56 protein-coding genes and 6 pseudogenes (1 of these 62 cut by a window edge) are annotated in these 55,765 nt (G+C 59.2%); 35 read left to right on the forward strand and 27 right to left on the reverse strand.

The genetic code is table 11. From position 1 onward, the window contains the following. Positions 1-158: 158 nt before the first annotated feature. The 4 genes and pseudogenes from F3H95_RS25020 to F3H95_RS25035 all read right to left on the reverse strand — a co-directional run. Positions 159-428: pseudogene (locus tag F3H95_RS25020) on the reverse strand (transposase); the annotation flags it as partial. Positions 429-491: 63 nt separating this feature from the next. Beyond that, positions 492-800 (reverse strand): YciI family protein, encoded by a 309-nt coding sequence (locus F3H95_RS25025; RefSeq protein WP_149747956.1) that lies wholly within the window; start codon positions 798-800, stop codon positions 492-494. 21 nt (positions 801-821) lie between these two features. After that, entirely contained in the window at positions 822-1,439 is a 618-nt protein-coding gene (locus F3H95_RS25030; RefSeq protein ID WP_149747957.1) for an FMN-dependent NADH-azoreductase, read from the reverse strand. Positions 1,440-1,483: 44 nt separating this feature from the next. Further along, entirely contained in the window at positions 1,484-2,317 is an 834-nt protein-coding gene (locus F3H95_RS25035; RefSeq protein ID WP_210248589.1) for an alpha/beta hydrolase, read from the reverse strand. Between the two features lie 60 nt (positions 2,318-2,377). Here F3H95_RS25035 and F3H95_RS25040 point away from each other — a divergent pair, with 60 nt between their 5' ends. Then, positions 2,378-3,463: a helix-turn-helix domain-containing protein gene (locus tag F3H95_RS25040; RefSeq protein WP_210248590.1), complete on the forward strand. Its 1,086-nt coding sequence runs from the start codon at positions 2,378-2,380 to the stop codon at positions 3,461-3,463. A gap of 488 nt (positions 3,464-3,951) precedes the next feature. Here the strand turns inward: F3H95_RS25040 and F3H95_RS25050 are convergent, their stop codons facing one another. Next, positions 3,952-4,860, reverse strand: a complete 909-nt coding sequence (locus F3H95_RS25050) for a LysR family transcriptional regulator (RefSeq protein WP_149747958.1) — start codon at positions 4,858-4,860, stop codon at positions 3,952-3,954. A 95-nt stretch (positions 4,861-4,955) separates the two neighbouring features. Here F3H95_RS25050 and F3H95_RS25055 point away from each other — a divergent pair, with 95 nt between their 5' ends. The 12 genes from F3H95_RS25055 to F3H95_RS25110 all read left to right on the forward strand — a co-directional run bounded on the left by F3H95_RS25055 (position 4,956) and on the right by F3H95_RS25110 (position 18,790). Next, positions 4,956-5,795, forward strand: coding sequence for a pirin family protein (locus F3H95_RS25055; RefSeq protein WP_149747959.1), 840 nt, complete (start codon positions 4,956-4,958; stop codon positions 5,793-5,795). Between the two features lie 68 nt (positions 5,796-5,863). Then, complete coding sequence (locus F3H95_RS25060) at positions 5,864-6,517, forward strand: NAD(P)H-binding protein (protein ID WP_149747960.1); 654 nt, start codon at positions 5,864-5,866, stop codon at positions 6,515-6,517. Positions 6,518-7,041: 524 nt separating this feature from the next. Further along, a complete protein-coding gene (locus tag F3H95_RS25065) occupies positions 7,042-8,505 on the forward strand; it encodes a sugar ABC transporter ATP-binding protein (RefSeq protein ID WP_149747961.1) in 1,464 nt (487 codons plus the stop codon). A 17-nt stretch (positions 8,506-8,522) separates the two neighbouring features. Then, positions 8,523-9,494 (forward strand): ABC transporter permease, encoded by a 972-nt coding sequence (locus tag F3H95_RS25070; RefSeq protein ID WP_149747998.1) that lies wholly within the window; start codon positions 8,523-8,525, stop codon positions 9,492-9,494. A 23-nt stretch (positions 9,495-9,517) separates the two neighbouring features. Next, entirely contained in the window at positions 9,518-10,477 is a 960-nt protein-coding gene (locus tag F3H95_RS25075; protein WP_149747962.1) for a substrate-binding domain-containing protein, read from the forward strand. Between the two features lie 117 nt (positions 10,478-10,594). Continuing rightward, entirely contained in the window at positions 10,595-11,488 is an 894-nt protein-coding gene (locus F3H95_RS25080) for an amidohydrolase (RefSeq protein WP_149747963.1), read from the forward strand. A 127-nt stretch (positions 11,489-11,615) separates the two neighbouring features. Then, positions 11,616-12,602, forward strand: a complete 987-nt coding sequence (locus tag F3H95_RS25085; protein ID WP_149747964.1) for a LysR family transcriptional regulator — start codon at positions 11,616-11,618, stop codon at positions 12,600-12,602. Between the two features lie 112 nt (positions 12,603-12,714). Continuing rightward, positions 12,715-13,569, forward strand: coding sequence for a transketolase (locus tag F3H95_RS25090; RefSeq protein ID WP_143126533.1), 855 nt, complete (start codon positions 12,715-12,717; stop codon positions 13,567-13,569). Positions 13,570-13,580: 11 nt separating this feature from the next. Continuing rightward, the gene (locus F3H95_RS25095) at positions 13,581-14,600 is read left to right on the forward strand and encodes a transketolase C-terminal domain-containing protein (protein WP_244618137.1); all 1,020 of its coding nucleotides are present in this window, start codon (positions 13,581-13,583) and stop codon (positions 14,598-14,600) included. 47 nt (positions 14,601-14,647) lie between these two features. Further along, positions 14,648-15,400, forward strand: a complete 753-nt coding sequence (locus tag F3H95_RS25100; RefSeq protein WP_143126531.1) for a glucose 1-dehydrogenase — start codon at positions 14,648-14,650, stop codon at positions 15,398-15,400. Positions 15,401-15,611: 211 nt separating this feature from the next. Continuing rightward, positions 15,612-16,637, forward strand: coding sequence for a TRAP transporter substrate-binding protein (locus F3H95_RS25105; RefSeq protein ID WP_149747966.1), 1,026 nt, complete (start codon positions 15,612-15,614; stop codon positions 16,635-16,637). 272 nt (positions 16,638-16,909) lie between these two features. Beyond that, positions 16,910-18,790, forward strand: coding sequence for a TRAP transporter large permease subunit (locus F3H95_RS25110; RefSeq protein WP_143126529.1), 1,881 nt, complete (start codon positions 16,910-16,912; stop codon positions 18,788-18,790). A gap of 103 nt (positions 18,791-18,893) precedes the next feature. On the opposite strand, the pseudogene F3H95_RS25115 reads toward F3H95_RS25110, so the two are convergent. Together F3H95_RS25115 and F3H95_RS25120 are read right to left on the reverse strand one after the other, a co-directional pair. Beyond that, a pseudogene (locus tag F3H95_RS25115) lies at positions 18,894-19,142 on the reverse strand (DDE-type integrase/transposase/recombinase); the annotation flags it as partial. 591 nt (positions 19,143-19,733) lie between these two features. Continuing rightward, a pseudogene (locus F3H95_RS25120) lies at positions 19,734-20,012 on the reverse strand (IS3 family transposase); the annotation flags it as partial. A gap of 98 nt (positions 20,013-20,110) precedes the next feature. On the opposite strand from F3H95_RS25120, the pseudogene F3H95_RS25125 reads away from it, so the two are divergent. Together F3H95_RS25125 and F3H95_RS25130 are read left to right on the forward strand one after the other, a co-directional pair. Continuing rightward, positions 20,111-20,287 (forward strand): annotated as a pseudogene (locus tag F3H95_RS25125) (IS3 family transposase); the annotation flags it as partial. 57 nt (positions 20,288-20,344) lie between these two features. Further along, positions 20,345-20,765 (forward strand): annotated as a pseudogene (locus F3H95_RS25130) (tyrosine-type recombinase/integrase); the annotation flags it as partial. A 326-nt stretch (positions 20,766-21,091) separates the two neighbouring features. Here the strand turns inward: F3H95_RS25130 and repC are convergent. The 3 genes from repC to repA form a co-directional block, all read right to left on the reverse strand. After that, on the reverse strand, positions 21,092-22,330 hold the full coding sequence (gene repC / locus F3H95_RS25140) for a plasmid replication protein RepC (RefSeq protein WP_149747967.1): 1,239 nt from the start codon (positions 22,328-22,330) through the stop codon (positions 21,092-21,094). A 157-nt stretch (positions 22,331-22,487) separates the two neighbouring features. After that, positions 22,488-23,480 carry a plasmid partitioning protein RepB gene (gene repB, locus F3H95_RS25145; RefSeq protein WP_143126527.1) on the reverse strand — a complete coding sequence of 331 codons (993 nt, stop codon included), beginning with the start codon at positions 23,478-23,480 and terminating at the stop codon, positions 22,488-22,490. An 84-nt stretch (positions 23,481-23,564) separates the two neighbouring features. After that, complete coding sequence (repA, locus tag F3H95_RS25150; protein WP_143126526.1) at positions 23,565-24,755, reverse strand: plasmid partitioning protein RepA; 1,191 nt, start codon at positions 24,753-24,755, stop codon at positions 23,565-23,567. Positions 24,756-25,134: 379 nt separating this feature from the next. Between repA and traI the strand changes: the two genes are divergently transcribed. The 13 genes from traI (at position 25,135) to F3H95_RS25215 (ending at position 36,178) form a co-directional block, all read left to right on the forward strand. Further along, positions 25,135-25,761, forward strand: a complete 627-nt coding sequence (gene traI, locus F3H95_RS25155) for an acyl-homoserine-lactone synthase TraI (protein ID WP_149747968.1) — start codon at positions 25,135-25,137, stop codon at positions 25,759-25,761. Between the two features lie 2 nt (positions 25,762-25,763). Next, the gene (trbB, locus tag F3H95_RS25160) at positions 25,764-26,735 is read left to right on the forward strand and encodes a P-type conjugative transfer ATPase TrbB (protein ID WP_149747969.1); all 972 of its coding nucleotides are present in this window, start codon (positions 25,764-25,766) and stop codon (positions 26,733-26,735) included. Next, a complete protein-coding gene (locus F3H95_RS25165; RefSeq protein ID WP_149747970.1) occupies positions 26,725-27,102 on the forward strand; it encodes a TrbC/VirB2 family protein in 378 nt (125 codons plus the stop codon). The genes trbB and F3H95_RS25165 overlap by 11 nt, the downstream gene beginning before the upstream one ends. Beyond that, positions 27,099-27,383: a conjugal transfer protein TrbD gene (locus F3H95_RS25170; RefSeq protein WP_149747971.1), complete on the forward strand. Its 285-nt coding sequence runs from the start codon at positions 27,099-27,101 to the stop codon at positions 27,381-27,383. The genes F3H95_RS25165 and F3H95_RS25170 overlap by 4 nt, the downstream gene beginning before the upstream one ends. Positions 27,384-27,392: 9 nt before the next feature. Next, complete coding sequence (locus tag F3H95_RS25175; protein ID WP_149747972.1) at positions 27,393-29,849, forward strand: conjugal transfer protein TrbE; 2,457 nt, start codon at positions 27,393-27,395, stop codon at positions 29,847-29,849. Then, the gene (gene trbJ / locus F3H95_RS25180) at positions 29,821-30,624 is read left to right on the forward strand and encodes a P-type conjugative transfer protein TrbJ (protein WP_149747973.1); all 804 of its coding nucleotides are present in this window, start codon (positions 29,821-29,823) and stop codon (positions 30,622-30,624) included. Before F3H95_RS25175 ends, trbJ begins: the two co-directional genes overlap by 29 nt. Beyond that, positions 30,621-30,821: an entry exclusion protein TrbK gene (trbK, locus tag F3H95_RS25185; RefSeq protein ID WP_149747974.1), complete on the forward strand. Its 201-nt coding sequence runs from the start codon at positions 30,621-30,623 to the stop codon at positions 30,819-30,821. Before trbJ ends, trbK begins: the two co-directional genes overlap by 4 nt. Then, complete coding sequence (gene trbL / locus F3H95_RS25190; protein WP_149747975.1) at positions 30,815-31,993, forward strand: P-type conjugative transfer protein TrbL; 1,179 nt, start codon at positions 30,815-30,817, stop codon at positions 31,991-31,993. The genes trbK and trbL overlap by 7 nt, the downstream gene beginning before the upstream one ends. Positions 31,994-32,014: 21 nt before the next feature. Next, complete coding sequence (locus tag F3H95_RS25195; protein WP_149747976.1) at positions 32,015-32,677, forward strand: conjugal transfer protein TrbF; 663 nt, start codon at positions 32,015-32,017, stop codon at positions 32,675-32,677. Positions 32,678-32,693: 16 nt separating this feature from the next. Next, positions 32,694-33,503 (forward strand): P-type conjugative transfer protein TrbG, encoded by an 810-nt coding sequence (gene trbG, locus F3H95_RS25200; RefSeq protein ID WP_149747977.1) that lies wholly within the window; start codon positions 32,694-32,696, stop codon positions 33,501-33,503. A gap of 2 nt (positions 33,504-33,505) precedes the next feature. After that, complete coding sequence (trbH, locus tag F3H95_RS25205) at positions 33,506-33,943, forward strand: conjugal transfer protein TrbH (protein ID WP_149747978.1); 438 nt, start codon at positions 33,506-33,508, stop codon at positions 33,941-33,943. Between the two features lie 14 nt (positions 33,944-33,957). Next, positions 33,958-35,256: an IncP-type conjugal transfer protein TrbI gene (gene trbI / locus F3H95_RS25210; protein ID WP_149747979.1), complete on the forward strand. Its 1,299-nt coding sequence runs from the start codon at positions 33,958-33,960 to the stop codon at positions 35,254-35,256. A 220-nt stretch (positions 35,257-35,476) separates the two neighbouring features. Next, positions 35,477-36,178: an autoinducer binding domain-containing protein gene (locus F3H95_RS25215; RefSeq protein WP_244618135.1), complete on the forward strand. Its 702-nt coding sequence runs from the start codon at positions 35,477-35,479 to the stop codon at positions 36,176-36,178. A gap of 1 nt (position 36,179) precedes the next feature. Here the strand turns inward: F3H95_RS25215 and F3H95_RS25220 are convergent, their stop codons facing one another. Beyond that, positions 36,180-36,500, reverse strand: coding sequence for a transcriptional repressor TraM (locus F3H95_RS25220; protein WP_149747980.1), 321 nt, complete (start codon positions 36,498-36,500; stop codon positions 36,180-36,182). Positions 36,501-36,639: 139 nt separating this feature from the next. Between F3H95_RS25220 and F3H95_RS25225 the strand changes: the two genes are divergently transcribed. Beyond that, positions 36,640-36,879: a helix-turn-helix transcriptional regulator gene (locus F3H95_RS25225; RefSeq protein ID WP_143126513.1), complete on the forward strand. Its 240-nt coding sequence runs from the start codon at positions 36,640-36,642 to the stop codon at positions 36,877-36,879. Positions 36,880-37,187: 308 nt separating this feature from the next. Here the strand turns inward: F3H95_RS25225 and F3H95_RS25230 are convergent, their stop codons facing one another. The 5 genes from F3H95_RS25230 to traA all read right to left on the reverse strand — a co-directional run bounded on the left by F3H95_RS25230 (position 37,188) and on the right by traA (position 44,196). Further along, positions 37,188-38,441: an ATP-binding protein gene (locus F3H95_RS25230; RefSeq protein ID WP_149747981.1), complete on the reverse strand. Its 1,254-nt coding sequence runs from the start codon at positions 38,439-38,441 to the stop codon at positions 37,188-37,190. Between the two features lie 86 nt (positions 38,442-38,527). Next, on the reverse strand, positions 38,528-39,136 hold the full coding sequence (locus tag F3H95_RS25235) for a TraH family protein (RefSeq protein WP_149747982.1): 609 nt from the start codon (positions 39,134-39,136) through the stop codon (positions 38,528-38,530). Positions 39,137-39,150: 14 nt separating this feature from the next. Continuing rightward, on the reverse strand, positions 39,151-40,323 hold the full coding sequence (locus tag F3H95_RS25240; protein WP_149747983.1) for a conjugal transfer protein TraB: 1,173 nt from the start codon (positions 40,321-40,323) through the stop codon (positions 39,151-39,153). Continuing rightward, a complete protein-coding gene (gene traF, locus F3H95_RS25245; protein ID WP_244618139.1) occupies positions 40,313-40,873 on the reverse strand; it encodes a conjugative transfer signal peptidase TraF in 561 nt (186 codons plus the stop codon). Before traF ends, F3H95_RS25240 begins: the two co-directional genes overlap by 11 nt. 2 nt (positions 40,874-40,875) lie before the next feature. Next, entirely contained in the window at positions 40,876-44,196 is a 3,321-nt protein-coding gene (gene traA, locus F3H95_RS25250; protein WP_149747985.1) for a Ti-type conjugative transfer relaxase TraA, read from the reverse strand. Between the two features lie 255 nt (positions 44,197-44,451). Between traA and traC the strand changes: the two genes are divergently transcribed. From traC to traG, 3 genes are read left to right on the forward strand one after another with little or no spacing between them, the layout of a single operon-like run. After that, positions 44,452-44,748 carry a conjugal transfer protein TraC gene (gene traC / locus F3H95_RS25255; protein WP_149747986.1) on the forward strand — a complete coding sequence of 99 codons (297 nt, stop codon included), beginning with the start codon at positions 44,452-44,454 and terminating at the stop codon, positions 44,746-44,748. A 4-nt stretch (positions 44,749-44,752) separates the two neighbouring features. Further along, entirely contained in the window at positions 44,753-44,968 is a 216-nt protein-coding gene (locus F3H95_RS25260) for a type IV conjugative transfer system coupling protein TraD (RefSeq protein WP_143126507.1), read from the forward strand. After that, entirely contained in the window at positions 44,955-46,889 is a 1,935-nt protein-coding gene (gene traG / locus F3H95_RS25265) for a Ti-type conjugative transfer system protein TraG (RefSeq protein WP_149747987.1), read from the forward strand. The genes F3H95_RS25260 and traG overlap by 14 nt, the downstream gene beginning before the upstream one ends. A gap of 173 nt (positions 46,890-47,062) precedes the next feature. Here traG and F3H95_RS25270 read toward each other — a convergent pair whose 3' ends face one another. Beyond that, positions 47,063-47,281, reverse strand: coding sequence for a hypothetical protein (locus F3H95_RS25270; protein WP_149747988.1), 219 nt, complete (start codon positions 47,279-47,281; stop codon positions 47,063-47,065). A 207-nt stretch (positions 47,282-47,488) separates the two neighbouring features. On the opposite strand from F3H95_RS25270, the gene F3H95_RS25275 reads away from it, so the two are divergent. Next, on the forward strand, positions 47,489-47,749 hold the full coding sequence (locus F3H95_RS25275; RefSeq protein WP_149747989.1) for a WGR domain-containing protein: 261 nt from the start codon (positions 47,489-47,491) through the stop codon (positions 47,747-47,749). 86 nt (positions 47,750-47,835) lie between these two features. On the opposite strand, the gene F3H95_RS25280 is transcribed toward F3H95_RS25275, so the two are convergent. The 4 genes from F3H95_RS25280 to F3H95_RS25290 all read right to left on the reverse strand — a co-directional run bounded on the left by F3H95_RS25280 (position 47,836) and on the right by F3H95_RS25290 (position 49,438). Continuing rightward, the gene (locus F3H95_RS25280) at positions 47,836-48,252 is read right to left on the reverse strand and encodes a hypothetical protein (RefSeq protein ID WP_149747990.1); all 417 of its coding nucleotides are present in this window, start codon (positions 48,250-48,252) and stop codon (positions 47,836-47,838) included. Further along, positions 48,249-48,515, reverse strand: coding sequence for a type II toxin-antitoxin system prevent-host-death family antitoxin (locus F3H95_RS25285; protein WP_149747991.1), 267 nt, complete (start codon positions 48,513-48,515; stop codon positions 48,249-48,251). The genes F3H95_RS25280 and F3H95_RS25285 overlap by 4 nt, the downstream gene beginning before the upstream one ends. Positions 48,516-48,637: 122 nt before the next feature. Then, entirely contained in the window at positions 48,638-48,808 is a 171-nt protein-coding gene (locus F3H95_RS27300) for a hypothetical protein (RefSeq protein WP_188134483.1), read from the reverse strand. A gap of 321 nt (positions 48,809-49,129) precedes the next feature. Further along, entirely contained in the window at positions 49,130-49,438 is a 309-nt protein-coding gene (locus F3H95_RS25290; protein ID WP_113462179.1) for a DUF736 domain-containing protein, read from the reverse strand. 460 nt (positions 49,439-49,898) lie between these two features. On the opposite strand from F3H95_RS25290, the gene F3H95_RS27305 reads away from it, so the two are divergent. Next, the gene (locus F3H95_RS27305; protein ID WP_188134484.1) at positions 49,899-50,072 is read left to right on the forward strand and encodes a hypothetical protein; all 174 of its coding nucleotides are present in this window, start codon (positions 49,899-49,901) and stop codon (positions 50,070-50,072) included. Positions 50,073-50,075: 3 nt separating this feature from the next. Here F3H95_RS27305 and F3H95_RS25295 read toward each other — a convergent pair. The 5 genes and pseudogenes from F3H95_RS25295 to F3H95_RS25315 form a co-directional block, all read right to left on the reverse strand. Continuing rightward, positions 50,076-50,288, reverse strand: a pseudogene (locus F3H95_RS25295) (zincin-like metallopeptidase domain-containing protein); the annotation flags it as partial. A gap of 49 nt (positions 50,289-50,337) precedes the next feature. Then, on the reverse strand, positions 50,338-50,934 hold the full coding sequence (locus F3H95_RS25300) for a cation transporter (protein ID WP_143126502.1): 597 nt from the start codon (positions 50,932-50,934) through the stop codon (positions 50,338-50,340). Between the two features lie 15 nt (positions 50,935-50,949). After that, positions 50,950-51,492: a Chromate resistance protein ChrB gene (locus tag F3H95_RS25305; RefSeq protein WP_143126501.1), complete on the reverse strand. Its 543-nt coding sequence runs from the start codon at positions 51,490-51,492 to the stop codon at positions 50,950-50,952. Positions 51,493-51,523: 31 nt separating this feature from the next. Next, a complete protein-coding gene (locus F3H95_RS25310) occupies positions 51,524-52,429 on the reverse strand; it encodes a zincin-like metallopeptidase domain-containing protein (protein ID WP_149747992.1) in 906 nt (301 codons plus the stop codon). Between the two features lie 370 nt (positions 52,430-52,799). Further along, entirely contained in the window at positions 52,800-53,603 is an 804-nt protein-coding gene (locus F3H95_RS25315; RefSeq protein WP_244618140.1) for a sulfite exporter TauE/SafE family protein, read from the reverse strand. Positions 53,604-53,736: 133 nt separating this feature from the next. Between F3H95_RS25315 and F3H95_RS25320 the strand changes: the two genes are divergently transcribed. After that, a complete protein-coding gene (locus F3H95_RS25320; RefSeq protein WP_185969895.1) occupies positions 53,737-54,018 on the forward strand; it encodes an HIT domain-containing protein in 282 nt (93 codons plus the stop codon). A gap of 20 nt (positions 54,019-54,038) precedes the next feature. Here F3H95_RS25320 and F3H95_RS25325 read toward each other — a convergent pair whose 3' ends face one another. After that, on the reverse strand, positions 54,039-55,765 hold the 3' portion of the coding sequence (locus F3H95_RS25325; RefSeq protein ID WP_149747993.1) for an integrase. Its footprint extends 445 nt past the window's final position; the window shows 1,727 of its 2,172 coding nt (coding positions 446-2,172); its start codon lies off the right edge, out of view — the gene reads right to left on this strand; it ends in the stop codon at positions 54,039-54,041.

Consider the following 55,765-nt stretch of genomic DNA (forward strand, 5'->3'; position numbering starts at 1 on the left):
CAAGCACGTCAGAAACGGAATGCTGTCACCCGTCGAGTTCGAGAAGCAGCAGAAAATCTAACCCGAGGGTGTCTACGAAACTCGGGGCTATTCAAAGTGCGTGAAATTAAGGCTGAGACGACGACCGCATCCCAAGCCGGATTAAGGCGACGCTACCCGGTCTGGTGTTCTGCAGCTTCAGGCACAGCCAAGCCGTCCATCATCTGGATAAAGATGCCCTTGTCGCTCCAGAGTTTCCAGCGGTTATACAGCGTTTTCGCCGGGCCATATTTCTTCGGCGCATCGCACCACCGAAGCCCGTTGCGATTGACGAAAATGATGCCGCCCAGCACGCGCCGATCATCAACACGCTGGCGGCCATGGCTCTTGCGGAAATAGGGCTGAAGACGAGCCATTTGCTCGTCAGTCAACCAGAACAAATTGCTCATCAGTCAGGCTCCTGTCCGCCGCTCTGAATCATAGCCGTCAATTCAAATCAATGGGGCCTGACACTAGAAAGCCTTTGCGTCGGCTGCCCATTGGGCCGGGAAAGCTTCATTCCGAACCACAGGATTGCATTCCGAGATCTCAAATCTCGCGAGCTTCAGCACGTCGAATGGATCTTCGGCGATCATGGCTTCAATCGTCGCGATCGTCTCGGCAAACGCCAGAATGAAGCCGGCCTTTCCGCCTTCCAATGGCCCTGCAAACAGGATCGTCCCGGCTTTGGTGTAACGGGCGAGCCAGCCCTTGTGCGTATCGAGATGCGATTGGATGTCTTCCATCGGACGGATGTAAGTGAGTTTGATGGCGTACAGCATGATGCTTGTTCCTTGGTTCGTTCAGGCAGCGGCGAGTGCGGCGGCGATGGCGGCTTTGGCAGAGGCAATGCCCTTCTGACGGATTTCTTCGCCGCGGGATGCGCCTTCAGCGCGAACGAAGCGAACGTCTTGAATGCCCAGGAAGCCGAGGAAGGCCTTCAGGTAGCTTTCCTGAAAATCCAACTGGGCCAAAGGACCTTCGAGGTAGAAGCCGCCCCGGGCAGACGCGATGATCACACGCTTGCCACCTGCAAGACCGATCGGCCCGGTCTCGGTGTATTTGAAGGTCTTGCCGGGCTGAGCGATCCGGTCCAGCCAGGCCTTCAGTTGGGTCGGGACAGAGAAGTTATACATCGGCGCACCGATGATGATCACGTCACTGGCAAGGAACTGCGCGACCAGACGATCCGAAATCTCCTTTTCGTGGAGCGCCGCAGCATCGAATTCTGCGGTAAGATTGGGACGGAAGCCGGCGGCCACTGCTCCGTCCATATGTCCGACGGGATATTCGACGAGATCGAGATAGTCGATTTCGACGTTTGCGTTACCGGAGCGGATTTCGCCGATGATCGTCGCGGTGAGATCTCGTGTGATGGAGCTGGCTCCCAGAATGCTGGAGTCGATGTGAAGGATCTTCATGTCTTTCTCGCTATCGTTGACGTATGTGTTCTCAGTTCCGCGGCTCATTGTCCTGCCTCCCGAGCAGCCTGATCGATCAGATCGGCAACCGCATCAGGATGGGAGACGAGGGACATGTGGCTGGCGAATAGGGATGTGACGCTCGCGCCGATCTGGTGGGCGATGGCTAGCTGAACCTGAGGTCCAAGCGCGTTATCGTTCTCTGTCTGCAGGTACCAGCTCGGTTTATCATGCCAAGCGGCATGGCTGATTTTGCCGGCGAAGGTCGCTGCTGCGATGGGCTGCTGGAGCGCCGCCAGTTCAGCCGCTTTGTCCTCTGAGACATCAGCCGCCATGACGTGGCGATAGGCCTTCGCGTCATCCAGCCAGATCAGCCCGTCCGTGTCCGGAGTGAGCCCTGCCATCGGCGCGTTCAGGCGGTTCAGAAGATCGCTGACAGACTCGCCACTATCCGGCACCAGGGCCGACAGGTAGACGAGGCCTTTTACGTTTGCGGCGTTGCCAGCCTCGGTGATGACAGCGCCCGCCCAGGAATGGCCCACAAGCAACACATCGCCGGTCTGGCGGCGTAATACTCGATTGGTCGCAGCGACATCATCGGCGAGCGAGGTCAGCGGGTTCTGTACGGCGGCAACATGATATCCACGCGCCTGAAGCCGGCTGATGACGGGAGCCCAACTGGATCCATCGGCAAAGGCGCCGTGGACGAGCACGATCGTGCCGATGGCGTGACGTGCCGGTGCGGTCTTGGCTTCGCTCGTCGATAGCGAAAATGCCAGGCCAAGCGAGGCGAGGAGACGGCCGGTGAAACCCGACGACGTCATCGTAATTGCTGCTATCCGCGGAAAGCCGGTGGTCTTATGCTTTGATGTTTTCATTTCTGAGGGCCTTGATGCATTGTTGAGGCAAATATACCGCTCCGCTGCCAGGCGCTTCAGATGGCAAATTGGACATCCTTCATGCAAAACTCGCCAACCGACATCTCAACTCGTAGGTTGAATATTGCTGTGATCGCCGTGGAGGGGAGCCTGCTGTCCGCCATCGCAGGACTTGCAGATCTGTTCTGGATCACCAACCAGGCACTGCGGGCGCCGCCGTCGGGATCTGCCGAGGGCTTGCCCAATCACACCCAGATATTCTTTAGCACGACGATCGTCAGCGCTGACGGGAAGTCGCCTCGTGCCGCTCAAGGGCGCAGTATCCCCGTAGACTGTTCGTTCGACGAACTCGGTCCATGCGATATCGCGCTTGTCACCGGCATGGCATTGGGGCCCGATCATCTTCCGCCCGTATCCAATTCGATCGAGAAGGCGGCGGAATGGCTTCGGACCAGACATAAGCAGGGCACCGTCGTTGGTGGAGCCTGCGCAGGAACATTCATCGTCGGCGAAGCCGGACTTCTTGATGGTCGACGCTGCACGACCACTTGGTGGCTGCATCACGCGTTCAAGCGGCGTTTCCCGAAGGCCCGGCCGGTTTGGGGAACGGCAGTCGAGGAGCAGGACCGCGTGATCACCACGGGCGGGCCGCTATCGTGGATCGACCTGGCGCTGCACGTTATCAAGCTTACTGCCGGCCCGGAGATCGCCAAGCTTGCCGCTGATGTATCGGTCGCTGATACGTTGCCGATGCCGCAGATGATCTATGCGCCGCGCGGTTACGTCAATGCAGCCGCCCCTTTGCTGCTGCAGGCGGAAGAGATCATACGTCATGCAAGTCCGGGAATGACGGCAGAAGCACTTGCCGGCGCACTGAACCTCAGCGAACGGACACTGCACCGTCGGCTGAAGGAACTTACCAACGAGTCGCCAAAGGGCTTCATGACGCGAGTCAGGATCGAGATGGCCTGCGTTCTCCTCGAAACGCCAGGAGCGAGCGTGAAACAAGTGGCACAGCAGTGTGGTTATGGCGATGACACGGCCTTCCGGCGCGCCTTTATCCAGTTGACCGGCATGACGCCGGCGGACTATCGGCGCTGGGCGGTGGGGCGACGTTTGCGAACAGAGCAACGCGAGTTTGAATAGAGGGCGAAGGCTTCAAAGCTGAAAGCGCCCTGACAACTTCAAGTCAGGGCGGCGCACTTTCTCAGTGGCGACCTCGCATTCGAACGCATCTGCGAGTGTGTGTTTGATCGCATGCAGGGAATACGATGTTCATGACCGAATTGAAAGCGTGAAGCCGCCATCGCATGGCCCGGCATCTCGCACCGGGACGCTGTTCGCCCAACCTACTTTTGCCTTGAAAGGATGTAAACCGCTGACCACCAAATGTCGTTGCTACCGCGCAATGTCCGGTACGTTTTTTCGAAGACCACGCAGGAGCCAGTCACGAAAGACGATGACGCTAGGATTGTGGGATTTGCGTTCCGGATAGACGAGATGATAGGAGTCGTCCGACTGCACCGGCTCGCCGAATGGCATATGCAACTGTCCGCGCTGAAGTTCCTCGCGGATATAGGAGGTCGGAACCACCGTAAGGCCAAGCCCGTGGAGCACGTCAGGCTTGATAAAGGCTAGGCGGCGTTACTGACAGACGACGCCTTGATGAGCTCCTCGATAAATCCGCGTCCGGCCGGACCGGGCAGAGAGTCCGCCCTGTAGACCACGGACATCGTAATCATGGCTGCTGTCGTCATGTCAGCAATCTCCAACGGGACCAGCAAACCACGATCAAGGTCTTCCCGCACGACGTCCACCGGCATGCCACCCCAGCCGAGACCAGCTTTCAGGAGCGCGTGTTTCGCCCCGAGATCGTAAAGCCGCCAGGTCTTAGGCGCAAAGACCCGGAAATCCTTTTCGGCCGTAAGCTTCGAGCGGTCTGACAGAACAAGCTGCACATGTTGCGCGAGCACTTTGGTCGTGATTGGACCGCGAATATGAGCGAGAGGATGGCTGGGGGCCGCCACCATCTGATATCCGACTTGCAGCAAGTATTCGCTGCTCAGATCCGGGTGCGCTCCTCCTATGGGGCCGCGAATGCCGAAGGCGCATGTTCCGTCCAGCACAAGTTCGAGAACCGCTCCTAATCCCTCGACGGAAATACGCAACGTCGTATCGGGAAATCGCATCTGGAAGCCTGTGATAGCCTGTGTCAGCACACGGGTCGGAAAGAGCACATTGACCACAAGGCTAAGCTCAGGTTCGAGGCCTTTTGCCAATCCATGCGCACGCGCTTTGAAGTGATCTATGGCTCCCGTAACAGTCCGCGCCTGTTCAAGCAGCGCACGGCCTTGCTCGGTCAGCACGGGATATCGGCCACTTCTGTCGAACAGAGGAACACCGATGAGAGCTTCCAGATTTGCGACCGTCTGGCTCACCGCCGACTGTGCCCTGCGAAGGCGACGCGCTGCTGCAGAAAAGCTTCCGTTGTCCGCCGCAGCGACGAATGTTCGCAACTGATCAAGTGAGAAGCCATCAAGCATGTATCGGAAATCCAGATGGATAATATCGCTATATAGTGGATTGTCCGATGTCAGGCAATTCGGGATAACCACCTCGGAACTTAAGAGGTGCTCCCGTGGTGCGCGTTTCAGAAATCCTTCATGCCCGCCATCACAGCAGTGGTGGCATTTTCTCCGTAAACACCATCGATCTCGAGCAGTTTAATGGACTCTCCTCACCACTCGCGCTGCTCGATAATTTCCGCGTATCCGGCCAGCCTTTCGGGCCGCATCCTCATGCCGGTTTCTCGGCGATCACCTACGTGTTCGAGGACTCGCCTGTTGCGTTGCGCAGCCGTGACTCGCTCGGCAATGACCTTGAGATAGGTCCCGGGGGGATCGTCTGGCTTCAGGCCGGACGTGGTGCTCTGCACCAGGAAGTCCCTTCGGTCCGTGGTGGTGAACTGCATGGCGCACAGATTTACGTCAATCTTAGCATGCGCAACAAGCTGACCGATCCGCAGACGATGTATATGCTGCCTGGCCAGGTTCCAGAATGGCGCAGCGAGACAGGCGACCGCGTCCGTGTACTGGTGGGCGCTTATGGCAATGTCATTTCGCCCGTCAAGCCTGTGGAACCTTACACGATCCTCGAAGCATTCGTATCCCACGGTATCGACCTGCCGCTGGCTGTCGGCGACAACACAGTTGTCTATGTACTCGACGGCCAGCTCGAAGTGAGCCTTGATGATCACATTCATCGATTGTCGAGCGAGACCGCGCTCGCATTCTCAGGAACCGGTGAGGTTAAACTCGCTGCCTTCAATGGCGTTGCCCACGCCCTTCTTCTCGCCGGACCCGCACTGAACGAACCGGTTGTGGCCGATGGACCGTTCATCATGAACGATACCGCCGGGATCCGGAGCGCCTTCCATCGCTTTCAATCGGGCCAGATGGGCACCCTCGACGCCGTCTGACAGGCGCTTATCGATGCGGCGTCCTGTGGCAATGCCTTCAAAAACGTCCCAAAATGGAGAATTTACATATGACATCCAAGAGGATTACGATTATCGGCGGCACCGGATATGCCGGGTCGGCGATCGCACGCGAAGCGGCCAAGCGTGGCCATCTGGTGACATCGGTCAGCCGGTCGGTTCCGGCCGAACCGATCCCTGGCGTTACCTATGTGGCCTCAAGCGTTGAGGATGCCGGTGGTTTGCTTGCAGGCATCGATGTCATTGTCGGCGCCTTTTCTCCACGTGGGGCCAACAGAGGTGCTCTCGCCGGTGTCTACGCAAACCTTGCGCGCAAAGCTGCGGAGACGGGCGCCCGCCTTGTTCTGGTCGGCGGTTTCTCTTGCCTGAGGCGGACACCCGGTGGACCGCGGATGCTGGAAGGGGAAAGCTTTCCACCGGAGGTTCCGGCCGAGGTTGTTGCCGAAGCGCAGGAAAATCTGGATGTCTTGAACAATCTGCTCGCGGACACCACTGGTGTCGACTGGCTGTTTGTTTCCCCTGCAATGGAATTCTCGGCCTGGCAACCGGGCGAGGATCTCGGCCATTATCGTGTTGGCGATGAAGTAGCGCTGTTCGACGAGAACGGCAAATCGGCAATCAGCGGGATCGATTATGCCCGTGCGGTTCTCGACGAGATCGAACATCCGACCCGTCAAAGGGCGCAGATCGGCGTCGCATATTAATGACATGTCCAACTCGGTGGCGCTGCTGCTCCACCCAGTTGTCTTCGTGTTGTCGTATGTGAACCGCCTTCCCCTCCGAGCACATCGAGTGGAATGATCTGTGATTGAAGGAAGAGGAAGCGGACCCCGCCATCGGGAGGGTGCGCTCGTCCTGAACCACGTACACGACTTGCGCTAGGTCGTTCTGTGCTCCTAGCATAGCCGGATGAGATATCCCGCGCCGCGACCTATATCTCCCGGCCATCCCCTTTGAACGGTAACGGTCATGACTTGGATGACCGTCCTACCCAGCCTTTCCATTGCTTTGACAAATGCGAGGTCAACGGGTGTGCCTGTCTGTCTGGGGTAGATCGCGCGATCATTCATTAGCCCAGCTTCACATCTCTTTAACTTAAGTAAATTTCCGCGGCTACGACCCTCCACTAAGGTCCCTCACCGGGAGGAGTTTGATATGACAGAGAAATCGCGCGGCCGCGTGCCGTCATCACGGGATCGTTCGGCATGGCCTGCAAGGTGGGCACATCATGCTTGACGCTGATCTGCCGCTCCTTTCCGTCCGCAACCTGCAGAAAAGCTTCGGCGCCACACGGGTACTGCGCGGGGTGAACTTTACCGTCCGTGCCGGTCAGATTCACGCGCTGCTTGGTGGCAACGGCGCCGGCAAGAGCACGATGATCCGCATCATGACAGGCGGCATCCGCAAGGATGACGGCGAGATAATGCTTGGATCACAGCGCGGGGCAGAGCCGAAGATCGCCATCGTGCATCAGGAACTGGCCCTTGTGCAGGATCTTTCGGTGGCGGAAAACATCGCCATGGTTCACGCCACCGCCGGCCTGACGATCGTCCGGGCCGGACAGCGTGCAGAGCTTGCCTACAACGCCCTCGCCCTGCTTGACCCGCATCTGGCACGGAGCGCGCTCCACCGCAAGGCGGCAGACCTATCCATGCATGAAGGGCAGATCGTCGAGATTGCCCGGGCATTGTCCATTGGCGCCGACGTGTTGCTGCTCGATGAGCCGACAGCCAATCTGACCGCCGGTGAGACGGAGCGTCTGTTTGCCGTGCTGCGGCGGCTGGTTCGTGAGGCCGGGATCGGCATCGTCTTCGTCTCGCACCGAATGAAGGAAATCCGCCAGCTCTGCGATGTCTGCACGATCATCCGCGATGGACTGACGGTTGTAGATGCGACACCACTCGATAGCCTTACCGATAATGACATCATGCAGCAAATGGGTCAGCCAGGCGCGCGCGAGGTGGCGCATTCACGGCGGCGCTTCGATATGGCAGAGGCAGGCCTCGTCCTGAAGGGAGCGGAGGCCGTGATCCCCATTCACAAGGGGCAGATCCTCGGCCTGGCCGGCTCGCCAGCTGGCCCCAGCCAGGTGATTGCGCTGCTCAACGGCACCGGCCGCTCCAGTTCCTGGAGCCTGGATGCGAAGGGCTGGCCGGCCCGGCCGGCCTCGCCGCGTGATGCCGTGGCACTTGGAATAGGCTACGTGTCAGGCGATCGCCGCCACAAGGGCGTGCTCGCCCAACTGCCGATCGTCGATAATATGCTTGCCTCGCGACGGGTTCGCGAAAAGCGCTACATGGTTCGCGCGTCAGAACGACGGGAATGCCTCGATCTGGTGCATGCGCTGAAGCTGAAGGCAGGCTCGATCCGCGATCTTCCCTCGACACTCTCCGGCGGCAATCAGCAGAAGCTGCTGATTGCTCGCTGGCTCGGCATGTCGCTGCGTCTGGTGGTGTTCGAGGAGCCGACCCGCGGCGTCGATATCGGCACCAAACGGGACATTTACGACCTGATCCGCCGCATGGCGGAGGAAGGCACCATCGTCGTCTGGTGGTCGACGGAGAATGTCGAGCTTCTCGAACTTTGCGACGAGATCCTCGCCTTCGATACGGATGGCCGGGTCAAGGGCCTTCTGCCGCATGACCGGTTCAACGAAGACGCGCTCGCAGATCTGACGGGAATGGCGGCATGAATACTAAAGCACAGCCCATGACTTCGAACGACAGCCTGCCTCCGGCGCCACGCGCACCGTCCATCCTTTCGGCCTATCGTTCGGAAATGGCAATTGCCATTGCCTGCATCGCGCTTCTGGTCAGCGTCGGCATCTTCGTGCCGGCGGCGCTGTCAGCCGGCAACTTCGCCAATATCCTGCAGGCCTCGGCTCCCTTGGTGATCATGTCGCTCGGCGTGCTGGTGGTGATCATCACCGGCGGGATCGATCTCTCCGTCGGCTCCATCTTCTCGCTGACGGGAATGGTTACCGCGCTTGCCATGGCCAACGGGTTAGGCGACGTGAGCGCCAGTCTGGCGGGGCTCGGCGTCGGCCTTGTATTCGGATCGATCAACGGTGCCCTCATCACGCTGGTAGGGCTTGCGCCCTTCGTCGTGACGCTGATCACTTATGCGGTCGCAGCATCGCTTGCCTTCATCGTCACCAACGGTCGCTCGCTCGGCGTCGATTCCCCGGATTACTGGCTCTTTAACAGTGGTCAGATAATTCCGAGTCTGCCGAACTTCGTTCTCTTCTGCCTGCTCTTCACCGTGGCGCTCGAATTCGTGCTGCGCAAGGTCACCGCCGGCCGCTGGTTCTATTCCGTTGGCAGCTCGCCGATGGCGGCCTATCTGCTCGGCATTCCGGTCAAGCGCACGCGTTTTGCGGCCTATTTAATCTCCGGCACCATGGCGTCCTTCGCGGGGCTGCTGACGGTCAGCTACATTCTTAATGCGGAGGCGACGGCAGGAGCGTCCCTCATGCTGCAGGCCATCGCTGCCGTCGTCATCGGCGGAGCAAGCCTTTCAGGTGGATCGGGCTCCGCCGTCGGCGCCGTGCTCGGCGCCCTGATGATCACCATCATCCAGAACGGGGTGAATCTCATCGGTATCAACAGTTTCTGGCAGGGCTCCGTCACCGGCCTTGCAATCCTGGTGGCGGTCCTGATCGACAGGTTCAGTCATCGATAATGCGCTCAAGGAGGAGGAGTAAGATGAAAAAACTGATAAAGGCACTCGCCGTTGCTGCAGCCGTACTGGTTGCACAGGGCGCGCATGCACAGGACAAGAAGTTTACCGTCGCATATATCGCGCCGTCGCTCGATATCGACTACTGGCAGTGGGTGGCGCACGGCGTTCAGCAGAAGGCCAAGGATCTCGGCATGAACTATGTCGAATACACCTCGGAGAATTCGCCCGCCAAGCAGATGGACAATGCCCGCGTTGCCGTCACGCGCGGCGTCAGTGCGGTGGTGATCGGCCCGGTCAGCTCGACCTCCACACCGCCCCTGCTCGCATACCTCGCACAGCAGAAGGTTCCGGTTGCCTTTGCAGGCATCGGCCCGCAGCCGGGGCAGACGAACTATACCTCGTCCGTCACCGCCAACAATTACGAGACGGGTCTGGCCCAGGGCAAATATACGTGCGAACTGGCGAAGGAACGCGGCGGCAAAGAAGTCGGCATGCTGTCCCTGCCGCAGGACCGCGAGAACGCCCAGAAATACCTGAAGGGTGCCAAGGAAGCCTTCCAGGCGAATGGTTGCGAACTGGTCCAGATGCTGGAGACCAAGGGGCTGACCATCAATGAAGCCGTGACACAGGCCAACGACCTTCTGACGGCGCATCCGAACGTCAAGGCTATCTACGGCATGTATGATCAGGCCGGCAGTGGCGCGGCCAAGGCGCTTGCGACCCGCGGTCTGACCGGCAAGGTCGGCGTCACCGTCGCGGACGGCAGCCCGACGACCATCCAGCTGCTGAAGGACGGTGCCATCCAGGGCATATTTTTCCAGGAGGCCGTCGGGCAGGGTATCGATGCGACGGAACAGGTCTACAAGGCCCTGAAGGGGGAAAAGACGACGCAGAACATGGCGCTCGTTATGCCGCTGGTGAAGGCTGCCGACATCAGTTCCGATGCGGCGAAGAAGGTCATTGCCCGCGTCTTCCCGCAGTGATCGTCCAGAGCATCGTGCCGGTTCCTGTTTTCGGCAGGATGCTGTCGCCGGAGGCGGTTCTGATCGCCTCCGGCCTTGTCCACTCAATCGCCCTCTTGATCCGATCGGTTTGCCTCGATGAACGACATCCCCCTGATCGATCCCCACCACCATCTGTGGGACATTACCAATAACTACTATCCCTGGCTGAACGACGGACCCAAACCGTCCGCCTTCGGGGATTATTCCGCGATCATCTCCGACTATCTGATCGAGGACTTTCTGGCCGACGCGAAGAACCAGAACCTGGTGAAATCCGTCCACCTCGATGTCGGATACGATCCGAAGGATCCCGTGGGCGAAACCCGCTGGCTGCAATCGATCGCAGACCGCTGCGGCTTTCCGCACGGCATCGTCGGCTATGCCGATTTACAAAAGCCGGATGTGGCGGACCTGCTGGACGGCCACCTGCAATATGCAAACTTTCGCGGCATCCGCCAATCGATGAACTATCACCCGGATCCAGCGAAGACCTATCTGGACCGTCCAGAGGTCAGCCGCACACCGGAATGGCGGCGCGGGTTCCGGGAACTCGCAAGACGCAACCTCTCCTACGACCTGCAGCTCTATTACTGGCAGATGGAGGAGTTTTACGACCTGGCGAGGAATTTTCACGACACCCAGATCATCCTCAACCACACTGGCATGCAGGTGGATGGGCCGAAGCATTTCGACGGCTGGCGCAAGGCCATGCGCAAGCTGGCCGAAGCCGACAACGTCGCCTGCAAGATCTCCGGGCTCGGCATGGGCGATTTCACCTGGACGACCGAAACAATCCGCCCCTATGTCGAGGCGGCGATCGAGATCTTCGGCGTCGATCGCTGCATGTTCGCCTCGAACTTCCCCGTCGACAAGCTCTTCTCGTCCTATGATGCGATCTTCGATGCGTTCAAGAGCATTACCGCCGCCTATCCGAAGTCTGACAGGATGAAGCTGTTTCACGACAATGCCGAGAAGTTTTACCTGCTTTGACCGACTGCAGCGAAAATGAATGTCTCACGAGCGTGACGGCCGTGCGCGACTGCGTGCCACGGCCAATGGCGGGCGCGACCGTCGCTGACGATGGATCGATGCACGCCGATCCGCTACCATGGAGCCCATGCGCGATCTCAATCTCAAAGCCACGGAATATTTCGAAGCTGTCGCACGGCTCGGCAGCGTGACCAAGGCTGCGGAGGAACTGGGCATTTCCCCGTCCGCCGTCAGCCAGCAATTATCTATCCTGGAGGCGCAGCTGGGCGTCAAGCTGTTCCGGCGCGAGAAACGCCGCCTGGTCCTGACGCTGGACGGCGACCGCCTGTTCCAGACGACGACACAGGCTTTCGGTGCCATCCGCAATGCCCGCTCCGCCATTTCCTTCCAGCGCGACCGGCGCAATTTCGTCATCCGTGTCAGTCCAAGCTTTGGCGTGCGCTGGCTTGGGCCGCGGGTCGGGGCCTTTGCGGCGGAAAACGAGGACTGGAACATCCGCATCGATGCCACGCCGGATTTCTCCGCCTTCGAGACGGAAAACGTAGATGTGGACCTGCGCTACGGCATGGGCACGTGGACGGGCGTTGCCGTCACCCCGCTGATGCACGATCTCGTTCTTCCGCTCTGCAGTCCCGCCTATCTTGAGCGGTTGCGGGCGATCGATCCGGATCCGGCGCGCCAGCTTGCCGGAGCAAGGTTGATCGACAGCGTCAAGACGCTCTATCGCTGGGATCTGTGGTTGGCCTTCAACAAGATCCACATTCCGAAAATCAACTATCCCTTGCGCTTCGACCGCTCCTCCATGTCGATCGAAATGGCAAAGCAGGGTGGCGGCATCGCACTCGACAGCGTGACGCTTTGCCTTGGCGAACTGCAGCGCGGTGAACTGGTGCCCTTTTCCACCGATTTCGATGTCATCGATTTTCCGGCCTACTGGTTCGTCTGCCCGTCCCGCCACCTCAACCGCCGGATCGTGCAGCGTTTTTCCCAATGGCTGACGCTGTCTTGCAAGAACCATGACGACGTGGCGCGCGCCCATCTGAAGGGGCTGGGCTGTCGCTTCCGACCCGGTTCGCCGACCGATCTGATCGACGTCAAGCCCTGGGGTCTCTGACCGTGACCTTGATGATTGATTAAGACTGGCTTCAAAGGTCTTTCTCTTTTCTTAAAATCATTCCGCCCTCGGCAATGCTATCTCCAGCTGCATGAATTGCCGGGAGGAGACTATGAATTTGGCAAGCCGCTCCGTGGCGCGCTCCAACGTATCGTTGGAACTGCGGGCATGGAATATCCGCCGCAAGGCCCTCCTGATGGGCCAGGTACAGGGCCAGGGTTACATCGGCCAGGCACTCGGGATCGCCGACGTTCTCGCCGCATCCTATTTCCACGCCCTCGAATACCGTCCGGAAGATCCGGAATGGGAAGGCCGCGATCGTTTTCTTCTGTCGATCGGCCATTACGCCATCGCGCTCTACGCCGTTCTCATGGAAGCCGGCATCCTGCCGGAGGACGAGCTTGAGACCTATGGCATGGACGACAGCCGCATGCCGATGTCCGGCATGGCCTCCTATACGCCCGGCATGGAAATCACTGGCGGTTCGCTCGGCCACGGGCTTGGCATAGCCGTTGGCATGGCCATGGGCCTGAAGCGGAAGAACAACAAGGCTGTCGTCTACAACCTGATGTCGGATGGAGAGCTTGGTGAAGGTTCGACCTGGGAAGCGGCTATGTCCGGCGCCCATCACAAGCTCGACAACCTGATCTGCCTCGTGGATTTCAACGACCAGCAGGCCGACGGCAAATCCACCGAAATGCTCTGCTCCGAACCGCTTCCCGAGAAATGGGAAGCCTTCGGCTGGCACGCCCAGCGCGTCAACGGCAACGATCTGGCAGCCGTGGTCCATGCTTTCGACAAGGCCCGTGCCGTCAAGGACGCGAAGCCCCGGGTCATCATCTTCGATACCACCATGTGCAAGGGCGTGCCCTTCCTCGAAAGGCGCGAAATCACCCATTTCGTCCGCGTCGAAGCGGATGAATGGGACAAGGCGCTCGCCGTTCTGGAAGAAGGAAAACCCGCATGACCCTCGCATCCATGGCCCGCAAATACGAAGTCCGCAAGCTTCCCGAAGGCGAACGCCAGGCCACTTCGGCGATGATCGCTTCGCTTGCGGCGGAGGGATATGACACCATTGCCGCGCCCTTTGGCCATGCTCTGGTCGAAGCCGCGCGAAAGGATGAGCGCATCCTTGGCCTCACCGCCGATCTCGGCAAATACACAGACATGCACATCTTCTCGCAAGCGATGCCGGATCGTTTCTATCAGATGGGCATGGCCGAACAGGTTCTGATGTCAGCAGCGGCCGGCCTTGCCCGCGAAGGTTTTCTGCCCTTTGCCACCACCTATGCCGTGTTTGCCTCGCGCCGGGCCTATGATTTCATTGCCATGGCGATTGCTGAGGAAAACCTGCCGGTCAAGATCGTCTGCGCGCTACCGGGCCTGACGACCGGATACGGACCAAGCCACCAGGCGACCGAGGATCTGGCGATCTTCCGCGGCCTGCCGAACATGACGCTGATCGATCCCTGCGACGCCGACGACATCGTCGGCATGGTGCCGCAGATGATCGCCCATGAAGGTCCGGTCTATGCGCGTCTTCTGCGCGGCAGGGTTCCCTCGGTGCTCAGGAAACACAAGCCGGATTATCGCTTCCAGCTCGGCAAGGCACAGATGATCCGCGAGGGGAAGGATGTCCTCGTTATTTCCACTGGCCTGATGACCATGCGCGCGCTTGATGCCGCGGTGCAGCTCGCCGCGGACAAGATCGATGTCGCGGTGCTGCATTGCCCGACGATCAAGCCCCTCGATCTGGAAACCATTGCTGCGGAGGCGGCAAAGGGCGGGCGACTGGTGGTCACAGCGGAGAACCACACCGTGATGGGCGGACTGGGTGAGGCAGTCGCCGCCGGGCTTCTGTCACGCGGCATCGCACCGCGCTTCCGGATGATCGGCCTTCCGGACCAGTTCCTGGAGGCCGGCGCACTGCCGACGCTGCACGAGATGTACGGCATTTCGGTGGGCAAGGTCGCGGAACAGATCAAGGGCTGGCTCTGAGGAGCCTGCCCACGTCTTCAAACAGCAGACAGGGAGGAGAAAGGCTCATGAGCCTTCTGAAGGGTAAATTTGCCGTTGTAACGGGCGCCGCATCGGCACGCGGCCTCGGAAAGGCCACCGCAAGACTGTTCGCGGACCATGGCGCGACAGTTGCCATCCTCGATCTCGATGCGGCGGCCGCCAAGACTGCTGCAGCCGATCTCGGGGCTCAGCACGTCGGTCTGGCCTGCAATGTCACCGACAAGGCGGCCTGCGATGCGGCCGTTGCCGAATTGCTGACGCTGTGGGGCCGTATCGACGTTCTCGTCAACAATGCCGGCATCACCCAGCCACTGAAGATCATGGATATCGGCCCGTCGAACTACGACGCCGTGCTCGATGTCAATCTGCGCGGCACGCTCTACATGAGCCAGGCCGTCATTCCGGGCATGCGCGAGCACAGGTCGGGCTCCATCGTCAATCTCAGCTCGGTCTCTGCGCAACGCGGCGGCGGTATTTTCGGCGGACCGCACTATTCGGCGGCAAAGGCCGGCGTTCTCGGCCTGACCAAGGCCATGGCCCGTGAACTGGCTCCCGCCAACATTCGCGTCAACGCCATCTGCCCCGGTTTTATCGCGACCGATATCACCGCCGGCAAGCTGACGCCGGAGATGCTCGACAAGATCGTTGAAGGCATTCCGATGGGCCGGGCTGGCGAAGCCTCTGACGTGGCGGGCTGCGCCCTGTTCCTGGCCTCCGATCTGGCCGCCTACTGCACAGGCACGGAGGTCGATGTGAACGGCGGCTCGCTGATCCACTGACCGCGGTGGCTCAAGGCAGTCGCGGCCTCGGCTGAGGCATCAACCGGCTTCGCGGAGCCGGCCATGCCCTACCGCGTGGCCAGCGACGGAGACCAGACTTTTTGATCGTAACGCAGGTGTTCGACGGCGGGAGACGAGGCCGTCGAATGGTGAACTGCATGCTTTGGTCTGCCTGATACGGCGGGCCACACGGATCCATGGGAGAGGACATATGAAAGACATCGCATTCGCCATGAAGCGCCGCACGCTGATGACCGGCGCGCTGACCTTGCCGCTGCTGACGGTGCTGAAGCACCCTGCCTCGGCGGCCGAATTCACCCTTAAATACGCGACTGGCCAGGATCCGACGCATCCCGTCAACATCCGCGCCAAGGGAGCCTTCGACCGCATCCGCGAGGCGACATCCGGCAAGGTCGAGATCAAGCTTTATCCGGCCAACCAACTCGGTTCCGACACCGATCTTCTCGCGCAGGTCCGCAACGGTTCGGTCGACTTCTTCAACCTGTCCTCGCTGGTTCTGGCCACCTTCGTGCCGCTGTCCGGCATCACCAGCCTCGGCTTTGCCTTCAAGAATTATGACCAGGTCTGGCAGGCGATGGATGGCGAGCTTGGTGCGCATATCCGTGAGATGATCGGCAAGACCCCGATCTTTGCCATGTCGAAGATATGGGACAACGGCTTTCGTCAGATCACCTCGTCCACGAAGGAGATCAAGACACCCGACGACCTGAAGGGCTTCAAACTGCGCGTTCCGCCGGCGCCTGCCCTGACATCCCTGTTCAAGGCACTGGACGCGGCACCGTCGCCGATCAACTTCAACGAACTGTACTCGGCTCTCCAGACCAAGGTCGTCGAAGGCCAGGAAAATCCGCTGGCCATCATTTCCACGGCCCGCCTCTACGAGGTTCAGAAAAGCGTCAGCCTGACCAACCATGTCTGGGACGGATACTGGGTTCTGGGCAACAAGAATTCCTTCGCCCGTCTTCCGAAGGACCTGCAGGACATCGTCGCGCGCGAACTGGATCGTTCGGCGCTCGACCAGCGCGCCGACATTGCCCGCCTCAGCGAAAGCCTGAAGGCGGATCTGAAGGGCAAGGGCATCAACCTTATCGAGGTCCAGCAGGACGATTTCCGCAAGGTGCTCGCCTCGACCAGCTTCTATGCCGACTGGAAGCAGAAATACGGTGAGGATGCCTGGAAGAGTCTGGAGAAGGTCTCCGGCCCGCTCGGCAGATAGAGGATTGCCGTCCCGCCGCGCCTCGCGTGCCGGGGGCACGGAAGGAGGACGGGCCCCAGATGATACCCGGTTGCCGCGATGGGGAGCGCTGCAGCCGAAAACATTCACCGGGACGGGTTCATTCCGCCGGTGAGACGCCGATCGGCATGTCAATGCGGGATGCGCACCGGCGTGCCCACGAGACACGAAGCCGCCGTGTAGCCCGCATCGCGATGCGCGTCACCACGGGCACGACAGGCAGGCATTTGCGAGACGAAGGGAGGAAATTGGCCATGACAGCCCAACATTATCATGAAACGGACATCCAGCCTGTCGCACCGGCCGGGATCGCCGCGCTGGCGGCCGGCGCTGAAAGGATCATCGGCCTGATGGTCGAAATTCCTGCGGCCCTGCTGCTTCTTGCCGAGGTGGTGGTGCTGATGATGGGCGTAATCTGGCGCTATGCGCTGCATCAACCGCTCATCTGGTCCGACGAGCTCGCCGGCATCCTGTTTCTCTGGCTGGCCATGCTGGGCTCGGTCGTTGCGCTCCGACGTGGCGAACACATGCGCATGACCGCCATTGTCGGCGCCCTGCAGCCGCAGTGGCGCTCGCTTCTCGATCTTGTCGCGATCGCTGCAGCCTTTGCCTTCCTGTTGCTGACGGTTACGCCGGCCTATCATTTTGCCGCCGAGGAAGTCTGGGTCACGACGCCGGCGCTTGAAATTCCCAATGCCTGGCGTGCTGCTGCACTGCCCGTCGGCATCTTCTTCATGCTGCTGATTGCAACACTGCGCCTTCTGCAGAAGGGAAACTGGGGTCAGGTCATCCTGGCGCTGGCGGGTGTCGCCATCGTGGTCGCAGCCGTCACACTGATCGGGCCGGTGCTGAGCGGGCTCGGCAACTGGAACCTGCTGCTCTTCTTCGTGCTTGGCGTCGGCGCCATGGTATTTCTCGGCGTTCCGATTGCCTTCTCGTTCGGGCTGGCCACGTTCGGTTACATCGCCTCCACCACCACGACGCCGACCATGGTCGTCATCGGCCGCATGGATGAGGGCATGAGCCATATCATCCTACTCGCGGTGCCGCTGTTCGTTCTGCTCGGCCTGCTCATCGAAATGACCGGCATGGCCCGCGCCATGGTCGGCTTTCTCGCCAACCTTCTCGGCCATGTGAAGGGCGGGCTTTCTTATGTTCTGATCGGTGCGATGTATCTGGTCTCCGGCATCTCGGGCTCCAAGGCCGCAGACATGGCCGCGGTAGCGCCGGCGCTGTTTCCGGAAATGCAGAAGCGGGGCGCCAAGCCGGGAGATCTGGTCGCGCTGCTGTCGGCCACCGGCGCCCAGACAGAAACCATTCCCCCCTCCATCGTTCTGATCACCATCGGTTCCGTCACGGGCGTCTCGATCGCTGCACTCTTCACCGGCGGCCTGTTGCCTGCGGTGATCCTGGGGCTCACGCTGGCGGCCGTTGTCTGGTGGCGTTATCGCCACGAGGACCTGTCCAGCATCCGCCGCGCCAGCTGGAAGGAGATCGCCGCAAGCTTCATCATCGCGCTTCCGGCAATCGCGCTGCCGTTCCTGATCCGGGCCGCCGTGATCGAAGGTGTGGCAACCGCAACGGAAGTCTCGACGATTGGCATTGCCTATACCGTGCTGGCCGGTCTGCTGATCTACCGCCGGTTCGAGTGGAAGCGGATCTATCCGATGCTGGTCGATGCCTCCGCTCTGTCGGGCGCGATCCTGCTGATCATCGGTGCCGCCACCGCGATGGCCTGGGCTCTGACGCAATCCGGCTTCTCCACTGAACTGGCGGAGGTCATGCGTGACATGCCGGGCGGCGCCATGACCTTCCTTGCGGTCTCCATCGTCGCCTTCATCATTCTCGGCTCCGTTCTCGAAGGCATACCGGCGATCGTGCTGTTTGGCCCGCTTCTCTTCCCGATTGCCCGCGATGTCGGCGTGCATGAGGTCCACTATTCCATCGTGGTGATCCTCGCCATGGGCATGGGTCTGTTCGCCCCGCCCTTCGGCGTCGGCTATTACGCCGCCTGCGCAATCAGCCGCATCACGCCGGACGAGGGCATGAAGCCGATCGTCGGCTACATGATCGCACTGCTGGTCGGCCTGATCATCGTCGCCGCCATTCCGTGGATCTCGATCGGATTCCTCTGAGGTTTTGCAGCTCGGAGGCCAAGCCGGGCTGCACTTTTCCTGAGGCTATGGGTAGCGTCGCCTTAATCTAGCTTGGGATGCGGTAGTCGTCTCAGCCTTAATTTCACGCACCAATCGACGAAGCGATTTCCCGCCATGTGCCGATGGCATGGGAGCGAAGCTGGCGATGATGTGCGGCGGTGACGTATTGTCGGCGAAGTAGGAAAATATTGGCGATCTGGCCATGGGTTGAGACGAAACGCTGGCATTACCGGACCGACTTGAAGCGCATCATGCGCCGCTCCCGTCGTCGCACGGGAAGATGTGAATTCTCGGCGCGGTTGTTGATACCCTTATGTGACCAATGCTCGACGCACGGAGTATTGCGCCGCCTTAGGATGATATCCACCTCGTTTCGTCGCTTCCAGGCATTGTTGCCTCCGGACCGGAGCGTTTCCCTGACGCTGCCCGCAGACAAGAGGCCTCCGCCGCCTTTCACCAAGAAAAATTCGAGCTTTATCAGGAACTGCAAAATGTGCAGTAACGTATCGGGACCTTCATAGCCAAGTGCCTTCACGACCCGTCCGGACCGGTGAACAATATCTACCCAACCTTACCCCCCGATATTGGAAGTGCCGCTCTCATAGGGAGAACGATTCAGAAGTTTTTGCGTGGCCTGGAAAGCTAAACCGTCTAATGGATTACGATCCCGACTTCCGTCTCGACATTCATAAATTCAAGCACTTAACCTGTAGTCAGCTGACTACACAAGATCGAGTCCCGGGAAGTGGTGTAGCTGGATTTCATAGCTATCGGTGACTTCCGGTAGGGTCGGGTTGCTTATGACCAACCTGAGGGACACCGCCGATGACCGACGACATGATGAACCTACACTCCCTCGTTGAGAAAAGTGCTGATGCCGATTTACTGCGTGTGGCATGCTGCCGGTTTTTCGGACGCCGAGTTAGGCTAATCCCACCTTGTTTTCAAATTCCATAGGGCTGAGGTAGCCCAGCGTCGAATGGCGACGCTTTGGATTGTAGAAGCGCTCAATGTAGTCGAACACGTCCGCCTTTGCATCGTCCCTGGTCCTGTAGACCTTGCGAGCTGTCCTTTCCGTTTTGAGTGATGAGAAGCAGCTTTCCATCGCGGCATTGTCCCAGACATTGCCGGATCGGCTCATCGAGCACGTGATGCCGTGATCGGCCATGAGACGCTGGAACTGCTCGCTTGTGTATTGGGCAGATTCAACCGGTCGCCACAACACCCCCAACTTGGAGGTGTTTATGGTGACGGGAAGACGGAAGTCGGAGCGATCAACGCAGCGCAAATTGTCCTCGCCAGGTCATCCATCGCCGAGGACCATGGCGCAACTTCGAAGCCGTGGAGTTCGCCACGCTGGAATGGGTCGACTGGTTTAACCAGCGACGCCTTCTGGAGCCTATCGGCAACATACCGCCAGCCGAAGCAGAAGAACGATATTATGCCATGCTGGACGCGCCAGCCATGGCCGCATAACTTAAACCAAACGGTCTCCGGCAAAGCCGGGACGGTTCAGCCTGACACGATTCGCCTCCCCTTCCCTTCCTGTCCATTTATCTTGGTCGCACGAAGACCAGTGGAGCGGAAAACAACGAAATTGCCTGTCTTAGCGGCCAGCGCCATTGAGGCGCTGAACGCGCTAGCTTGAAGTAGCGCGGATCGACAAAGGTGCAATCTTCCGGGCCATCGATAGATGGGGCAATGTTTCCAAGCGGCGCTGGATCCGAAGTTGATCAACGACATAGTCAAGCAGCGCGCCAAGCTGGCTGGTCTCGATCACACCGAATTTTTGCCCCATACGCTGCGCTCTGGCTATCTGACAGAAGCGGCCAATCGTGGCGTCCCTCTGCCGAAAGCCATGGAGCAGTCATGGCATCGTTCCGTACAGCAAGCCTCAGAATGTTACATCAGCGCGACGCGGCGGAGCGGCAAAGCCGCAAGGCTCGTTGGCTAGCCGACCTGAACCCCATCGAAATGGCGTTCTCAAAGCTCAGGCGATCTTACGAAAGCGAGCCGCCAGAAGCTTTGATACTATTTGCCCAAGCGCTCGGCGACATCAACGCTCTCTCTTCTCGGTTACCGAATGCCGGAACTTTTTCAAAGCCGCAGGATCTGAGGCAAAATAGATGCCACACCCTTTAGACAGGCCAGCACTATCGCATCCCACCTCAACTCCTCTAACAATCTGTTTTTATGAAATAAATCCCCAAAAAAAACGGCTGACAAGGTTCCTCGTCGGGACCATGGGGACGATTATCGGCGAGCGCATCAACCTGGCTTCTAGCAAGCGAGCTTCTCCGTCGATCCAGCGGCTCTCAGGAGCGCCATCAGCATCGGTCCGAGAGTGAATTCTCCATCTTGCGCACGTCTTGTCAGGTCCCGAAGGTAGCCACCGGCCGAGTTGATCATGTTTGATCTCTCGAGAATGCACGCCATCGCCACCGCGGCACTCTCCGGCCCCATAGCGTCGCAAGCATCCTCGTAGGCCGATGGGCTAACGCCCAGCATCGATCGAACAACTATTGCCGCCGCCTGCAGATCACGCCAATGGTCAATCTTGCCGCCCGGTCCATAGTCGATCATCTGCGGGCAGGCACGCAGCACCATGGTCAGGGGAAACACCTTCATTGGATCAGTATGACGAGCTGGAGTCGCACTTCGCCCCAATTGTGGAGCCAACCTCGACTTTTCGTCCTCCTCTTTTTCAGAGGCAGGTTCAGATTCACTTATGGATTCGGTATTTGAATTCTGTATGTGGCATCCGTTTCGGCTATCATTGCTAGCCATTTTCCTGGCATCTAGTAGGATTTCCAAACGGTTGACGATCTCTTCCCGCAAGAGGGACATCTCATCGAGCGCTGCTTCGACCTCGGCGCGACGCGCATTGCGTGGGAGCCGCGCCAAGATGTCGACATAGAGAGCCTCAATGGCTCCCCAGTCGCCACTGGCATTCTCTTCGAGAGCGGCCGAAATCAGCTTGCGCACGTCACGTCGGCAGATCGTTAGGGCTTCCTTTGCGCGCTTAAATCGCATGCGTTCTGCTGCTACTTCCTGGGAAATCGCGGCTATCTCAGTTGCACGTGCTGCAAGCGGAGCAAGATCGAAACCAAAAGCCTGCTCGATTTCTCCATCGAGATTGCGATGGGCGTAGCGTTTCCCATTAGGGCTGTCGCGTCTCTGTATCAGGCCGGCGTTCACGAGTGCCGACAGCTGCCGCCGCAACGTCGTGCCAGTGATGCCATGAGCGCGCAGAGAAAGCTGCGCGTTAGAGGGAAAGACGACTAACGTTTGTTCAGGGTCCAGTTCACCGTCGGGATGGAAGGAAAGAAGGGCGTCCAGGACAGCAAGGGCTCTATCCTGGAGTCCAAAACGCACACGAGCTTCGCTGATGTCACGAAACACCTTCCATTTATCAACTCGACGCGTTGATTTAGACGCCCCGACGTCAAGCTGACCTTTCACCAAAGCAAGCGTCATTGATCGCCGCCCAAAGGGCGTCGTCACATGTCCCGTCTGCATTTCTCTCTCACCTTTCTTTAGGCAAAAGAACTCCGCTCACCAAATCGGTGCCAAAGACTCTTGACTGTGATTCCGGGAAATGCGATTCTCGATCTTGCTAAGGATAACGAGAGAGGCTTCCACGGTTTACCGTTTGGGGGCCTTTTTCTTCTGCGGTTTAGTCTCCATCAGTGTTGGGCTTTGACCGCCTGTACTCGTCGTACAGATGATCCATTTGGCTCGAAAGCCAGTCGCTGAAGGGTTTCGCTTCCACGCTCGAAAGCTCGATCGCCACCTTCTTCGACTTGGCACTCATTGAGAAACTCAAAGACTTGTCATTTGACATCCAAGACTTATTGGATTCGACAGGCTTCAGAGTTTTAGCGGAGGACTTGGCTTTATAGCGCTTCAGGTAGCCGTGAAGCGCATCAAACCGCTTTTCCTCCGGGATCGTCAGAAAATCAGGCGTCGCAGCGTGATCGGTGGCCACCCGACGCAGGGCAGGGGCAAGCAGCATTTGTCGCAAGCTTAACCATTTGTCTCTGCCGATCTTTTTGGAAGCTCCAAGCACCTTGATGACAGGCTCAGGGACGGTTTCGATTACTCCAAGCATCTTGGAAAGCATCGCTTCGTCAATCGCCAGCGACGATCTGACGACATCCTTTCCCATCCCGGCTGCAATTAGATTCTGTGCGAAGTATGCCCGCTCAATGAAGGACAGGTTCGAGCGTGCAGAGTTCTCCTGGCCCTGTGCGATGGCCGACGTAATGTCATCTAGCTTCTTGACGACCGCCTTGACGGGGATACCTAGTTCCTCGGCAACTCTCCGGCGGCGATGTCCGAACACGACCATGTATCGCTGGCCGTCCCCAATGGGGCGCACGAGGATCGGCGTGGTTTGCCCGGCAGCTCGTATTGCCGACTTTAGCTCCTGATACTCTTCGTCGTCGTCGGAAAGTCGGTCAGCTACCAGTGAAACGTCAAGCGATCGCGGATCTAAATCCACGATCACTTCACCTTCCATAAGCTTTTTGGTGTTCTCCGCGAGATCCTCTATTGACCGCACGACAGTCTTGGCAGCACCAGTCATAGCGTAGCCAGGCTTCACCGGCGACTTTCCAGCAGGAATGGACGAGAGATCTAGTTTTGCGAAAGGGTTCTCACGTGACATAGCGGTCTCCCCTTGTGCTGTTCAACTCCGATAAGAGATTGATCCGCCGATAAAAAGCTGGAAAAAAAACGGCTGACAAGTTCATCACTTTCGCCCCCACACGCTGTGGATTAACTCCACGATCTCGCCGTTTGTCGAGTTAAGGCTCTCAATTGCTCGATCGTATGTCGATCGCACGAAGTCTCCGCGCTCAACCTCATACAACGTCTGCTTCTTGATCGAGGCATCTGAAATCGCGGTTGACTTGAGCACATGATTTCTCAGCATATGCTGAGCAAACATTGACTGCATAAAGCCAACCATCTGAGCCTGCGGAATATCGGTAGGCTCGAACCGCGTGACAAGATAGCGAAACCACTCGATTCGGATTTCTGCTCCAGCCTCCGCCACTGGGGTCAATATACCACCGAGCATCATCAGAAACTGGCTCATCGACATGATATCCAGCATCTGAGGGTGGATCGTGATCAAAATGCCCGTTGAGGCCATAAGGGCCGTGATTGTCAGATAACCCAGCTGAGGAGGGCAGTCGATGACAACGACGTCATAACGGTCGTCGACGGCCTTCAGCGCATTGGCAATCCGCATATGGAAAAGCCGGCCTTCGTCACCTTTTTTCGATGAAATCGCGAGCGGGACGTCATATTCATATTCCTGTAGAACCAGGTTCGCCGGGACAACGTCGAGGCCCGGAATGTTGGTGGGCTGAATGACCTCCTCAATAGATTTCTTCCCTTCATCGAAGCGAAGAGCTTCATAGAGAGAGGAGGTCTCATCGAGCTCGGGCTGGATACCAAATAGCGAAGTCAGGGATGCCTGGGGGTCGAGGTCGATGGCGAGGACACGGTGGCCGGTCAAAGCAAGATACTGCGCAAGATGGGCTGCCGTCGTCGTCTTGCCACTTCCACCTTTGAAGTTCACGACAGAGACGACCTGCATGGGCTCGCCGGGACGTCGCTTTGGGAGATAATATCGCTTGTCCGACTTTTTGTTCGCCTCGAGGTATTCCCGAAGTTCCAGCATTTGAGCAGCTGTATAGAAGCGGCGACCACCGACTGACTCAATTTCCGGGCCTTTTCCCTCGGAATGAATCTGTCGAAGATGGCTCTGAGTTACCCCCATGAAATCGGCGACCTCGCCGATCTGAAATTTGCGAAGTCCCTTCCGGGCGTCAGGCGGGTACTGCTGGCTACGCAGCATATGCAGAGCGCCCGAGATCTTCGAACCCTGCTCGGCGATTTCCAGATCAAAACGGTTCGGCTGCGGCTGGCTCATTTTGCAAACTGTTTCCTGAGTGGCTCAACTTTCAAAAAAATGGCGCTTTGGCCATAATTTTCGCAACTATCTCCCGATTCTGAATACCCCGCAAGGAATTTAAAGTTAACAAAGTCTCAACATGTCAGCTCCAGCAGGAATCGCTAATGGATAAATTCTCATTTTTCCACGCAAATTCAGCGACGTAACCCAATGCAAGGCTCTCACCAAAAAAGCGATTACCCATATTTTTGCTGGTTCGTGACTCACTCGCGTGACCCAACTTCCTTCGGGTCTAGCAGTTAGAAGTGGCGTCGGCAGCTACCACTTTTGGCAGTAGATCGAACTTCTCAGCACCGGCAAACCTCCTTGCGTCACCAACGCAAGGGAGATTTGCTCGATGCGCGTCGTCGCCATCAAGAACCCACAGAACGAAGCTGAACAGTGCCTCATTCACGAAATGCACCGGCTCCGTGCGCGCGTTTTCCGCGGCCGACTGGCTTGGAAAGTCCGTTGCACATCAGGTCTTGAAATAGACAGCTTCGACAAGCTAAGCCCGACATACATCCTTTGCCTCGACCGCACAGGGACAGTGATCGGATGCGCGCGCCTGCTGCCAGCCGCAGGCGGCACGATGGTGGAACAGGTGTTCCCTCAGCTCCTGGGCACCGAGAAACTCCCAAAGCACAATCGGATGATCGAAAGCTCCCGGTTCTGCGTCGATACAAACGCCGCTGCCGAGCGGGAGCAGGCGGGCCTCCACTCGGCGACCCTCGCCATGTTCGCCGGTATCGTCGAGTGGAGCATTCTGCATGGCTATCAAGAAATCGTAACCGCCACGGATGTCAGACTCGAGCGCATCCTCCGTCGGGCAGGTTGGCCGCTAAGCCGCCTCGGCCCACCTGCCCAAATCAACGAAACGAAGAGCGTCGCCGGTCTGCTGCCCGCAAACTGGGTGAGCTTCGATCGACTTCGCCCCAGCATCTATTCGTCGAGCTTCTCACTCCATCGACAGGAAGCGGCCTGATCATGCTTAGCACCCCAAACCGCTCACTCCCTCGCCTCGTCAGCAAGCTGCAGAACGCACTAGGAGATCATCTGTGCATTGCGCTCGACGACCCGAGTGTCGTTGAGATCATGCTCAATCCAGATGGTCGTCTATTCATCGAGAGGCTTGGCCACGGCATGACAGCCGCTGGCGAGATGACACGCTCGGCCGCCGAGACCGTTATCGGAAGCGTCGCCCATGTTTTGAACTCCGAGGTCGACGATGCTCGGCCGATCGTTTCGGGAGAACTGCCGATCGGCGGGCACCGTTTCGAGGGATTGCTGCCACCGGTGGTTTCCGGACCATCTTTCACGATCCGTCGTCGCGCGTCGCGTCTCATACCGCTTGATGACTATGTATCCAGCAAGGTGATGACTGCAAAGCATGCGGAGGTCATTCGAAGCGCCATTGCCTCTAAGCTTAATATTCTCGTCGCCGGCGGCACCGGCTCGGGAAAGACGACCCTCACCAACGCGATCCTGGCGGAGATCATATCGAGCTCTCCCGATGATCGGCTCGTCATTCTGGAAGACACAGCCGAGATCCAGTGCGCCGCGGACAATGCAGTCAGCCTTCACACCAGCGACGCCGTCGACATGTCGCGTCTACTGAAAAGCACGATGCGCCTTCGGCCGGATCGGATCATCGTCGGCGAGGTCCGCGATGGCGCAGCGCTGACCATGCTGAAGGCCTGGAACACCGGGCACCCAGGAGGGGTCGCAACGATCCATTCAAACAGCGCACGCTCCGCACTCCAGCGTCTTGAGCAGCTGACCGCCGAGGCCAGTCACCAGCCTATGCAGGCGGTCATCGGAGATGCGGTCGATCTGATCATCTCGATCGAACGAACGGCCAAGGGCCGGCGCATCAGCGAAATCCTTCATGTCACCCGCTTTGCAGGCGGCCAGTACCAGACCGAACCATATGCAGAGGAAAACTGCGATGCAGCATAAGAGATCACTCCTGCCTCTTGCCGTGATGGCCCTTTCTATCGCAGCCGTTACTTCCCCCGCTTTCGCCAGTTCAGGCGGGAGCCTTCCATGGGAAGGACCTCTCGAACAAATCCAGGAATCCATCACCGGCCCAGTCGCAGGCTACATTGCTCTTGCGGCTGTCGCGATCGCCGGCGGCATGCTGATCTTTGGCGGCGAGCTCAACGATTTCGCCCGCAGGCTGATGTATGTCGTTCTGGTGGCCGGCATTCTGCTTGGCGCCACAACCATCGTCGGCCTGTTCGGCGCCACCGGTTCCTCGATCGGCTTGCCGATGGAGCAAATCACCTTCCTTGCTTCGGGCGATGAAGGGGAGGGGGGCTTATGAGCCTCCACCGCAATCGCATTCATCGCGCGCTATCACGGCCGAACCTTTTGATGGGCGCCGACCGCGAGCTGGTGCTGATCACCGGGCTCGCCGCCGTGATCCTGATCTTCGTCGTCCTGACGGTCTACTCGGCGCTCTTCGGTGTGGCCGTCTGGATCGTGATTGTCGGCCTGCTTCGCATGATGGCCAAGTCTGACCCGCTGATGCGGCAGGTCTATGCCCGTCACATTTCCTACAAGCCCCACTACCGGCCAACGGCCGCGCCGTGGCGAAGATACTGAGGTGTCCTGATGGTTGCCCTCAAACGATTCCGCGCGACCGGTCCCTCGTTCGCTGATCTGGTTCCATACGCCGGCCTGGTCGACAACGGCGTCCTGCTGCTGAAGGACGGCAGCCTGATGGCTGGCTGGTATTTCGCGGGTCCGGACTCCGAAAGCGCCACCGACCTCGAACGCAACGAGCTCTCCCGGCAGATCAACGCGATCCTGTCGCGTCTGGGGACGGGCTGGATGATTCAGGTCGAGGCCATCCGGGTGCCGACAGTCGACTACCCCACACCGGACCAGTGCTATTTTCCGGACCCTGTCACTCGTGCGATCGACGCCGAGCGCCGGAGCCATTTCGGGCGGGAGCAAGGGCATTTCGAGAGCAAGCATGCGATCATTCTCACCTACCGGCCGCTCGAGTCGAAGAAGACCGCGCTCAACAAATATATCTATTCGGACGAGGAGAGCCGGAATAAGTCCTACGCCGACACTGTCCTGTTCGTGTTCCGCAACGCGATCCGGGAAATCGAACAATACCTGGCCAACACCCTATCGATCGCCCGCATGCAAACCCGCGAGGTCCGCGAGAGGGGAGGGGAGCGGGTCGCACGCTATGACGACCTCATGCAGTTTGTTCGATTTTGCATTACGGGGGAGAGCCATCCGGTTCGCTTGCCGGAGGTCCCGATGTATCTCGACTGGCTGGCGACGGCGGAGCTGGAGCATGGCCTGACGCCGAAGATCGAGAACCGGTTCCTCGCCGTTGTCGCTATCGATGGCCTGCCGGCGGAAAGCTGGCCCGGCATCCTCAACAATCTCGATCTGATGCCGCTGACCTACCGCTGGTCATCGCGGTTCATCTTCCTCGATGCGGAAGAGGCGCGCCAGAAACTCGAGCGCACGCGAAAGAAATGGCAGCAGAAGGTTCGACCATTCTTCGATCAGCTCTTCCAGACCCAGAGTAGATCGGTCGATCAGGATGCCATGACGATGGTCGCCGAAACCGAGGACGCCATCGCCCAAGCCTCGTCCCAGCTCGTCGCCTACGGCTATTACACACCCGTCGTCATCCTGTTCGATGAGGACCGTGAAGCGTTGCAGGAAAAGGCCGAAGCTATACGCCGGCTGGTCCAGGCCGAAGGCTTCGGAGCTCGCATCGAGACCCTGAACGCGACAGACGCGTTTCTCGGAAGCCTCCCCGGGAACTGGTACGCGAATATCCGTGAGCCGCTGATCAATACGCGCAATCTGGCGGATCTCATTCCGTTGAACTCGGTATGGTCGGGCAATCCGGTGGCGCCGTGCCCCTTCTATCCGCCGAACTCACCGCCGCTGATGCAGGTCGCTTCGGGCTCAACGCCGTTTCGCCTCAACCTGCATGCCGATGATGTCGGCCATACCTTGATTTTCGGGCCGACGGGCTCTGGGAAATCGACCCTTCTCGCTCTGATCGCCGCGCAGTTCCGTCGCTACGAGTTTGCCCAGATCTTTGCCTTCGACAAGGGCAACTCGTTGCTCCCGCTGACGTTCGCTGCCGGAGGCGATCACTACGAAATCGGCAACGATCAGAACAGGGAGGGAAGGGCGCTGGCGTTCTGCCCGCTCTTCGACCTTTCAACAGATGGCGATCGCGCCTGGGCGACCGAGTGGATCGAAATGCTCGTCGCCCTGCAGGGCGTCACCATCACGCCCGATCATCGTAATGCGATCTCGCGCCAGATCGGGCTGATGGCGACAGCGCCCGGAAAGTCGCTATCGGACTTTGTGAGCGGCGTGCAGATGCGCGAGATCAAGGATGCGCTCCATCACTACACGGTCGATGGTCCGATGGGACAGCTTCTCGACGCGGAAGAGGACGGCCTGACGCTTCGGGACTTTCAGTGCTTCGAGATCGAGCAGCTCATGAATATGGGCGAGCGTAATCTGGTGCCCGTTCTCACCTACCTCTTTCACCGGATCGAGAAGCGGCTGGACGGCTCGCCTAGCCTGATCCTCCTCGACGAGGCCTGGCTGATGCTCGGGCATCCGGTTTTCCGCGACAAGATCCGGGAATGGCTGAAGGTTCTCCGCAAGGCCAATTGCGCCGTGGTTCTGGCGACCCAGTCGATCTCCGACGCCGAGCGGTCCGGCATTATCGACGTGCTCAAAGAATCCTGCCCGACCAAGATCTGCTTGCCGAATGGCGCCGCGCGCGAGCCTGGCACGCGCGAGTTCTATGAGCGGATCGGGTTCAACGAGCGCCAGATCGAGATCGTCTCGGGTGCCATCCCCAAGCGCGAATATTACGTCGCCACGCCAGACGGACGGCGGCTCTTCGACATGTCGTTAGGGCCAGTGGCGCTGAGCTTTGTGGGCGCATCCGGAAAGGAAGACCTGAAGCGCATTCGCGCGCTGAAGGCGGAACACGGCCAGGACTGGCCTACCCATTGGCTTCAATCGAGAGGAGTTCACGATGCCACGTCGCACCTCAACGTCCAGTAACTGGATCGTCGCAACGATGACCGCGGCAATCGCGCTTTACCCAGTTGCATCAGGCCATGCGGGATCTGCAACGGGCGCGGCTACCGAATGGACGCAGCTCGCCAACAATGCCCAACTCATCGACCTTCTGAAAAGCTCTGGCCTGCAGGTCGATAACCAGCTGACGCAGATTACCCAGCTCGCGGAACAGATTCAAAACCAGCTGAAGATCTACGAAAACATGCTGCAGAACACGGCGCAGCTCCCTGATCATATCTGGGGCCAGATCGAGAGCGGTCTAAACCGTCTGCGCAGCATCGTCGATCAGGGGCAGAGCATCTCGTTTTCGATGGGCAATGCAGACGACGTCCTTCAGCAGCGGTTCAAGAGCTATGCGGATCTGAAGACCAATCTGCCCAATGCCGAATCCTTCTCGAGCACCTACCAGTCCTGGTCGGACACAAACCGGGACACGATCGGCAGCACGCTGAGGGCGGCGAGCCTGACAGCGGATCAGTTCGACACGGAAGAAGGCACGATGAATTCGCTGCGATCGATGTCGGAGTCGGCTGACGGCCAGATGAAGGCCCTCCAGGTCGGACACCAGATCGCCGCTCAGCAGGTTTCCCAGATGCAGAAGCTGCGCGGCCTGGTTTCCCAGCAGATGACGATGATGGGGACGTGGCTCCAGACCGAGCAGACGGACAAGGACCTCGCGCAGGCCCGGCGTGAGAAATTCTTCAATGCCGACGTTACCACGATCCCGAGTGGCCAGAAGATGGAGCCACGCTGGTGAGCCGCCCGGTCCTCGTCACGGTGCTGGTCATGGTCGCTGCGGCGGCTTCCGCCACCACCTTTTATTTCGTCCAGGAAAACGCCCCGGCATCACCCGAGATGAGCGAAGAGCAACGTGCCAACCGCGATAAATTCTTCGGCACATCCAAGGAGCTGCCCCCGATCGAAAAAGGTCAGGAGATGCGGCCGAGATGGTGAAGCGAAATCTTGAGCGGGCTTTCGTGCTCGGCGGCATAGCCTGCCTGGTCCTCGCCACCCCAGCGTTCGCGCAGCAGGGACAGGTTCTGACAGAGCTTGAAAACCAGGTTTCTGCTGCCGCGAAGGGATGGGAGGCCACCATAATGGACGCGGCAAGGTCGCTGTTCTGGATCCTTGCCGGGATCGAGGTCGGCATCGCCGCCGTCTGGCTCGCTATACAGGCCTCATCCCTTGAAAGCTGGTTCGCCGAACTCGTCCGACGGATCATGTTCATCGGCTTCTTCGCGTTCGTTCTAACCCAGGGACCAACGCTTGCGAGGGACATCGTCAACAGCCTCTATCAGATCGGCGCTGGCGGCGGATCGGCCTCGCCGGCCGAAGTGTTCGATGCCGGTATACGGGTGGCTTCGCAGATGTCCGCGCAGGCGAAGTTCGGGGTGTTCGAGGACAATGCGCTTGCGATCGCCGCCGTCTTGGCGATGGGGGTTGTGGTGATTTGCTTCTCGCTCGTGGCCGCAATCTTCGTCGCGGTGATGGTCGAGATGTATGTCGGACTACTCGCCGGCATGATCATGCTCGGCTTGGGCGGCTCGTCCTTCACCAAGGATTTTGCCGTCCGCTATCTGGTCTATGCCTTCGGCGTCGGCATGAAGCTCATGGCACTGGTCATGATCGCGAAGATTGGTTCGGAAGTCCTCCTCGGCCTAGCGCAAGCGCCGATAGCGGAAAGCGATCAGTTCATCACGGCACTGGCGATCGCCGGTATTTCAGTCGTGGTGTTTATCATCTCAATGTACGTGCCAACGATTATCCAGGGGGTCGTTCAAGGCGCGTCTGTCTCTGGCGGAATGGAAACTATCCGCCACGGTGGACAGGCCGCATCATTTGCACTTGGAGCGGCCTCTCTAGCCGCCGGCGCCGTCGGAGCCGGAGCCGCGGCAGCCCAATCCGCCCGGGCTGCAGGATCCTCTGTTGCGGGCGCAGCGCTTCGGGGCATGGGCGCCGGGATCGGGTCGGCCGGAAAAGCAGCCGGGTCGGCCGCCAAGGAAAAGGCGATCGGTTCGCCCGGAGCATACGCCGGCTCGATCATGGGGCTTGCCAACGCCAAGCTCGATCAGAGCCGCACGGGACAAAGCGGTCCCAAAACGCCGCCAGAACGCAACGACAAGTAATCACCAGGAAGGCAGAAATCGATGGCAACAAACCGGCCACCCGACAACCCTTACCTTGCCGCGCGGCAGGAATGGACGGAACGATATGGATCCTATGTCCAGACCGCCCGCGCATGGCGGATCGTCGGCATTCTCGGACTTTCGATGGCCGTGGTCGGCTTCACCTATGCCATGTATCTCAGCACACAGGTCAAGCTCGTGCCCTACATCGTCGAGGTCGACAAGCTCGGCACCTCGGTAACGGCAGGCTTCCCCCAGCAGATCGAGTATGCCGATGCCCGCGTCGTCCGTGCGACACTCGGCAACTTCATCACCAGCTTGAAGTCGATCACGCCCGACGCGGTGGTGCAGAAGCAATACATCGACCGGACCTACGCGCTTCTCAGGACGTCCGATCCTTCGACCCAGAAGATCAATGCCTGGTTTCGCGGCAATTCGCCGTTCGAAAAGGCCAAGACATCGACAGTCGCCATTGAGGTCAACAACATCGTGGCGCTGTCTAACCAGACCTACCAGATCGACTGGACCGAATACGAGCGCGACCGCAAGGGCAAGGAAATCGGCACGCGCCGGTTTCGCGGCATCGCGACTGTCGCGCTCACCGCGCCACAGGACGAGGCGATCATCCGCCTCAACCCGATCGGTCTTTATGTCCAGGACTTCGACTGGACCGCACAGCTTTAAGGGCAGGGGAATTCACATGCACAAAACAGGATTAATCGCGGCCGTCGGCTGCATGGCCGGGCTCGTCCTTGCGGGCTGCGCGATGGCACAGAGCATGACGTCGAACGAAGTGAAGGGGACCAACATTTCGCGGAAATGGCGGGGCACGCCGGGTCTGGTAACGACCGGTCCCGATGGAAAGGTTATTTTCCTCTTCGGCGAGACCCAGCCCTCCGTTGTGTGCTCACCGCTTCAGGTCTGCGATATCGAGCTGCAGGGTGGCGAGATCGTCCGCGATGTGCTTGTCGGTGACACTGTCCGTTGGAAGGTCGAGCCGGCGACGTCAGGTGCAACCGGCGGGCAGGCGATCCATCTGATCGTCAAGCCGTCGGAGGCCGGCCTCGTGACGTCGATGGTCGTCACGACCTCGCGGCGAACCTACCATATCCAGCTCAAGTCCCATCCCAGCCAGTACATGGCCCGGATCGGTTTCGAGTATCCGGAGGATGTTTCGACCAAGCTGGCCGACATCAATGCCAGGCTCGAGACCGGCATTCCGGGAGCTGCCCCCGACAAACTGAACTTCTCTTACTCAGTCAGTGGCGGAGCTTCTTGGCGGCCGAAGCGCGTCTATTCCGACGGAACCAAGACTTACATCCAGTTCCCCCGGTCGATCTCAGGCCAGGACGCTCCGGTGCTGTTCGTCGTCAGCGGCGGCCAGAACCGTATCGTCAACTACCGTATGAAGAACGACATGATGATCGTCGACTACGCCGTCGACAAGGCCGTACTCGTCTCCGGGGTCGGTTGGCGCCAGCAGAAAATTACGATCAGGAGGGGAGGCTGACGATGAACAAGATCATTGCCGCCATCATCATCACCGCCGTTCTTTCCGGTTGTCAGACTGCGGATGAAACTCTAACCACCAGTTCCACCCCAATTGCCATCACTGGCTCCACCGCAAGCGCGATCGCCGGCGACATGGCAAGCCGCCTTGCCGAACAGGTCGGCCCGGTTGGCGCCACGACGCTGAAAATGGAGAAGGACGCCTCCGAATATGCCGCCGCGCTCGAGGCTGCTCTGAAGGGATGGGGATACGCGGTCATTACCGACGGCAAAGTTGGCAAGGATCAGAAGCCCGTCGAGGTTGCGTGGTCGATCGACAGCTTCGACGGACAGGTCCTGGCGCGGATCAGCACCCCGACAATCGCGCTCGGTCGCGCCTATACCGCGACATCAGCCGGCGCAACGCCCGCCAGTCCGCTTTCCATCATGCAGCGAAACTGAGGGGAGGGGAGACCATGGTTCAATCGCTCCAGCTCGGCACGGCGGGCAATGCTGACGATCAACAGAGCATGCGACGCCTCAATCGCCTGCCAATCATCGTCGCGATCGTCATCATCGTTATGTTCTTCGGCGTCGTCATCATCGGCCTGTCATGGCGCGGTCTCTCCTTCAACCGAGGAAGCGAGCTCGACAACAGCTCCGCGTCTCCGGCGACCACGTTCGGCGATCAGCTGAAACGAGGCGTGACGGACGGGATCATAGGAGAACCGGATCAACGCGAAGTGTTTCAGCCGACGCCTGTGGTTGTCGAACGCGAGCCGGTGAAAGAGGCCGTCATAGAGCGGCAGAATGAAGTTCGGACCGAACGGCGATCGCAACTCGAGCCGGAAGCTGAGTGGAAAGCGCGGCTTAAGCGGGAACAGGACGAGCAGATTCTCCGCGAAGCGCAGCGTCAGAGGATGGCAAGCCTCCAGGCACGGGCAACAGCGCTCGATTCTCCGCTCAAGGTTGACGTTTCCGAGGTCCAGAAGAGCGCTTCCGAAACCAGGACCGACGCCCGCCAACCGCTCAATGCCACGACGAACAGTGCATCCGACCTTTACAGCGCTGCGATGAAGTCCGGTTTACTCGGACAGAACGTCGATCAAAACGGGCAGACGTCGAAGGAGGATTTTTTCAATCAGGACATCAAGGATCTTGGTTACCTGCCGAACCAGGTCGTCCCGCAATTCTCGCCCTACGAGTTGAAGCGAGGATCCGTTATCCCTGCCACGATGATCACCGGCTTGAATTCGGATCTTCCCGGCAGGATTTCAGCGCAGGTCAGCCAGAACGTCTATGACAGCGCCACCGGCTACCGGCTGCTCATCCCTCAGGGATCGAAGCTGTTCGGTCGCTACGATTCCAAGGTGTCGTTCGGGCAGGAGCGCGTGCTAGTCGTCTGGACCGACCTGATCTTCCCAAATGGCTCGACACTTCAGATCGGCGGCATGGCCGGCACGGATGCCGAGGGATACGGCGGCTTCAAGGACAAGGTCGATCGGCACCTCTGGCGCACGTTCGGCTCTGCGGCGCTCATTGCCATCATCGGCACGGGGATCGACATGTCGATGCCGGAGAGTTCGACGTTCGCCACGCAGGATACGGCTTCAGATGCAGCGCGGCGGAATTTTGTCGAATCGTTCGGCCGTGTGGCGGACCAGGCGATCTCAAAAAATCTGAATGTACAGCCGACTATCAGGATCCGGCCGGGGTACAAATTCAACGTGCTCGTTGATCAAGACATAATTTTCCCCGGTTCATATCGACAATAGAATAGACCTTGGCGCGAATCGGTGATCATCCGCTTAATTGAATCGCGATGACGCTTCACAATCTTGCGTAGGTAAGTTCTTTTTCTTAATAATCGACTTTAGGCGAGCACAATGGTGTGCTCTGCCTCCGTTTCGGAGCTACCAAGCCCTCGACAAAGGGCAATGCCACTTATGATTGCAACCTCGTTGCGTTCATACCTCATTGATAGGAGGCCATGAATTGAACCAATGGTTTGAGCGTTTGACCGAACAGGTCGCCCTGGCACATGACGAAGCCACGGTGAAGGCGACACTGGAGAAGCTAAGCCGAGAAGCTGGTTTTGGCGCATATGCCTACCTCAATCTGCAGGCGGAGACGCAAACGGCGATCTCAAACTATGACCTCGACTGGCAGCAGCGGTACTTCGACAAATCCTACGCTCTGATTGATCCCGTCGTGAGCAACGCGCGCGATCAGTTGGCAGCCTTCGCGTGGTCCAACAAAGCATCGCTCAGAATGAGCAAGGAGCGCAGGAACTTCTACGGAGAGGCCGGGGAGTTCGGGATTCGATCCGGTATCACGATCCCGATCAAAACGGGATTTGGGCGGATGGCGATGCTTACCTTGGCTTCGGAAGAGGCAGATTTCGCCATGGGGCAATCGCTGAACCCCGTGCTTGCCGCTTCCGCGGTCGCGCAACTGCACTCGAGGTTGGAAGGTCTTCGAGCGAAGCCAACACATCACACCCCAATACGCATGAAATCTGATGAACTGACCTGCTTGCGCTGGTCTGCCGAAGGCAAGTCAATGAAGGCCATCGCCATCATCGAGAACACGACATATGCCAATGTCGCGTTCTTCCTCCGCAACGCCAAATCGGCCTTGGGCGCGACAAGCTTGCCCCAGGCAACCGCAATGGCCAAGGAACTAGGCCTGATCTAGCTCAGTGGCCCTTTGATTTCGGCATGTCCGGAATGTAGCCCAGAATGTCGAGAAGCGTTGACACGACCGTCTGCTGCGCGTGGACGGCAATCATCGCAGCGATATAGGCCTGACTTGTCTCGCGCGCCGTTTCCAAGTCAGTTGCGGCATCGACCCGCACTTCGAGCATGACGGCGTCATCGCGCAAACGACGATGTTTCTCGATCTCGCGCACGACGTGGCGTTCAATCTCTTCGGGCGACTGGTCACTCATCAATCCGATAAGTGGGCGCAATATGAGTTTGGTATCAGACACAGGCCCGTCTGCACTTGCTTTGAACATTATCGGTCCAATTACCGCCCATATGCTGCCGGTGTAAACCTTCTTTGGAACGAGGTATCCGCGAGGGTAAATCGGTTTAGATCTCAATTACATATTATAGTTGATAAACTTAAAGTATGTAAATGCCGATCTTCCGCGTATGGATATGCGCAAGCTGGTCGGCCGGAATTTCGCCCGCCTCCGTCGGGAAAAAGGCCTGACGCAAGAGGACGTGGAAGCGCGTTCCGGCTTTAGCCAGCAATACCTGAGCGGCCTCGAACGGGGGACGCGAAATCCGTCCATCGTTACCCTCTATGAAATCGCCCAGGCGCTCGGAGTAAGCCATGTTGAACTCGTCACGCCCGACAATGGAACTGGGGATCGCACTGTCCCTTCGTGAGGCCACAAACGCGATCGAGCTTGTCACAGGTGTCTGCGGCGGTGAGCCTGTGTTCAGGGGCAACCCCGTGTTCCGGTTAGAATAGTTGCAGCCATGAGAAGCCAGCGCGCGACCACAGGGGATATCGTTGCAGGTTACCCGTCGCTCACGGTTCGCATGGTCGAGCTTGCAGAGATCTGGGACGACGGCACACACGGTAAGCAGCCGACCACCCAAACTTTCGGACCTTGGTGCTACCTTAAACAACGCAAATCGCTTCTCGCTGCCGCACCCACCAGGCAAAACCTCATAAGCCTCACAAATCCACTTCACATCGACCACAAGATTGAGAGGGGCGCAGCCTGCAGACGTTCGGCAAACGGCGTGATGCGGTCATGATCATGAAGGACGAGCCCACGCACGAAACGGTCACCGACCGCTGCCTGCAACTGACGTAACCCGCGAAAATCATCGGCCTTAACGGTCGCAGACGCTTTCACTTCAATACCGATGATTCGCCCGCGCCGGTCCTCAATCACCACGTCGACCTCATCCAGATCTTTTGTTCTGTAATGCGAAAACGTCACGCGTCTCTCGGACCAGGATGCCAGCTTCATCAGTTCGGAGACGACGAAACTCTCTAGCAGGGCGCCAAATCGGGTCTTGTCGCCGGATAGCCTGGCCAGTTCGTCTTCGCGCAAAGCCGCCAAAAGTCCTGTATCGATGAAATGAAGCTTTGGCGTTTTGACAAGCCGGCTGAGCCGGTTGTTCGACCATGGCACCAGAGTTTTGATAAGGAATAGCCGCTCTAAAATGGCTATGTATTTCTGAGCGGTGACGCCGGACAATCCCAGTGCAGAACCAAAGCTGCTATTGTTGATCAATTGGCCGGCATGTTCCGCAAGGATGTTCAGGAGGCGTGGCAAACGATCGAGCTGATCGATGTTGGCAATGTCACGCACGTCGCGATCCAGGATAAGAGTAACGTAGTCTTCGAGCCACGAGACGCGCCGGGCTGATGTGGTTCGCCTCAAGGCTTCAGGATAACCGCCCGCCAGAACCATGCTCATCAATTCCTTGCCCAGAACAACCTCACCCTCTAGGGCCGGTTCATCCCCCGCAAACAGCCTGTCGAGCATGAGGCCCGGACTTGATCGGATTTCGGCCTGCGCAAAAGGAAGAAGCGGAATGACTGCCATTCGGCCGGCCAGAGAGTCAGCAATAGTCGGAATGGTCGCGAGATTGGCGGAGCCCGTTAGCAGAAACCGTCCCGGCTCCTGATCGGCATCCACGCTCGCCTTGATTGCAAGCATCAGATCAGGGGCTCGTTGGACCTCGTCGATAACCGCTCGCTTGATCCCTCGTATAAACCCTGTGGGGTCGGCTTTAGCGGCATTCAGCGTACCCGCATCATCCAATGTGATATATGGCCGATCGCTATCCGAGAACATACGCGCAAGCGTGGTCTTGCCTGCCTGCCGCGGTCCAGATATCAGAACGACACGGGTGTCGGCCAGAGCTGCCTCCACGAGAGGCAAGGCTTTACGATCAACAAGGGGCTTAAAATTCGGGTGATCAGTCATGCGGCCATTCTTAACTCAATGACCGGCCAATTTAAAGCGAGATGCCGTCCATTTTTAATCTAACAAACGTCCGATCTTAAACAACATCACTTCTGGCCCCCGATCCTCGTCAGATCGATCCGGATACCAGCGTCGTCGGGTTTGATCGGATGTTCCTCCGGCATTTCCGAGTATCCACCCTCCTCAACTTCGGCAACACCGTCACTCTCGAGCGCTAGCCGTTGCACGACCGCGCCACCCGGATCCTCAGCCTGAAACACGCTCTCCCCCTCGAACTTGCCAGTCCGCCAGGCGTGAATCGCGTCATCCAACAGCTGCGGGAAAACCTCTTCCCTCGTCTGATTTCCGTACCACTTCGCAACGATGCGTAGGATCTTGGCGAACATCGCTGTGCCCATTCGCAGATTGGCGCAGGGATCGACGAGAGCCACCTTCATCTCCGACGCGTCCTTCACCCCGATGCCAGCCGGGATCTGGGTGAGGCCAACCCGCACGATAGAGCCAGCAATGTTCTCACGGACGATCTTGATCGCTTCCTCGGGTGTTTTCGGTTTGGGAATGAGGATCAGACGGCCACCGGACTTCACCGTGATGGCAAGCGGATCGTCGGAACCGACCGCCTGGACGAACTGCTCGACGATAGCCGGCTTCAACGAAGGATCGGCACATTCCTTGATCAACGCAGCATCCAGCATGCGAGCTCCATGTTTCAGATGTTGAATGAAATGACGAGAGGAAGATCGAACAGGCGGGCCCATGCCTCGCTGCTCGCCCGCTGAATGTCGATGATTGACGTCCCCGCAGTCCACCAGCCGTTTCCGACTGCGATGATGGCGTCAGGGCGGTGGAAGGCCGATTGCAAAACCGGCCAGACGAGGAGTTGTTCGTAGCAGATCAGCGGCGCGACTTTTGCGGTGGCGACCCCTACGACGGGATTGGCGAAGAAATGTGCCCGCGCGCCAGCGTCATCCCCATCACCGCCACCAATCCAGCCTCGCCACGGCTGCCACATCGAACCGGGCACCGGCATTCGCTCCCGATAGAGAATCTCCGTTTTCCCAGCGGATATCGTCACGAGCACGTTGTCGTAGCCGCGACCATCGATGAGTGCCGCTCCAGCGATGACCGTGATATCGGTCCCGGTGAGCCCTTTTTCCCAGAAGCGAGCAACCGTCGGCGTCCAGAAACCGAGAGCACTTTCCGGTAGCGCGACCGTTGTGCCAGGCGGTTGGACGCGAGCAACGTCGATCAGCTCCTGTTGCCGCTGGAGGCCAGCTTCGCGTCCGAGAGATGCGCCCATTTCGAGGTCTACACCTGTCCACAGCGCAGGTAGAATCGGCGGCGTCCAATCAGCGGCGGACCAGATCCAGAAGCCTGTCATGACTATCACTGCAGCCGGCTGATAGTGCGTCGTCATCATGCCCAGGCCGGCGGCCATCGCACCCAAACCCCACCATCCCCAGCCGGGAAACAGAACGCCCGCCGCGGTGATCGGATGCGCCCATCCCAGAATGCCGAATGGTGGAACCGCCATTACAAAACACGCAGCCATGTATCGGAGCTGCTTCTGCCATCCCTTACGATCCGACCAAAGCACCGAATGGACGGCTACGAAGGCTGAGGAAGCAACCAGCCAGAGCACGAGACCGGGCGAGATATCCAAAGAATAAAAGTTGGCCACGCTCTGTGGCAGTCCACGCGATGCGGCGAGGAAGTATGCTGCGGAAACTGCCGTCGCTTGGAGGCGCGTACGCGCCATAGACCAGAACATGGGAAAGGCCCCTGCGACCGGGAGGAGCAACACATCACCGCTCCAGCCGATCCAGCCGGCGGCGATCGATAGTGTCACAAGCACACCCGTTCGAAACAGCTCACGGCGCATAGGTCCATACCTCTCGCGCCAGTCCGAGGATGCCATCCATCGGCAGAGGACCGAAATATCGGCTGTCGAACGAACCCGGGAACTGGGAATGCAGAAAGACCGTGCCAGGCGGAACGACACCACCGTCATAAGCTGTCATCTCGCGCCCTTGGCCATCCATCCGGAAAACCCTCGAATGAGGTAGGAGGCGACCATCGACACGCACGTCGTCACTGATTTCGATCGCCTTTCCGGACGTCGCCACAACGGTCTTGATAAGCGGCGCCACGCGTCCGGCGCAGAGGCCGAAGCGCAGATACCCACGCGCACGCGCCTCACGCATCGCGTCAGTGTTCGGTGGACAAATGAAGACCAAATCGCCAACCAGGATCGGCCGATCGGGCTGAACGATCCGCCATAGGCCTAGGGGCGCGCTTGGTGTGAGATTGATCCTGAAGCCCTGACCTGCGAACAGCACAATGAGGCCAAGCGTAAAAAGGCTAACGCTGCTGATCCGGTAAAACCAGACAAGCCGCTTCATGCGCCGGAGCACTTTATGTCGATGGCGCATCTTCATTTGAGGGTGAGCCCCTGAGATTTGGTCGGACGCAGTGTCTCAGCCTGCTTGAGTGCCGTCACACTGCGTTCATGGGCGGACAGTTGCTGCACCGTCCGCATCGTATTCCAGGCCTGTTGCACCTCACTCTTCTGGGCGGCATTCATTCCTGACGTGACCCGCTGATAAGCCTCGCCATTGGCGTCCTTCGCTGCCTGGGGCAAGAAGGTTCTCTCGCCGAAGCGCTCGATGACCGCCTTGGCGAAACCTTCAAGTTCAGCCTTCACCATCTTGTCGGCGAGTGTATATTCGAGGCCAGAGGGCAGGTCATTTCGGTCGATGGCATCACGCACTCGTTCAAGAACGCTTTTCGCATTGGACGAGAGAGCGGGGATCTCCAGCGCAACCTGCCTACGCACCGCAAGCTCCTTGGCGTGATTTCGCCGTTCGGCGTCGCCGCGTTGACGGAGATAGTCGCTGATGCTTTCGGCGAGCGGCGTCACATTTTTGAGCGCCCGGTCCCGATCCAATTTGTCCGCACGGCTCGCGAAGACACCGGTCTTTCCTTTCAAGGAGCCGAAGGCTTCCGGCTCTGCAGTGATACGTGAAAGCGTCTTCGCCGCGGTCGCCGGATCGCTCAACATCGCATCGACATTCGCCGCCTTGAACGCCGCTTCGGGCTGCGCGTAAACGTGGTGGAAGCGCATCGAGACTTCCTCCCACTGCTTCTTCAATGCCGGATCGGATGCAAGCTTGTCCTCGACTGCCTGATCGATCGATTTCGGAAATGTGGTGATACCGGACACCATGGGCTTGGCCTCCTTTGCTGAAGTTCGAATTGTGCTAGTCGTCGACGTTGCGAAACCGAGCCTGGCGCCGAGGGCTGCAAGCCGGCCGGCGAGATCGACAAATTTTTGCTTCTGCCGAGCCGTCCATTCGAGACGATCGCGCGCAACCGTTCTGGCGACGTTGACGATGTGAAGGCCCCGCGCTTCGGCAAAGCGTAGCGCTTGGCGGTAGATGCTACCGCCGGCATAGTCGAGCGTCGTTTCCTTGGAATTTTTGCGCGAAAGGATTTCCACCAGTCCTCCAGCCTTGGCGAAAGATAGGCGGCCGTAATAGACGCCAAGATCCTCACGGTGGCGGGTCATCGCCACATAGGTGAGGTGGCGATCGAGAGACAGGGACGCGAGCACCTTGACCCGGTCAACGGTTGCACCCTGGCTCTTGTGCACCGTGGTGGCATAACCATGATCGACATTGTTGTAGAAGCGCTGCTCGACGATAACCTGGCGCAGGTGCTCACCCTCGCCGATGACAGCGACGATGCGACCAGGTGCTGCTTCCGCCACCTTGCCCAGCATGCCGTTCTTGACACCGATCGAGCCCTCGTTCTTCAGGAAGACAATCTGGTCACCGGCTGCAAAGTTGCGATTGCCATCGGCGGTCTTGAACACAAATCCCTGCTCAATAATGCCGCGTTCGATCAGTTTGGCACGCGCCAGTTCATTCAGCATGCGGACATCACGGCGCAAATGCGCCAGGATCAATGTAGACTTGGCAGGATGGTACTCTCGGTTCCAGTCGGCGATGAGGTTGTTGACCGCATCAGTCTTCAGCTCGGAGCCGATCATCTTGCCATTGGAATGATAGGCTGCGACGGCTTTGCCGACATTGCCGCGCGCGAGATCAAGCGATGCGTCGCGCATCCATTGCTCACGCTGACGGTAAATCGTTTCGAGCTCCGCATAGCCGATGCGATCGGCAATGGCGCGGAAGGCAGCACCCGCTTCGATCGGCTGCAACTGTTCCGGATCGCCGACAAGCACGAGCTTGGCGCCGGCTCTGGTGATGGTCTCAACGAACATCGCCATCTGCCGCGAGGAAACCATGCCAGCCTCGTCAAGAACGAAAACGGTCTTCTCGTTGAGCGTCCCGCGACCTTGGCTCCAGCTGAGCTCCCAGGATGATAACGTGCGCGAGACAATACCCGCTTCCTTCTCCAGACCTTCTGCGGCCTTGCCGGCGAGCGCACCACCGACCACGCGATAGCCGGCCACTTCCAATGCCTCGCGGGCCGCCTTCATCATCGTGGTCTTGCCGGCGCCGGCGCGGCCGATCACGGCGGCAATACGCTCATCACCGGCCACATGTTCGATCGCGGCCTTTTGCTCGTCCGACAGCCGTTCGTGGCGCGCGAACGTCGCCTCAAGCACTGGTTTCCGGACGCCATGCGACGAACGCTGGGACAGCCAGATTGCCCGGTTGGCCATCTCGGCTTCGAGCCGGATCAGTTCACGTGTCGTGTATTTTGCCGACGCACGGACCCCGGTCACAAAATCGAGCCGTTCGCGATCGAGCCGCAGGGACTCGGGATTTTGCATGATGCGCGCCATCAAGCTTTGGAAGAGACCGGCATCATCGATATAGCGATGCAGGATCTTGGCGACATCGCGTTCGTCGAACACGCTCTTCTCCCGCGTAATCAGGTCGAGCACGAGTTCCGGTTTGCGCTGGATCTTGCGGGCATTCTCTGCCCGCCGCGCCTCCTGCAACTCCGACCGTTCAAGCGCAGCTTTCTCCTCCGCAGGTCGATTCCCACTGGCTGCTTTCCTCTCGATCGCCTTCGTGCCAACGCCAAGATGGATCGTCGGCGTCAGGTCGATGCCCTGCTTTTCGAAGGAACGGCCATCAATCCTGATATCGAGACCGGCAAGTGCCAGATGCCGGTTCTGGCAGGCGAACCAGCCGTCGCGAAACGCGTTGAAGTTATCGAGCCCACCGGCCCAAAGCTCATAGACGATCTTGCCGCGATCGTTACGCGACACTTTGCCGTCCGGTCCCGTGACCGCCACCTTCTTCGAACCGAAACCGTCTTCGGTCAGCGGCCGCAACGTTGTCATTAGGTGGATATGCGGATTGCCCGGTGCATCGTGGAAAACCCAGTCAGCCACAATACCCTGAACTGTGATGTGGCGCGCCACAAAGTCCCTGATAAGCTCGATGTTCTGCTCGGCTGAAAGTTCGATCGGCAGCGCGATTGTTATGTCCTTGGCAAGCTGCGCATCCGACCGTTTCTCAAACTCTTCGACCTTGTTCCAGAAAGCTTCCGACGAACCGGACACAGACCGATCGGCAATCAAAGATTGCAGCCACTCTGGTGCGTCACTGGGAATGACAAATTCCTCATGCAGCAGGCCCTGCTTGCGGGTGTAATCGATCGTCCTGGCTTCCCGCTCATAGTCCATCTTGGCGCAATGCCGATAAGCCGCCGACAGCACGGCGCTGCGGCCGGAGCCGCGTGCAACGATGCTGACTGAGAAATGCGGGACGGCCATGACCAGGCAAGCTCCTTGGATCGAACAAAATCAATGTGTTCGTCAGGAGCGGAAGGCCCCTCCATGGCCGGGAAGCAGAGCGTCGCATCAGCGACGTATAATTGCGCCCTTCGGATCCGTCCTTGCGAACGGTCGGGATGATGCTCAAAGGCGTAGGCTGCGCCTACTCGCATTTCTGTTAGTAGATCGGCACGCCGATCTGAACGACTCTGGCTGCGTGAACCACAACATGCAGGTAACAGGGACAATCCAGAAATGAAGAAACCGTCCTCCAAGATCCGCGAAGAAATCGCCAAGCTCCAGGAACAGCTCAAGCATGCGGAAACGAGAGAGGCCGAGCGTATCGGTCGCATCGCGCTACGTGCAGGCTTCGGCGATATCGAGATCGAGGAGACCGAGCTCCAGGCGGCGTTCGAGGAACTGGCAAAACGCTTTCGCGGAGACAAGCCCGGCACGAGCGGAAGGAAAGAGGCAGGCGACAGCAGCACGGGCAGCGGGCAGTCCGAAACGGTCGCGTCTGGCGCGGCTTCGCGCATCCCTAGTGAGGCTTGAGCGCATGAGCAGAACCGCAACGACCGATGCCCGGAAGAAGGACACGCGTGACAAGATCGAGCTTGGCGGCTTGATCATCAAAGCCGGTCTCCGGTTCGAGAAGCGGGCGCTTCTGCTCGGTGCCCTGATCGAACTGCGAAAGCGGCTGAAGTCGGACGACAATGAGCGAACACGACTGACAGCGATCGGGTCGGAGGCGTTCGGCAATGAAGGTGAATAGGATCGTTCTCGCCATTCTGCCTCTGGCCATGATAGCAGCGACGGTGTTCGCGATGACCGGCATTGAGACATGGCTTGCCGGGTTTGGGAAGACTGAGGCGGCAAAGCTCACCTTGGGACGGGCAGGAGTCGCCGCTCCATTCGTGGCGGCCGCAGCTCTGGGCCTGATGTTTCTGTTCGCGAGCGCGGGATCAGCAAACATTCGCGCTGCAGGCGTTGGCGCTGCAATCGGAAACGCCGCGGTGATCCTGACGGCTTGCTTGCGAGAAGGCATTCGGCTCGCAGAACTATCGTCCCAAGTATCAGCGGGGAAATCCACGCTTTCCTATCTCGATCCTTCGACCGTGATCGGAGCGGCCGCAGCACTTATGTCGGGCTGTTTCGCGCTGCGCGTGGCGATTGTCGGCAACGCCGCCTTCGCGCGGGCTGTGCCGAAACGCGTCATCGGCAAGCGTGCCCTGCACGGCGAGGCCGACTGGATGAAACTCACCGAAGCAGAGAAGCTGTTCCCGGACTCGGGCGGTATCGTGGTCGGCGAGCGGTATCGTGTCGACCGAGATGGTGTCGCCGGCATTTCGTTCCGTGCCGATAGCAGCGAAACCTGGGGCGCCGGGGGCAAGTCCCCGCTGCTCTGCTTCGACGGCTCATTCGGCTCATCGCACGGCATCGTCTTTGCGGGATCGGGCGGTTTAAAGACGACCTCGGTGACGATCCCTACAGCGTTGAAGTGGGGTGGATCGCTCATCTTGCTCGATCCGTCGAACGAGGTCGCGCCGATGGTCTCGAAACATCGAGAAGAGGCGGGGCGGCGTGTCAGGATCCTCGACCCGCGCAAACCCGCAACAGGCTTCAACGCACTCGACTGGGTCGGCCAATATGGCGGCACGAAGGAGGAGGATATCGCCTCGGTCGCCTCATGGATCATGAGCGATAGCGGTCGCGCGAGTGGCGTCCGCGACGATTTCTTCCGCGCTTCCGGACTTCAGCTCCTGACGGCGATCATCGCCGATGTCTGCCTGTCCGGCCACAACGCAAAGGAAAAGCAGACGCTACGTCAGGTCCGCGAGAATCTGTCGGAACCCGAGCCGAAGCTTCGACAGCGCCTTCAAGATATCTACGACAATTCGGGATCGGACTTCGTGAAGGAAAACGTCGCCGCCTTCGTCAACATGACGCCAGAGACATTCAGCGGCGTCTACGCCAATGCCATCAAGGAGACGCACTGGCTGTCATACCAAAACTATGCGGCTCTGGTCTCGGGTTCGACATTCCGGACCGAGGATATTGCGTCGGGTAAGACCGACGTGTTCATCAACATCGACCTGAAAACATTGGAGACCCATGCCGGGCTGGCACGGGTCGTGATTGGTTCGTTTCTGAACGCGATCTATAATCGCGATGGCGCCATGGAAGGTCGCGCCCTGTTCCTGCTCGATGAGGTCGCCCGCCTTGGCTACATGCGCATTCTGGAGACCGCGCGCGACGCCGGCCGCAAGTACGGCATCACGCTTACGATGATCTATCAGTCGATCGGCCAGTTGCGCGAAACCTATGGCGGGCGCGATGCGTCCAGCAAGTGGTTCGAAAGCGCAAGCTGGATCAGTTTTGCAGCCATCAACGATCCGGAAACCGCCGACTATATCTCCCGTCGCTGCGGCATGACGACGGTGGAGATCGACCAGGTTAGCCGTAGTTTCCAGTCACGCGGGTCATCGCGGACGCGGTCGAAGCAGTTGGCCGCCCGGCCACTCATCCAGCCCCATGAAGTGCTTCGTATGAGGGCGGACGAGCAGATCGTGTTCACCGCAGGCAATCCGCCACTTCGATGCGGCCGTGCCATCTGGTTCCGGCGGAAAGATATGACCGTTTGCGTGGAGCGGAGCAGGTTTCTGCGGCGCGACGCGCCTGCACATACAGAATGAAGAGCATCGGAGAAATCAGCATAGCGACGACCTGAAAGGGCGTGATTTCGGGAATTCTCGTCATGCTTCGGTCGGAAATCGGGCTGCCGCAGGAGGCTTAGCATAGCGCCGCGTCAGCGGAAGCCGGGACCGACTGGCCCCGACCGAGGCATTCCGCTTAGGAGCGCCATCTGCTAGTCGGAGGCCCATTCGGTCAGCCCGTCGAACACTTCCATCATCGCGCTGGTAATGGCTTGGCCAAGAGCGTTGCCAGCCACGCGGACGTCGTCTTCAGAGCCATCGCGAGCTGCACGGGCAAGTTCGAATCCCTGATCCGCAACGATTTGTTTGGCCACTTCGATCGCCCACAGGCCAAAGTCGCCGCGGTTGTCGATTTGGATAGCATCTTCCATCTGCGCCTCCTGTGATCGGTTCGGGAGCTTCTTTTCATAGACATTGCGCAATCACAAGCGCGAGGCAGCAATGTGAATGAGGTCAATCACCTATGCGGACGGAGATTTCCGTTGCCCCTCGATACATCACGGAAAGGAATCGTTTGATCTCTGATGATTCAAAACAGTCGTTGGACGACGCCCTCTAGAAACACGATGATGTTTTGCATGATCTCCCAGCCCTACCACCTTTATATCGAAAGATCGGACATCACGAAAAACATGGCCCGCTTCTACGCGATGTCGATCGAGCCGAACCTGTTCGGAGAGGCATGCCTGACCCGGCGATGGGGACGGATTGGGACGAGCGGTCAGGTGAAAACTCATCAGTTCGAAAAGGAACAGGACGCGGTCGATCTCTTCCTTGATCTTCTGAGGCAAAAACGCCGCCGGGGATATCGGGCAATTGGCTCTGTCGCTTCGCAGTAAACACCCGACGATACCGCCGCTGGCGAAAGAGAATGTGAGGGCGGACCTTGGTCTTCTCGAACGGAGACCCTGCTGTCCACACTCCGCTATCTCGATCGGCTAACTTCCGCAAAGGACTTTCGACGGGCAATAAATTCGCGCAGAAGCGGCAAAAAGAATGCCTTGCTGAAGTGACCAAGCGGAGGCTCAGGCTCCAAATAGAATGACCGGCCTATGATATCGCTGTTGAACTCATCCAGGATGAGCCAGAGCGGAAGATCTGCATCAAGACCCGCGCGTCGCTTTTCGATGGTCGGAATCTCGACCGCAAAACGATTTCGGTCGGGCATCTTTGTCGTTATCGGAAAAAACAAAACAAAATCGCCACCCGACCTCGCGATCCGCACGCCGACAGCCACAGGACGGTTCTTGCGCCCTTCCGTTTCTCCCTCGTTTGCCTCATGGCTCCACAGATATGGATATCGAACGACCGCAGCCGTCTGGACCTTGTCATATACGCTCATCTACTCGTCTCATCAGACTGGGCGTAGACATCGACGGCCTCTTCAAATTCAGCAAACAGCTCGTCGGACATTGTCTCCAGCCTGCCTACAGAGCGACGATCCGACTGGCGCATAAGACGTTCGTAATCGTCTATGTTCAGCAACACCAATCGCGGCTTGTTGCGTTGGGTGATCGTGACAGGGTGTCGAAGTGCCTCGGCGATGATATCTCCGGATTTCCGAGAAAGGTCGCTTGTCGTGTAGGAGCCGTTCCTGCTTGTCATGTGGCCAGCCTCAATACGATTAGGGTGAAAGGGTCTCAGTGCTGTTTATACAGCATATACAGCATTGGTGCAAATAATGTATTCGTGGTCGCACGGTGGAGGGGTTGGTAGAGATCACCGCCTCAGAAAGGCGGCTCTGCCTCAGCCAGGCCGTCCATCTCGGCAGCCGCGACGATCATCTCCGCCTGGGCGATGTCGAGCTCGGCTTGGATCTGGCGGCGCTCGGCGCCATCGCCAGCGTTGCGCAGCTCGGCCCGCAGTTCTTCGATCTGAATTTCAAGTTCATAGGTCATCTTCGTCTCCTTGACGTTTGTGAAAGATGACAGCCGGGTCCGAGAAGGGGATGGCGGGGTCAGGGATCGCATGCGCGACCGGCAGAGCCGGTGAGTGGGGGAGCCGATTTGCGCAAGCTGCCCTCAAGGGCGGGTGAAGCAAATTGGGGGAACCGCTCATCCTTGAGGCCGGTGTCGCCGCTTGGCACAATCATGCATTCTGAGCAGCTTCCCCGTCACCGTATGCCACCAAAAAAGCCGGACCTGGCTCGATGCCGGGTCCGGCTTTGATCTCTCGGCAGGAGAGAAGGCCCCGCCGATGGCGGAGCCTCGTGATCCTGATCAGTCGCGGTTCGGGCGGGACCAGATGAGCTGGAGGCCTTCCTCGCCTTCGACCTCGGCGAGCGTTGCGTAGATCGGGGCAGGGAAGCTCGGATCGTCGAGCTTGACCGAGAGGTAGTCACGGCCCTGCTCGGAGGTCTTCTGCCAGGCGGCGCCGAGTTCGACGCTTCCGGCATAGACGCGGAACTGCGGACCCTTGTCGGAGGGGTTGTCGACCCGGGCAATGCGTGCCTTGACGTTGAGGGCGAGAGTGCGAATGGAGCCGGTGAAGCCGTTCTTTTCGGAAGTGAAGGTGCCGATAGTCGCCATTGTCGTATTCCTTTTCTGTTGTTCGGGCCGCGCTCATCGCGGCCTCGATGGCAGTCGACAAGACTGGAGACAATCGGACCGCACCTGATAAGGCCGCAATGCAATGGAGGGCGACAAGTCGCAGATTTGTTAGTGGGCGAGGAGGGGACCGCAGGTCGCCGGGGTAAGAAATCTTAAGCCTTGTCGTTGCGGGAAGACGATCGAGGCGCAGCCGGTCTCCGGTCAGACATGCCCCATCGAGCCCGCAGATGGGTTGCCGGAAACACTGTCGTGAAGGGATATGGCAATGGCGCTCACCGCATTTGCCCGTGGGAAGAATGGCAACCTGGATCATGCTCCGCTTGTCCCGTCGTCGGAGCCTGCTTCGATTGGGGAGTGGGTCACGTGCAACCGTGGTCCGGCTTGCCTGCCATGCCCGGTGAGATATCGTTGCGCTCGCGAATCGCAGCCTGGAGGATCAATGCGTCAGCAGACAAAGCCGTTCATCTTCGAACGCAAACCGTCCCGCAAACCAAAACCCGACGCTCTGAAACCGTCGATCTGGGGAAAGCTGGACACTGACATCGCACAAGGCCTCCAAGATCAGCGTGATATGGAAGAAGCGGCCGCCACTGGTGGTGACGACCGCGCCTGATGCTCAGGCCGCAGCCTTGAGATCCGCTTCCGGCTGCAGGGAATGCAGAAAACTGACCGCGCGCTGCGCGTGAGCCGCCGCTTGGAAGATTGCCCGCTTGTCGTTGGCAAGGACCGATAGCCAGGACTGCAGGTAGGACGCATGGTCGGACCGTGGCTCAAGCTCCGGTGCGATGCCCAGATCGGCGCAAAGGAAGCAACTGCCGAGCTCGGCAACATATCCTGACAGTCAAGCCTGACGATCGTGGTTATCGCGGAAGCTGTGGTCAGGCCTCAGCGGTTTTGTGTTCCTCGCGGGCTGCCTCCCAGACCTCTCGCGCCGCATCTGCGTTCATGGCGGCAATAGCGAGCCCGACAATCAGGTCGGGCCATGCAGACAGGGTGTAAGCCGTCAGAAGGCCGGCCGCGATGATCGCGATATTCGCAAATGCGTCGTTACGCGCTGAAAGGAAAGCGGCCTTCGTGAGACTACCGCTGTGCCGTCGGAAACGCGTCAGCATGATTGCGCAAGTAAGGTTGACCACAAGCGCACCGAGGCCCGTCAATGATAGAGCAAGCGCCTCGGGTGGGCTCGGCGCCATGAACTTTTCCCACGCGGTCCAGAGTGTAGCCAAGCCCGGGATGAGCAAAATGCCGGCAAGCAGCATTCCGACCTTGGCGCGGCGGCGGGCAGACCACCCAAGTGCCACAAGGATCAGAAAGTTGACCGAGGCGTCCTCGAGGAAGTCAACGCTATCGGCGAATAGCGAGACAGAGCCGATGGCGCGAGCAACAGTGAACTCGATGCCGAAGTAGGCGAGATTGAGAAGGGCGACCAGACGGACTACCCGCCGTAAGTCTTGATCATGCGAGGACGAATCCATCCAGTCGGGCTCCAATTAGCGATTCTCGTCATGTGCGTCGAAGACCTGCTGGGCATAGGCGTCGAGCAATGCCTCACAGGCATGCAGCCGTTCTTCAGCCTCGGCTCCAAGGGTCGCGCCATAGAAGTCGAGCTTACGAATCTTCTCGAACCAGCCCTGGAGCTTCTTCAGATCGACGTCATTCTCCTCGAGCTCGGCATAGGTGAAGTGATCTGCTGCCCGCTCCTTAGCAATCTCCGCGTCGAAGTCCCCGCACTTGTCGATGAACTCGCGATACGCCTCGTCCCGGTCAGCCTTGAACCGGGCGATGACCTTCTCTTCCTGGAACCGATCGAGCGCCACCGTTTCCAGAATCACAGATTCCCCTTCCATCTCGGAGACGCCGTTCTCAATCATCTTCAGTCCTCGGACGTGATCGTCTGTCTTGGGTAGCAGGCAGACCCCGTTTTGAAGGTAAACTGCCCCCATTCCCTTCAACCGGCGCCACAATGCGACGCGCTTCGCAGCCGGTTCGGGCGGGACTTTGTAGGTCAAAAGCAGCCAAGATGAAGTAGCCATGGCTGTACTATAAAGTTACGACCGTTACAAATCAAGCGTACAGGTGCGCTGCATCACCCTGCTGGGCGTGCATCCAGTCAGCCGCCTGCTGCGCCTTGCTGGCGGCCGTGAAAATGGCCCTGGGGTCGTCCTTCAACACTTTGAGCCACGAGGCAATATACGCCGCATGATCGGGACGCGGATGATGGGCGATGCCGAGATCAGCAAGGACAAGGCCGCTCAGAATCTCGACGCAGCACTCTTCGGCAGCATAGGCAGCCGACCCGAACCGACTCGAGAGATCGCGGTCGAGCCGATGCTTTGCACCGCTGGCATGACCATCCTCATGCAGCCAGACGCCATAAAAAGACGCGGGATCGCGAAACGAGGTAAAGGCCGGCATGAACACCGTGTCCTCTGAGGGACGATAATAGGCTTCCGACCCGCCGAACTCGGTCTTGATGCCGAGATTGGAGATGAACGCCTCCGCATGCGCCAGGCGTTCGCTCTCGGGCAATACGGGGATCGGCGGACGCTCGTAGCCGTCTACCTGCGCGACGTTGAAGACGGAGAATGCGCGAGCGAACATCCGTCGATGCCCGTCATCGGTGTCGTCTTCATTGTCGGCCGACCGTGACGCCTGGACCTCTCTCCACAGCACGACCGTGGTGGAGCGTTCTCCCTCGCGCACCTGTGCGCCAGCCTCCTGCCATTGCTTATAGGTGCCCCAGAGGCCATCACCGTAACCGACGGCATAGCCCGCAGCACACAGGGCCAGCGTGTTGATGCCACGGTAGCGCTTTCCGGACGCAATGTTGGTCGGACGGGCGATACTCGCTCCGTTGTGGAACCAGGGCGCACGCCATTCACCTGTACCCTGCTCGATTGCGGCGATGATCTCCGCCGTCACGCGGGAATAGACATCGGCGCGGCTCGCTGAGCTGGAAGCGTGGGACATGCGGGAACCTCCGTGGCCAGCCGGGCGAGCCTCTCTCTCCCTTTCAACCGACCGTCCGGTTCCGGCCTTTCTCTTCCTCTCATGCCGGCCCGAAGGGCGGCTGTTTTGGCTTGTTTCCTGTTTTGTCATAATCGTTGCTCCTTCTCCGCCGGGCCTGTCCCGGCGTCGGAGCAGCGACTTGCGACGTCTCAGGCACGGCTGCGCACTCGCAGAGCCGAAGCACAGCGAAGGACGGCGACAGCCGTTGCACAGACGAGCCGGGCGTCGCGCGCTCCGGGTACGCCGGGAGAGAGTCGGCGCGGGCGAGCACGCCCTGCACTTTAGTTTATTGTGTCATTCGGGAGGGTTGGTTCCGTCAGCTTCTGGGCGGCTAATGCCGCCACACCTTCACCGCAGAGATCAGGAGGATGATTGCCAATGCCGGCAGCAAAACCGCGTTTGGAACGATGCCGAGCAGAAGGCCGCCGATAAACGTACCGACGATCGATCCGGCAGCCATTATGAGCAGGAAAACCTTGTTGCGACCGATAACGGAGAAGCTCTGATCGCGGCTGTAGCGGGTAAACCCGACCAGCATGGTGGGCAGGCTTACCGCGAGCGAGAGGCTACCGGCGAGCTTGATGTCCGCGCCGAATAGCAGGACGAGGGTCGGGATCAGGAGTTCGCCCCCTGCGACACCCAGGAGCGCGGCGACAATGCCGATAATGAAACCAGCAATCACGCCGGCAATCATCTGGGCCACGCCCGTCAGCAGCGGCTGGCCCGCTGTCGCATCATGGCCAAGCATTAGGACGATCGCGATCGCCACCAGCATGATGGCGATGACCTTGTAAAGTGTCTCCGATCGAAGTCTTGTCGCCCAGCCCGCGCCGAACCAGGCGCCGATCAGGCTTCCTGCAAGGAGATTGATCACGATCGGCCAGTTATCGGCTATGGCGCCGAAGGGCACGGTTCCCGCCCGGAAGGGAAGAGCCGTCGCCACGACGACAAGGCTCATGGCCTTGTTGAGGATCACCGCCTCCAGGGCTGCAAAATTGAAGAACCCGATCAGGATCGGAAGGCGAAACTCGGCGCCTCCCAGGCCTATGAGGCCACCGAGGGCGCCAATAATCGCACCTCCGCTGAAAGCAGCTGCGGGATGGCGGGGAAGTGATGTGTTGGCGGCGTCAGTCATGGGCGATATGTATGCACAAATATCACGAGCATGGACAGTCGTTATGGCAGATGGAAGCGTAGGAAATTGTCGTTGGTGTCTTGCGAACGGTTTGGCTGGATCGGACCCCGCCGCAAGCAATGAGACCCAATACATGATGCTGAAAGCGACCTTGCCAAACCCGTCCGCGATGATCATGCCGTACCGTCACGTCGAGACGCCGTTCGAGTTCAGCTCGGAAGAGTGGTCGGATCTCGGTGAGATGCTGACGGAAGCCAAGCGCCAACTCGACCAGTTCCAGCCCGAAGGATTCACGATTGGATGGAATGTCGGAGCGATCGGAGGTCAGCATATCTTCCACGCGCATATGCATGTGGTGTGTCGCTACGAAAAAGACCCGAAGGCCGGCCAGGGGATCCGCGACTTCCTGCGGTGAGCGTCGATGCCATCAGACGCTCACCGCCGAGCTGTGCCTTCGTCGATGTCAGTCAGGATCTTCATCGTTCGCTCGAGCTCTCGCTGTAGAATATTGCGCTGAAGCTGCGACAACCGCTTCTCCTTCAACAGGCTCTTGGCGTCCAGTGCCGAGCGCGCCCAGGCGGGTCGATGTCTGGCGCTGATACAGGCATTCGGACATCGTGTCGGCTGGCAAAGTGCTGTCAGAGGCGTCGCGTTATTGACGCTGGTGGCCTGCTTCAGACAGACGGCCGTGCCCGGATCGAAGAAGCAGTCGGCAAGCACCCCGACATGCAGCGTTCGCGCCAGGCTGGCGAGCATCGTGCGCAGCCGCGCGCGGTCGGCAATCATGGCGGGGAGCGGTCCAAGTTCCGCCGATATTCCATCGAGCGTCTGCGATATGCGTGCCGCCGCCGGCCCCGATAGGGTCGCACCGGCCTGGCGCTCATCGAAATAGGTCAGCAGATCGTCGAGCTGGCCGAGGCTGCGTTCGTTCTCGACCTCGGCGCGAAAGCCCGATCGGCTGGAGCCGGCATAGCCTTCGAATGACGCAACCGAGGCATGCTTGTATTGGATCATGCCGGCGATCGTTCCGAAGGGGCGGTTGGCGATATGCCACGCGATCGTCCGCCGGAACTGCCGCGTCGTGATGCGCCAGGGCGCGCCATCAGGCCCGTTCGGAACAGCCGGCGCGTCCGGCGTGCCGAACAGGTCATTGAGATGGTCACGATAGCGGTTGAGCTGACGGACGATCTCGGCGGACAGGTAATCCTTGCAGTAGGACTTGGCCGCCAGGACAGGCCAGAGCGTCGTGAGCCCACGAGCAGAGGCCGCCCGAAACGACAGGTGCTCGAGGACATCGATGGCTTTGGCTACCGGCTCTATCGTGACCCACTCGGCCGGCTCGCCTTGGTTCGATTTGCCCTTGTATGCCATCGACCAGACGCGATGGCGCATGATCATGTCGTCCTCACTGCGCGTCAGGGTGAGACATCCACGCTGCATCGCCTGGACTTCGCAATCACGCATACCGGTCAGATAGGCGCAGAGAATGTAGGCGGCGGTCTGAAGCATGCGCTCCTCATGCGCCAGCGTCTTGGCATCGAAGCGCGGTCGCCAGTGGCTGCCGGTCTCCGGCAGGATGGCAATAGGCGTATCCATGCCGCCAGTCTCGACGCCAAGCACACGCACGGCCGCGGTAATCAAACGAGGGGCGCCGTCGAGCAACTGGATATGCATCCTGGGTTCAGCCACCGCGTCAATGCCGATATGAAGATGCAGCAGATGTGAGTTGACGGGCGGCGTCACCTCTCCGGTCTCAGGATGGCGTAGCGTCATTCCATTATGCGCGGTTCCCCAGATCGGCACGCCGCGGCCTTCGCGATGCAGGCGATCGAGATAGTCCTGTAGACGCTTTCTTTGACGAATGCGGCGTTCCTTGCGTCCGAGTCCCTGGTCGGACTTGATGAGCGCAGAGCAGTGGGCCTCCAATCGCTCAATCTCTTCGCGTGCGGCGAAGATATCGGCCGCGAACATGGTGACGTAGCGGAGCGACCACGACAGCAATGGCGTGATGATCTCTTCGGGAATCCGCGGCGTCAGGTTCTCGCGGACGAAGCGATATCCGGCGACCCGGGCTGGCGACCGTTCGCTCCATGGCTCGAAGGGCAGACCGATGGAGGGAAGATGGTCACGGTAAGCTCGCAGGTCGAATGGGATCTCCAGGA

This window comes from Rhizobium sp. RU35A (assembly GCF_900156005.1).
Taxonomy (GTDB): Bacteria; Pseudomonadota; Alphaproteobacteria; order Rhizobiales; family Rhizobiaceae; genus Neorhizobium; species Neorhizobium straminoryzae.

Excerpts from the sequence above, each read along its gene's own strand:
- trbI (WP_149747979.1), top strand. The coding sequence starts at position 33,958 with ATGGTTCAATCGCTCCAGCTCGGCACGGCGGGCAATGCTGACGATCAA.
- F3H95_RS25195 (WP_149747976.1), top strand. The coding sequence starts at position 32,015 with ATGGCAACAAACCGGCCACCCGACAACCCTTACCTTGCCGCGCGGCAG.
- traG (WP_149747987.1), top strand. The coding sequence starts at position 44,955 with ATGAAGGTGAATAGGATCGTTCTCGCCATTCTGCCTCTGGCCATGATA.
- F3H95_RS25300 (WP_143126502.1), bottom strand. The coding sequence starts at position 50,934 with ATGGATTCGTCCTCGCATGATCAAGACTTACGGCGGGTAGTCCGTCTG.
- repA (WP_143126526.1), bottom strand. The coding sequence starts at position 24,755 with ATGAGCCAGCCGCAGCCGAACCGTTTTGATCTGGAAATCGCCGAGCAG.
- F3H95_RS25315 (WP_244618140.1), bottom strand. The coding sequence starts at position 53,603 with ATGACTGACGCCGCCAACACATCACTTCCCCGCCATCCCGCAGCTGCT.
- F3H95_RS25075 (WP_149747962.1), top strand. The coding sequence starts at position 9,518 with ATGAAAAAACTGATAAAGGCACTCGCCGTTGCTGCAGCCGTACTGGTT.
- F3H95_RS25275 (WP_149747989.1), top strand. The coding sequence starts at position 47,489 with ATGATCTCCCAGCCCTACCACCTTTATATCGAAAGATCGGACATCACG.
- trbG (WP_149747977.1), top strand. The coding sequence starts at position 32,694 with ATGCACAAAACAGGATTAATCGCGGCCGTCGGCTGCATGGCCGGGCTC.
- F3H95_RS25050 (WP_149747958.1), bottom strand. The coding sequence starts at position 4,860 with ATGCTTGATGGCTTCTCACTTGATCAGTTGCGAACATTCGTCGCTGCG.
- F3H95_RS25260 (WP_143126507.1), top strand. The coding sequence starts at position 44,753 with ATGAGCAGAACCGCAACGACCGATGCCCGGAAGAAGGACACGCGTGAC.
- F3H95_RS25090 (WP_143126533.1), top strand. The coding sequence starts at position 12,715 with ATGAATTTGGCAAGCCGCTCCGTGGCGCGCTCCAACGTATCGTTGGAA.
- F3H95_RS25110 (WP_143126529.1), top strand. The coding sequence starts at position 16,910 with ATGACAGCCCAACATTATCATGAAACGGACATCCAGCCTGTCGCACCG.
- F3H95_RS25285 (WP_149747991.1), bottom strand. The coding sequence starts at position 48,515 with ATGACAAGCAGGAACGGCTCCTACACGACAAGCGACCTTTCTCGGAAA.
- F3H95_RS25230 (WP_149747981.1), bottom strand. The coding sequence starts at position 38,441 with ATGACTGATCACCCGAATTTTAAGCCCCTTGTTGATCGTAAAGCCTTG.
- F3H95_RS25280 (WP_149747990.1), bottom strand. The coding sequence starts at position 48,252 with ATGAGCGTATATGACAAGGTCCAGACGGCTGCGGTCGTTCGATATCCA.
- F3H95_RS25170 (WP_149747971.1), top strand. The coding sequence starts at position 27,099 with ATGAGCCTCCACCGCAATCGCATTCATCGCGCGCTATCACGGCCGAAC.
- trbJ (WP_149747973.1), top strand. The coding sequence starts at position 29,821 with ATGCCACGTCGCACCTCAACGTCCAGTAACTGGATCGTCGCAACGATG.
- F3H95_RS25040 (WP_210248590.1), top strand. The coding sequence starts at position 2,378 with ATGGCAAATTGGACATCCTTCATGCAAAACTCGCCAACCGACATCTCA.
- traF (WP_244618139.1), bottom strand. The coding sequence starts at position 40,873 with ATGCGCCATCGACATAAAGTGCTCCGGCGCATGAAGCGGCTTGTCTGG.
- F3H95_RS25070 (WP_149747998.1), top strand. The coding sequence starts at position 8,523 with ATGACTTCGAACGACAGCCTGCCTCCGGCGCCACGCGCACCGTCCATC.
- trbH (WP_149747978.1), top strand. The coding sequence starts at position 33,506 with ATGAACAAGATCATTGCCGCCATCATCATCACCGCCGTTCTTTCCGGT.
- F3H95_RS25100 (WP_143126531.1), top strand. The coding sequence starts at position 14,648 with ATGAGCCTTCTGAAGGGTAAATTTGCCGTTGTAACGGGCGCCGCATCG.
- F3H95_RS25305 (WP_143126501.1), bottom strand. The coding sequence starts at position 51,492 with ATGGCTACTTCATCTTGGCTGCTTTTGACCTACAAAGTCCCGCCCGAA.
- repC (WP_149747967.1), bottom strand. The coding sequence starts at position 22,330 with ATGCAGACGGGACATGTGACGACGCCCTTTGGGCGGCGATCAATGACG.
- F3H95_RS27305 (WP_188134484.1), top strand. The coding sequence starts at position 49,899 with ATGCGTCAGCAGACAAAGCCGTTCATCTTCGAACGCAAACCGTCCCGC.
- F3H95_RS25060 (WP_149747960.1), top strand. The coding sequence starts at position 5,864 with ATGACATCCAAGAGGATTACGATTATCGGCGGCACCGGATATGCCGGG.
- F3H95_RS25085 (WP_149747964.1), top strand. The coding sequence starts at position 11,616 with ATGCGCGATCTCAATCTCAAAGCCACGGAATATTTCGAAGCTGTCGCA.
- F3H95_RS25080 (WP_149747963.1), top strand. The coding sequence starts at position 10,595 with ATGAACGACATCCCCCTGATCGATCCCCACCACCATCTGTGGGACATT.
- F3H95_RS25220 (WP_149747980.1), bottom strand. The coding sequence starts at position 36,500 with ATGTTCAAAGCAAGTGCAGACGGGCCTGTGTCTGATACCAAACTCATA.
- F3H95_RS25240 (WP_149747983.1), bottom strand. The coding sequence starts at position 40,323 with ATGCGCCGTGAGCTGTTTCGAACGGGTGTGCTTGTGACACTATCGATC.
- F3H95_RS25175 (WP_149747972.1), top strand. The coding sequence starts at position 27,393 with ATGGTTGCCCTCAAACGATTCCGCGCGACCGGTCCCTCGTTCGCTGAT.
- trbB (WP_149747969.1), top strand. The coding sequence starts at position 25,764 with ATGCTTAGCACCCCAAACCGCTCACTCCCTCGCCTCGTCAGCAAGCTG.
- trbL (WP_149747975.1), top strand. The coding sequence starts at position 30,815 with ATGGTGAAGCGAAATCTTGAGCGGGCTTTCGTGCTCGGCGGCATAGCC.
- F3H95_RS27300 (WP_188134483.1), bottom strand. The coding sequence starts at position 48,808 with ATGACCTATGAACTTGAAATTCAGATCGAAGAACTGCGGGCCGAGCTG.
- repB (WP_143126527.1), bottom strand. The coding sequence starts at position 23,480 with ATGTCACGTGAGAACCCTTTCGCAAAACTAGATCTCTCGTCCATTCCT.
- F3H95_RS25290 (WP_113462179.1), bottom strand. The coding sequence starts at position 49,438 with ATGGCGACTATCGGCACCTTCACTTCCGAAAAGAACGGCTTCACCGGC.
- F3H95_RS25030 (WP_149747957.1), bottom strand. The coding sequence starts at position 1,439 with ATGAAGATCCTTCACATCGACTCCAGCATTCTGGGAGCCAGCTCCATC.
- F3H95_RS25310 (WP_149747992.1), bottom strand. The coding sequence starts at position 52,429 with ATGTCCCACGCTTCCAGCTCAGCGAGCCGCGCCGATGTCTATTCCCGC.
- traC (WP_149747986.1), top strand. The coding sequence starts at position 44,452 with ATGAAGAAACCGTCCTCCAAGATCCGCGAAGAAATCGCCAAGCTCCAG.
- F3H95_RS25095 (WP_244618137.1), top strand. The coding sequence starts at position 13,581 with ATGGCCCGCAAATACGAAGTCCGCAAGCTTCCCGAAGGCGAACGCCAG.
- F3H95_RS25235 (WP_149747982.1), bottom strand. The coding sequence starts at position 39,136 with ATGCTGGATGCTGCGTTGATCAAGGAATGTGCCGATCCTTCGTTGAAG.
- F3H95_RS25270 (WP_149747988.1), bottom strand. The coding sequence starts at position 47,281 with ATGGAAGATGCTATCCAAATCGACAACCGCGGCGACTTTGGCCTGTGG.
- F3H95_RS25165 (WP_149747970.1), top strand. The coding sequence starts at position 26,725 with ATGCAGCATAAGAGATCACTCCTGCCTCTTGCCGTGATGGCCCTTTCT.
- F3H95_RS25025 (WP_149747956.1), bottom strand. The coding sequence starts at position 800 with ATGCTGTACGCCATCAAACTCACTTACATCCGTCCGATGGAAGACATC.
- traI (WP_149747968.1), top strand. The coding sequence starts at position 25,135 with ATGCGCGTCGTCGCCATCAAGAACCCACAGAACGAAGCTGAACAGTGC.
- F3H95_RS25320 (WP_185969895.1), top strand. The coding sequence starts at position 53,737 with ATGATGCTGAAAGCGACCTTGCCAAACCCGTCCGCGATGATCATGCCG.
- traA (WP_149747985.1), bottom strand. The coding sequence starts at position 44,196 with ATGGCCGTCCCGCATTTCTCAGTCAGCATCGTTGCACGCGGCTCCGGC.
- F3H95_RS25035 (WP_210248589.1), bottom strand. The coding sequence starts at position 2,317 with ATGAAAACATCAAAGCATAAGACCACCGGCTTTCCGCGGATAGCAGCA.
- F3H95_RS25225 (WP_143126513.1), top strand. The coding sequence starts at position 36,640 with ATGGATATGCGCAAGCTGGTCGGCCGGAATTTCGCCCGCCTCCGTCGG.
- F3H95_RS25065 (WP_149747961.1), top strand. The coding sequence starts at position 7,042 with ATGCTTGACGCTGATCTGCCGCTCCTTTCCGTCCGCAACCTGCAGAAA.
- F3H95_RS25105 (WP_149747966.1), top strand. The coding sequence starts at position 15,612 with ATGAAAGACATCGCATTCGCCATGAAGCGCCGCACGCTGATGACCGGC.